Annotated in this window: 58 protein-coding genes and 5 pseudogenes; 33 read left to right on the forward strand and 30 right to left on the reverse strand. The window is 65.5% G+C overall.

Annotated features, from left to right (window positions below):
- Positions 1-279 (forward strand): recombinase family protein (locus E3O22_RS15275; protein ID WP_134397113.1); only part of this gene is annotated, 279 nt, incomplete at its 5' end.
- 399 nt (positions 280-678) lie between these two features.
- Here the strand turns inward: E3O22_RS15275 and E3O22_RS15280 are convergent.
- Both E3O22_RS15280 and E3O22_RS15285 read right to left on the reverse strand, forming a co-directional pair.
- Positions 679-1,599, reverse strand: a complete 921-nt coding sequence (locus E3O22_RS15280; RefSeq protein WP_241973249.1) for an NAD(P)-dependent alcohol dehydrogenase — start codon at positions 1,597-1,599, stop codon at positions 679-681.
- 192 nt (positions 1,600-1,791) lie between these two features.
- Positions 1,792-2,391 (reverse strand): DUF4386 domain-containing protein, encoded by a 600-nt coding sequence (locus tag E3O22_RS15285; RefSeq protein ID WP_134396234.1) that lies wholly within the window; start codon positions 2,389-2,391, stop codon positions 1,792-1,794.
- A gap of 56 nt (positions 2,392-2,447) precedes the next feature.
- Here E3O22_RS15285 and E3O22_RS15290 point away from each other — a divergent pair, with 56 nt between their 5' ends.
- Positions 2,448-3,128 carry a TetR/AcrR family transcriptional regulator C-terminal domain-containing protein gene (locus tag E3O22_RS15290; protein ID WP_198410636.1) on the forward strand — a complete coding sequence of 227 codons (681 nt, stop codon included), beginning with the start codon at positions 2,448-2,450 and terminating at the stop codon, positions 3,126-3,128.
- A 337-nt stretch (positions 3,129-3,465) separates the two neighbouring features.
- Complete coding sequence (locus E3O22_RS15295; RefSeq protein ID WP_134396232.1) at positions 3,466-3,717, forward strand: hypothetical protein; 252 nt, start codon at positions 3,466-3,468, stop codon at positions 3,715-3,717.
- A 65-nt stretch (positions 3,718-3,782) separates the two neighbouring features.
- Here E3O22_RS15295 and E3O22_RS15300 read toward each other — a convergent pair whose 3' ends face one another.
- Positions 3,783-4,175, reverse strand: coding sequence for a DUF4177 domain-containing protein (locus E3O22_RS15300; protein WP_241976684.1), 393 nt, complete (start codon positions 4,173-4,175; stop codon positions 3,783-3,785).
- Positions 4,176-4,427: 252 nt separating this feature from the next.
- On the opposite strand from E3O22_RS15300, the gene E3O22_RS15305 reads away from it, so the two are divergent.
- The 6 genes from E3O22_RS15305 to E3O22_RS15330 all read left to right on the forward strand — a co-directional run bounded on the left by E3O22_RS15305 (position 4,428) and on the right by E3O22_RS15330 (position 9,482).
- Complete coding sequence (locus E3O22_RS15305) at positions 4,428-5,411, forward strand: ABC transporter ATP-binding protein (protein WP_134396231.1); 984 nt, start codon at positions 4,428-4,430, stop codon at positions 5,409-5,411.
- Positions 5,404-6,198 carry a hypothetical protein gene (locus tag E3O22_RS15310; RefSeq protein WP_134396230.1) on the forward strand — a complete coding sequence of 265 codons (795 nt, stop codon included), beginning with the start codon at positions 5,404-5,406 and terminating at the stop codon, positions 6,196-6,198. The genes E3O22_RS15305 and E3O22_RS15310 overlap by 8 nt, the downstream gene beginning before the upstream one ends.
- 17 nt (positions 6,199-6,215) lie before the next feature.
- Entirely contained in the window at positions 6,216-6,809 is a 594-nt protein-coding gene (locus E3O22_RS15315) for a TetR/AcrR family transcriptional regulator (RefSeq protein ID WP_134396229.1), read from the forward strand.
- Between the two features lie 267 nt (positions 6,810-7,076).
- A complete protein-coding gene (locus E3O22_RS15320; RefSeq protein ID WP_134396228.1) occupies positions 7,077-7,586 on the forward strand; it encodes a TetR/AcrR family transcriptional regulator in 510 nt (169 codons plus the stop codon).
- A complete protein-coding gene (locus E3O22_RS15325; RefSeq protein ID WP_134396227.1) occupies positions 7,559-8,248 on the forward strand; it encodes a GAP family protein in 690 nt (229 codons plus the stop codon). The genes E3O22_RS15320 and E3O22_RS15325 overlap by 28 nt, the downstream gene beginning before the upstream one ends.
- 724 nt (positions 8,249-8,972) lie before the next feature.
- The gene (locus E3O22_RS15330; RefSeq protein WP_134396226.1) at positions 8,973-9,482 is read left to right on the forward strand and encodes a hypothetical protein; all 510 of its coding nucleotides are present in this window, start codon (positions 8,973-8,975) and stop codon (positions 9,480-9,482) included.
- 159 nt (positions 9,483-9,641) lie between these two features.
- Here E3O22_RS15330 and E3O22_RS15335 read toward each other — a convergent pair whose 3' ends face one another.
- Together E3O22_RS15335 and E3O22_RS15340 are read right to left on the reverse strand one after the other, a co-directional pair.
- Complete coding sequence (locus E3O22_RS15335) at positions 9,642-10,019, reverse strand: ATP-binding protein (protein WP_241976685.1); 378 nt, start codon at positions 10,017-10,019, stop codon at positions 9,642-9,644.
- Between the two features lie 66 nt (positions 10,020-10,085).
- Positions 10,086-10,841, reverse strand: coding sequence for a phosphotransferase enzyme family protein (locus E3O22_RS15340; RefSeq protein WP_134396225.1), 756 nt, complete (start codon positions 10,839-10,841; stop codon positions 10,086-10,088).
- Positions 10,842-10,856: 15 nt separating this feature from the next.
- On the opposite strand from E3O22_RS15340, the gene E3O22_RS16590 reads away from it, so the two are divergent.
- Positions 10,857-10,982 (forward strand): hypothetical protein, encoded by a 126-nt coding sequence (locus E3O22_RS16590; protein WP_255570061.1) that lies wholly within the window; start codon positions 10,857-10,859, stop codon positions 10,980-10,982.
- On the opposite strand, the gene E3O22_RS15345 is transcribed toward E3O22_RS16590, so the two are convergent.
- On the reverse strand, positions 10,963-11,430 hold the full coding sequence (locus tag E3O22_RS15345; RefSeq protein WP_134396224.1) for a hypothetical protein: 468 nt from the start codon (positions 11,428-11,430) through the stop codon (positions 10,963-10,965). The genes E3O22_RS16590 and E3O22_RS15345 overlap by 20 nt on opposite strands.
- Positions 11,431-11,724: 294 nt before the next feature.
- Here E3O22_RS15345 and E3O22_RS15350 point away from each other — a divergent pair, with 294 nt between their 5' ends.
- Positions 11,725-12,561, forward strand: a complete 837-nt coding sequence (locus E3O22_RS15350) for a hypothetical protein (protein ID WP_134396223.1) — start codon at positions 11,725-11,727, stop codon at positions 12,559-12,561.
- A gap of 104 nt (positions 12,562-12,665) precedes the next feature.
- Here E3O22_RS15350 and E3O22_RS15355 read toward each other — a convergent pair whose 3' ends face one another.
- The 3 genes from E3O22_RS15355 to E3O22_RS15365 all read right to left on the reverse strand — a co-directional run bounded on the left by E3O22_RS15355 (position 12,666) and on the right by E3O22_RS15365 (position 14,292).
- Entirely contained in the window at positions 12,666-13,463 is a 798-nt protein-coding gene (locus E3O22_RS15355) for a LysM domain-containing protein (protein ID WP_134396222.1), read from the reverse strand.
- Between the two features lie 251 nt (positions 13,464-13,714).
- Positions 13,715-14,092 (reverse strand): type II toxin-antitoxin system death-on-curing family toxin, encoded by a 378-nt coding sequence (locus tag E3O22_RS15360; RefSeq protein ID WP_134396221.1) that lies wholly within the window; start codon positions 14,090-14,092, stop codon positions 13,715-13,717.
- A complete protein-coding gene (locus tag E3O22_RS15365; protein ID WP_174722075.1) occupies positions 14,089-14,292 on the reverse strand; it encodes a ribbon-helix-helix protein, CopG family in 204 nt (67 codons plus the stop codon). Before E3O22_RS15365 ends, E3O22_RS15360 begins: the two co-directional genes overlap by 4 nt.
- 114 nt (positions 14,293-14,406) lie before the next feature.
- On the opposite strand from E3O22_RS15365, the gene E3O22_RS15370 reads away from it, so the two are divergent.
- Entirely contained in the window at positions 14,407-14,652 is a 246-nt protein-coding gene (locus tag E3O22_RS15370) for a hypothetical protein (protein ID WP_134396220.1), read from the forward strand.
- 484 nt (positions 14,653-15,136) lie between these two features.
- On the opposite strand, the pseudogene E3O22_RS16515 reads toward E3O22_RS15370, so the two are convergent.
- Positions 15,137-15,223, reverse strand: a pseudogene (locus E3O22_RS16515) (recombinase family protein); the annotation flags it as partial.
- 4 nt (positions 15,224-15,227) lie between these two features.
- Between E3O22_RS16515 and E3O22_RS15380 the strand changes: the two are divergent.
- From E3O22_RS15380 to E3O22_RS16600, 3 genes and pseudogenes are all read left to right on the forward strand, one after another.
- Positions 15,228-15,572: pseudogene (locus E3O22_RS15380) on the forward strand (helix-turn-helix domain-containing protein); the annotation flags it as partial.
- A gap of 117 nt (positions 15,573-15,689) precedes the next feature.
- Positions 15,690-16,094: pseudogene (locus E3O22_RS16595) on the forward strand (SDR family NAD(P)-dependent oxidoreductase); the annotation flags it as partial.
- An 85-nt stretch (positions 16,095-16,179) separates the two neighbouring features.
- A complete protein-coding gene (locus E3O22_RS16600) occupies positions 16,180-16,452 on the forward strand; it encodes an SDR family NAD(P)-dependent oxidoreductase (protein ID WP_134398977.1) in 273 nt (90 codons plus the stop codon).
- Between the two features lie 731 nt (positions 16,453-17,183).
- Here E3O22_RS16600 and E3O22_RS15395 read toward each other — a convergent pair.
- Positions 17,184-17,879: a cation diffusion facilitator family transporter gene (locus tag E3O22_RS15395; protein ID WP_134396217.1), complete on the reverse strand. Its 696-nt coding sequence runs from the start codon at positions 17,877-17,879 to the stop codon at positions 17,184-17,186.
- On the reverse strand, positions 17,876-18,232 hold the full coding sequence (locus E3O22_RS15400) for a helix-turn-helix transcriptional regulator (RefSeq protein WP_134396216.1): 357 nt from the start codon (positions 18,230-18,232) through the stop codon (positions 17,876-17,878). Before E3O22_RS15400 ends, E3O22_RS15395 begins: the two co-directional genes overlap by 4 nt.
- Positions 18,233-18,301: 69 nt before the next feature.
- Here E3O22_RS15400 and E3O22_RS16795 point away from each other — a divergent pair.
- The 4 genes and pseudogenes from E3O22_RS16795 to E3O22_RS15420 form a co-directional block, all read left to right on the forward strand.
- A pseudogene (locus E3O22_RS16795) lies at positions 18,302-18,373 on the forward strand (hypothetical protein); the annotation flags it as partial.
- A gap of 79 nt (positions 18,374-18,452) precedes the next feature.
- Entirely contained in the window at positions 18,453-18,887 is a 435-nt protein-coding gene (locus E3O22_RS15410) for a Mu transposase C-terminal domain-containing protein (RefSeq protein WP_241976686.1), read from the forward strand.
- Between the two features lie 22 nt (positions 18,888-18,909).
- A pseudogene (locus tag E3O22_RS15415) lies at positions 18,910-19,620 on the forward strand (AAA family ATPase).
- 219 nt (positions 19,621-19,839) lie between these two features.
- Positions 19,840-22,452, forward strand: a complete 2,613-nt coding sequence (locus E3O22_RS15420) for a phosphodiester glycosidase family protein (RefSeq protein ID WP_134396215.1) — start codon at positions 19,840-19,842, stop codon at positions 22,450-22,452.
- A gap of 344 nt (positions 22,453-22,796) precedes the next feature.
- Here the strand turns inward: E3O22_RS15420 and E3O22_RS16005 are convergent, their stop codons facing one another.
- Together E3O22_RS16005 and E3O22_RS15425 are read right to left on the reverse strand one after the other, a co-directional pair.
- Complete coding sequence (locus tag E3O22_RS16005; protein WP_166784676.1) at positions 22,797-22,958, reverse strand: hypothetical protein; 162 nt, start codon at positions 22,956-22,958, stop codon at positions 22,797-22,799.
- A gap of 61 nt (positions 22,959-23,019) precedes the next feature.
- Positions 23,020-23,193, reverse strand: a complete 174-nt coding sequence (locus tag E3O22_RS15425; protein ID WP_134396214.1) for a CsbD family protein — start codon at positions 23,191-23,193, stop codon at positions 23,020-23,022.
- Positions 23,194-23,271: 78 nt separating this feature from the next.
- On the opposite strand from E3O22_RS15425, the gene E3O22_RS15430 reads away from it, so the two are divergent.
- On the forward strand, positions 23,272-23,982 hold the full coding sequence (locus E3O22_RS15430) for a M50 family metallopeptidase (RefSeq protein WP_134396213.1): 711 nt from the start codon (positions 23,272-23,274) through the stop codon (positions 23,980-23,982).
- Between the two features lie 24 nt (positions 23,983-24,006).
- Here the strand turns inward: E3O22_RS15430 and E3O22_RS15435 are convergent, their stop codons facing one another.
- The 5 genes from E3O22_RS15435 to E3O22_RS16010 all read right to left on the reverse strand — a co-directional run bounded on the left by E3O22_RS15435 (position 24,007) and on the right by E3O22_RS16010 (position 29,843).
- Positions 24,007-24,510 (reverse strand): GNAT family N-acetyltransferase, encoded by a 504-nt coding sequence (locus tag E3O22_RS15435; RefSeq protein ID WP_134396212.1) that lies wholly within the window; start codon positions 24,508-24,510, stop codon positions 24,007-24,009.
- Positions 24,511-25,011: 501 nt separating this feature from the next.
- Entirely contained in the window at positions 25,012-25,743 is a 732-nt protein-coding gene (locus E3O22_RS15440; RefSeq protein WP_134396211.1) for a YqjF family protein, read from the reverse strand.
- A 153-nt stretch (positions 25,744-25,896) separates the two neighbouring features.
- On the reverse strand, positions 25,897-27,342 hold the full coding sequence (locus E3O22_RS15445; protein ID WP_166784677.1) for a flotillin family protein: 1,446 nt from the start codon (positions 27,340-27,342) through the stop codon (positions 25,897-25,899).
- Between the two features lie 132 nt (positions 27,343-27,474).
- Positions 27,475-28,281, reverse strand: coding sequence for a LuxR C-terminal-related transcriptional regulator (locus E3O22_RS15450; RefSeq protein WP_206750857.1), 807 nt, complete (start codon positions 28,279-28,281; stop codon positions 27,475-27,477).
- Between the two features lie 2 nt (positions 28,282-28,283).
- Positions 28,284-29,843 (reverse strand): hypothetical protein, encoded by a 1,560-nt coding sequence (locus E3O22_RS16010; RefSeq protein WP_166784679.1) that lies wholly within the window; start codon positions 29,841-29,843, stop codon positions 28,284-28,286.
- Between the two features lie 580 nt (positions 29,844-30,423).
- Here E3O22_RS16010 and E3O22_RS15455 point away from each other — a divergent pair.
- Complete coding sequence (locus E3O22_RS15455) at positions 30,424-30,744, forward strand: SHOCT domain-containing protein (protein ID WP_370448478.1); 321 nt, start codon at positions 30,424-30,426, stop codon at positions 30,742-30,744.
- A 51-nt stretch (positions 30,745-30,795) separates the two neighbouring features.
- On the opposite strand, the gene E3O22_RS15460 is transcribed toward E3O22_RS15455, so the two are convergent.
- Positions 30,796-32,067 carry an ammonium transporter gene (locus tag E3O22_RS15460; RefSeq protein WP_134396208.1) on the reverse strand — a complete coding sequence of 424 codons (1,272 nt, stop codon included), beginning with the start codon at positions 32,065-32,067 and terminating at the stop codon, positions 30,796-30,798.
- 212 nt (positions 32,068-32,279) lie between these two features.
- Complete coding sequence (gene zapE, locus E3O22_RS15465; RefSeq protein ID WP_134396207.1) at positions 32,280-33,329, reverse strand: cell division protein ZapE; 1,050 nt, start codon at positions 33,327-33,329, stop codon at positions 32,280-32,282.
- 182 nt (positions 33,330-33,511) lie between these two features.
- Here zapE and E3O22_RS15470 point away from each other — a divergent pair, with 182 nt between their 5' ends.
- The 3 genes from E3O22_RS15470 to E3O22_RS15480 are packed head-to-tail and all read left to right on the forward strand — an operon-like array spanning position 33,512 to position 35,697.
- Positions 33,512-34,414 carry a sulfurtransferase gene (locus E3O22_RS15470; RefSeq protein ID WP_134396206.1) on the forward strand — a complete coding sequence of 301 codons (903 nt, stop codon included), beginning with the start codon at positions 33,512-33,514 and terminating at the stop codon, positions 34,412-34,414.
- Positions 34,415-34,474: 60 nt separating this feature from the next.
- Positions 34,475-34,912, forward strand: a complete 438-nt coding sequence (locus E3O22_RS15475) for a SufE family protein (RefSeq protein ID WP_134396205.1) — start codon at positions 34,475-34,477, stop codon at positions 34,910-34,912.
- A complete protein-coding gene (locus E3O22_RS15480; protein WP_134396204.1) occupies positions 34,909-35,697 on the forward strand; it encodes a dihydrofolate reductase family protein in 789 nt (262 codons plus the stop codon). The genes E3O22_RS15475 and E3O22_RS15480 overlap by 4 nt, the downstream gene beginning before the upstream one ends.
- On the opposite strand, the gene E3O22_RS15485 is transcribed toward E3O22_RS15480, so the two are convergent.
- The gene (locus E3O22_RS15485; protein ID WP_166784680.1) at positions 35,618-36,802 is read right to left on the reverse strand and encodes a S9 family peptidase; all 1,185 of its coding nucleotides are present in this window, start codon (positions 36,800-36,802) and stop codon (positions 35,618-35,620) included. The genes E3O22_RS15480 and E3O22_RS15485 overlap by 80 nt on opposite strands.
- Positions 36,803-36,913: 111 nt before the next feature.
- Here E3O22_RS15485 and E3O22_RS15490 point away from each other — a divergent pair, with 111 nt between their 5' ends.
- The 4 genes from E3O22_RS15490 to E3O22_RS15505 all read left to right on the forward strand — a co-directional run bounded on the left by E3O22_RS15490 (position 36,914) and on the right by E3O22_RS15505 (position 42,142).
- Positions 36,914-37,504: a DUF3000 domain-containing protein gene (locus E3O22_RS15490; RefSeq protein ID WP_134396202.1), complete on the forward strand. Its 591-nt coding sequence runs from the start codon at positions 36,914-36,916 to the stop codon at positions 37,502-37,504.
- Positions 37,497-38,693, forward strand: coding sequence for an HRDC domain-containing protein (locus E3O22_RS15495; protein WP_134396201.1), 1,197 nt, complete (start codon positions 37,497-37,499; stop codon positions 38,691-38,693). Before E3O22_RS15490 ends, E3O22_RS15495 begins: the two co-directional genes overlap by 8 nt.
- Before the next feature lie 75 nt (positions 38,694-38,768).
- Complete coding sequence (locus tag E3O22_RS15500; RefSeq protein ID WP_134396200.1) at positions 38,769-39,974, forward strand: thiolase family protein; 1,206 nt, start codon at positions 38,769-38,771, stop codon at positions 39,972-39,974.
- On the forward strand, positions 39,971-42,142 hold the full coding sequence (locus E3O22_RS15505; protein WP_134396199.1) for a 3-hydroxyacyl-CoA dehydrogenase NAD-binding domain-containing protein: 2,172 nt from the start codon (positions 39,971-39,973) through the stop codon (positions 42,140-42,142). Before E3O22_RS15500 ends, E3O22_RS15505 begins: the two co-directional genes overlap by 4 nt.
- Positions 42,143-42,408: 266 nt before the next feature.
- Here the strand turns inward: E3O22_RS15505 and dxs are convergent, their stop codons facing one another.
- From dxs to dut, 5 genes are all read right to left on the reverse strand, one after another.
- The gene (dxs, locus tag E3O22_RS15510; RefSeq protein ID WP_134396198.1) at positions 42,409-44,361 is read right to left on the reverse strand and encodes a 1-deoxy-D-xylulose-5-phosphate synthase; all 1,953 of its coding nucleotides are present in this window, start codon (positions 44,359-44,361) and stop codon (positions 42,409-42,411) included.
- Between the two features lie 110 nt (positions 44,362-44,471).
- Entirely contained in the window at positions 44,472-47,321 is a 2,850-nt protein-coding gene (acnA, locus tag E3O22_RS15515) for an aconitate hydratase AcnA (protein ID WP_134396197.1), read from the reverse strand.
- Between the two features lie 217 nt (positions 47,322-47,538).
- Entirely contained in the window at positions 47,539-48,336 is a 798-nt protein-coding gene (locus E3O22_RS15520; RefSeq protein ID WP_134396196.1) for a DUF3159 domain-containing protein, read from the reverse strand.
- Positions 48,337-48,347: 11 nt separating this feature from the next.
- Positions 48,348-48,977: a DUF3710 domain-containing protein gene (locus E3O22_RS15525; protein ID WP_134396195.1), complete on the reverse strand. Its 630-nt coding sequence runs from the start codon at positions 48,975-48,977 to the stop codon at positions 48,348-48,350.
- Positions 48,974-49,450 (reverse strand): dUTP diphosphatase, encoded by a 477-nt coding sequence (dut, locus tag E3O22_RS15530; protein WP_134396194.1) that lies wholly within the window; start codon positions 49,448-49,450, stop codon positions 48,974-48,976. The genes E3O22_RS15525 and dut overlap by 4 nt, the downstream gene beginning before the upstream one ends.
- Before the next feature lie 38 nt (positions 49,451-49,488).
- Here dut and E3O22_RS15535 point away from each other — a divergent pair, with 38 nt between their 5' ends.
- Positions 49,489-49,944 (forward strand): DUF3093 domain-containing protein, encoded by a 456-nt coding sequence (locus E3O22_RS15535; RefSeq protein ID WP_134396193.1) that lies wholly within the window; start codon positions 49,489-49,491, stop codon positions 49,942-49,944.
- Between the two features lie 6 nt (positions 49,945-49,950).
- Here E3O22_RS15535 and E3O22_RS15540 read toward each other — a convergent pair whose 3' ends face one another.
- Positions 49,951-50,244, reverse strand: a complete 294-nt coding sequence (locus E3O22_RS15540) for a DUF4193 domain-containing protein (RefSeq protein WP_134396192.1) — start codon at positions 50,242-50,244, stop codon at positions 49,951-49,953.
- A 196-nt stretch (positions 50,245-50,440) separates the two neighbouring features.
- Between E3O22_RS15540 and sepH the strand changes: the two genes are divergently transcribed.
- Positions 50,441-51,592, forward strand: a complete 1,152-nt coding sequence (gene sepH, locus E3O22_RS15545; RefSeq protein WP_134396191.1) for a septation protein SepH — start codon at positions 50,441-50,443, stop codon at positions 51,590-51,592.
- Between the two features lie 81 nt (positions 51,593-51,673).
- A complete protein-coding gene (locus tag E3O22_RS15550; RefSeq protein ID WP_134396190.1) occupies positions 51,674-52,714 on the forward strand; it encodes an aromatic acid exporter family protein in 1,041 nt (346 codons plus the stop codon).
- A gap of 246 nt (positions 52,715-52,960) precedes the next feature.
- On the opposite strand, the gene E3O22_RS15555 is transcribed toward E3O22_RS15550, so the two are convergent.
- Complete coding sequence (locus E3O22_RS15555; protein WP_134396189.1) at positions 52,961-53,524, reverse strand: YceI family protein; 564 nt, start codon at positions 53,522-53,524, stop codon at positions 52,961-52,963.
- Between the two features lie 319 nt (positions 53,525-53,843).
- On the opposite strand from E3O22_RS15555, the gene E3O22_RS15560 reads away from it, so the two are divergent.
- Positions 53,844-54,389 carry a hypothetical protein gene (locus E3O22_RS15560; protein ID WP_134396188.1) on the forward strand — a complete coding sequence of 182 codons (546 nt, stop codon included), beginning with the start codon at positions 53,844-53,846 and terminating at the stop codon, positions 54,387-54,389.
- 274 nt (positions 54,390-54,663) lie between these two features.
- Here the strand turns inward: E3O22_RS15560 and E3O22_RS16015 are convergent, their stop codons facing one another.
- Positions 54,664-54,825 carry a hypothetical protein gene (locus E3O22_RS16015; RefSeq protein ID WP_166784681.1) on the reverse strand — a complete coding sequence of 54 codons (162 nt, stop codon included), beginning with the start codon at positions 54,823-54,825 and terminating at the stop codon, positions 54,664-54,666.
- Between the two features lie 96 nt (positions 54,826-54,921).
- Between E3O22_RS16015 and E3O22_RS15565 the strand changes: the two genes are divergently transcribed.
- The gene (locus E3O22_RS15565) at positions 54,922-55,683 is read left to right on the forward strand and encodes an oxygenase MpaB family protein (protein ID WP_241976687.1); all 762 of its coding nucleotides are present in this window, start codon (positions 54,922-54,924) and stop codon (positions 55,681-55,683) included.
- Positions 55,684-55,701: the final 18 nt, after the last annotated feature.

The raw sequence follows: 55,701 nt of genomic DNA on the forward strand, positions 1-55,701 counted from the left end.
CCCCAAGGTGAGTTCATGCTCACGGTTCTCGCCGCTATCGCACAGCTGGAGCGCAAATCCATCCGTGAACGGCAGGCAGAGGGCATCGCCATCGCGAAGAGGAACGGGACGTACGAGAAGGCTACGAAGCTCGGACTGGAGCAGATCACTGAGGCCCGCGAGCGGGTCGAGGCTGGCGTGCCGAAAGCGTTGGTGGCCCGGGACCTCGGGGTGTCGCGGCAGACGCTCTACGCCGCGCTGAACAGCTCCGGTTTATACGCTACGTTGGTGGGCGTCTAGTACCGACATTGGTCGCCTCACTGGTCTGGATCTTCGTCAACTCGCAGACGCGAACCGACTTCCGACCGCCGCTCTAGCTCGCAGCCTGAGTGGTTCCCTGGCCACTCCGATGACAGCTACAAAGCGAGGGCACTAGTGAGGTTGACGAGCACATGGTGAGGGGCAACGGCCAGCACCACGTTTGCATGTTGGCCGAGTGTGGTTGCTCGCAATGGTCGATTGGTTCCTTGGGCTGCTAAGGCCCGCTCAGTGGGATGCGTGGCGCAGCTGGCTCGCGACCGATGGGGCTCACCGCGCTGCTCGTCGCGACTGGTGGCGCTCAGCGAACTTCCCCATTTCTGCTCATCGAAGCCCACCGGTCCAACGCCTGAGTGAGGTCGAGTCTATCCGATTCCGAGATCAGACGCTTATTGCGACCTTTCCACGGGCGTGCTCGTCGACGAAGTACCGCATGGCAGCGGGCACCTCGGCGAGCCGATAGATGCGATCGATTGCGGGGGTCACCCGCTCGGCCTCAATCAGGTCGCGTAGCTCGTTCAGCGTTTTCGTGCTGCCGTTCTGGGTGAATGGTTTGAGTTTCTGGCCAATGAGTGGCGATATGGCAACGGCTTTGAGGATGCGCCCCATAGGCCCGACCACGCGTCCGCCTGTGCCACTGGAGAGTACGAGGACTCCCTTGGAAGTGAGTGCGCTGCGCAATTCGGTCAGCGTGTGGTTCCCGATTAGATCGAAGATGACGTCGTGCCGAGCGGTTCCACGGGTGAAGTCGTCGCGGCCGTAATCGACGACGTGGTCGGCACCGAGTGATTGCACGAGCGCAGCGTTGGCGGCGCTGCTCACGGCGGTGACCTCGGCGCCGAGCGCTTTCGCGATCTGCACAGCGAAAGTCCCCACTCCCCCGGATGCCCCATTGACCAGCACTCGCTGACCGGGCGTCACCGAACCGGCATCGCGCAAGCCGACCAAAGCTGTCATCCCGGACAGAGGCACCGCGGCGGCTTGCTCGAAGGTCAAATTGACCGGCTTTCGCGCCAGAAGCGAGGCGGGTGCGGCGACGTACTCCGCAAAGGTTCCTGAACTGAGCTCTCCGTAGACTTCGTCGCCCTGGCGGAAAGCCGTGACATTGGTGCCGACCGACTCGACGACGCCCGCGACATCCTTGCCCCGCGTCATCGCTTTCGGTCTTCGAGTGCCGAAGGCCAATCGCGCGACAAGCGGTGTGCCCGACGTGTGAATCCAGTCGGCATGGTTGAGGCTCGCGGCTACCACGCGGACGAGAACGTCGTTTTGGCCAACGACCGGATGGTCGATGTCTTCCATTTTGAGCACTTCGACATCGCCGTACTCCCGCTGAACTATTGCCTTCAAGATGTGCCTCCTACTTCGGCTGCAGGCTACCGCATACCGGTAACGTCTTCCGGCGCTGCGCACAGCCGGGCGGCGGTGACGCGACCGGTGGCCGGGCCGGAGCGGCGCCCGAGCACGGCTGGTCTTTTGTGGGAGGGGGGACGGTCATGCCCGAGCCGTTACGGCTGCGGTCGTGCCAAAGCCCCGCACAATGAGCCAAATGGCGAAGAACAGCTCGAACAGGCCACCCGGAACGGTGGAAACGAGGCTGGCACCCACTACGCCGGCGAGTTCGAGAAAGCACCCGCCCGCGAATAACGCGTAGCCAATAAATCCCCACACGGCCAGGAACCGTGGCACGAGGCGTGAGCGGTAGAGCGCAATGCAGAACAGCAGGCTACCGACGCCAAGGCCCGCCATCGCAATGTTGTATGCAAGGAAGTTGGTGCCGCCCATGCCGGCGAGTAGCGCGACCGCGCCGACCGCCAAAATCCCACCCTCGAAGATCCGGGTGGCGAGGTAGCTGGCCGCGATTACTGGAGCGTGTGGCCGAAGGACAGGAAGCATGACAGCTCCGATCGTGATCACGGCCACCGAGTTCAACACCATCAGCACCACTCCTGCGGTGAGGAGGCCGCCGGGGGAAGCGGTCGTCGCGATAGAGCTTCCAATGAAGTAAAGGACAAAGGCGGCAAGCATCAGCGTGCCAACGGTGCGGGCAATTGTGCGTGTATTACTCATACGTTTCTCATCTCCAGTCGTCATACCATACGGTGTATGGTGAATAACGCGAAAGTACCATACGGCGTATGGTGGTGTCTATGGCGAAGCCTGAAGATAGAACACCGGTCACCCGTGAGCGAGCGATCAGGGTCGCCATGGCGCTTGCCGATGCCGACGGGATCGAGTCGCTCAGCATGCGCAAGCTGGCCGCCGCACTCGACATAACGGCCATGTCGCTCTACTACCATTTGAAGGACAAGGAAGATCTTCTCGACGGGATGCTCGACATCGTGCACTCCGAATTCGCGACGCCGAGTGCTGGGGACGAGTGGCGGGCGGCCATGCGGAAGCGGGCGGGGTCGACGCGCAGTGTCCTGGCACTGCATCCCTGGGCCATCAGCATGAAGGCCCGCACATCCCCTGGACCGGCGACCCTCGGTCACCTCGATTCGGTCATCGGCTGCTTAACGGCTGCGGGCTTCTCGATGGCCATGACGGGCCACGCCATGTCGATCCTGGACAGTTACGTGCTGGGCTTCGCCCAGCAGGAGGCCTCGCTGCCGCTCGACCCGTCCGGCGACATCGGCGACGCGACCGAAGCCATTATGGCGCAGCAGGAAGCCATGGCCGACTCCTTCAAGAACCTCGCCGCGATGGCAGTATCGCTGATCCTGCAGCCCGGATACGCCTTCGGCAACGAATTTGGCTTCGGTCTCGAACTGATTCTCGATGGCCTCGAAGTAGCCCTTCTGAGCGACTCCGTTCCTCCTAATCAGTAACGTTCGGCAGCGCTGCCAGGATCCGGTGCATCACCGCCCGCACCAACGTGCGGTTCTGAGATGGACGCGCAGGCCGCCGGCGTCAAAGCGTTCGAACGTCGTGCCTGACCTGTTCGCGAACGACTTGTTGCCCGTCAATATGATGAAATCATGTTCCTCTGCGAGCAGTACCCCGCAGTCGCGAATTTCTGGGCACCAGTGACACAACTCGTCCCTGTTTTCGGGCTCGCTCTGGTGCTTGGGGCGCGCCGACTCGTCGTGCCGCTCCCCGCTGGTCGCGCTTCGAGCTCGCCCGGTTGTGTAGGACGCTGAATCAGGGCTCAGGCCGGTATCCAACGTGGTGTTCTTCCACGACGCGCAGGCGGCGATCGGGGCGCCCGTGTTCCGCGCCCACTACGCGCTGATCCGCGGACGGACCCGGCGCACCGGCGCCCGCGGCGTGTCAGTGACCGGCGAGCAGCTGTGGGACCTGCTCGACGTGGCGGAGAAAGTCCGGGTGCGTCATGCCGCGGAGCGGGAACGGGAGCGGGTGGTGGTCGAGGCGGAGGCTGCGGACAACGTCATCCAGATGTGGCGGCGGCGGGCGTGAGGTTCCGGACGCTATTCACGGGATGGGCCGGCCTTTAGACGCGCCTGATCGGGTGCCGATAGACGTCAGCTGATCCCGAGTCGCTCGAAGACCAGCGTGGCCTGAATGCGGTCGCCGCCCCCGAGGCCCTTACTGCCTGAGGCTGACGTCGTGATGGTGTGCAGTCGATAGCCGAGGGCGGCTTGCGCGTTGATAGACCTTTCTAGCTCGGTGAGGTTGCCAGATCCGGTACCGAATAGCTTCTCCTTCAGCACCACCTGTAATACGACGTAGCTCTGCCCTTTTTGCGCCGGCCGTGGTCGACCTCCCGCGACGGACTCCGACTTGATGTGGTCGATCAGCGCGGCGGGACTGTTCACCGGCGCCTCCTCTTGCCACACATCCATCCACTGCTCGCCGTCCCACCGTCGCTGGCGACCCGAACCGTCGTCGTACCAACCTGCTGCTGCGTTCGCCACTGTTGCCTCGTTTCAGTCGGTCAGGTCGCGACGCGCCTGGACGTGCGCTAAAACGTATCAGCCGGTATCGCTGGCGGCACCGATTGCCTCAGGCGTCGAGACCTAACCCATCCGCACCGGCTGCTGCAGCACGGACTGTTCGGCCGTGTAGTTGAAAGTCTCGATCTTTTCGCCCGGCAGCGCGGAGTCGCAGCCGGAGCGGATGTCGCGGATCTCCTTGCCCTATGCGATTGTGCGGTCTAATGTGAGTGAGTGCTCACGTCATATATCGAAGCGGACACATCCGCGGCATCCATCACCACCGACGGCCTACTCCGCCAATTCGGCAGTCTCACGGCGCTTGACCGCGTTAGTGTGGCTCTTCCCCGGGGCGGCGTGGTTGGCCTCCTTGGCCCCAACGGGTCCGGCAAGTCGACTCTGATCCGCATCCTGCTCGGGCTCATTCCACCGACATCGGGCCGGGCCACCGTACTCGGCCACCCGACCACGAACCCCGCCCGCTACGCACACGACGTCGGAGCACTCATCGAGGCACCGTCATTTGTTCCGGGGCTCTCGGCTCGAAAGAATCTCCTGTCGCTGGCTCGCCTGCGAGGATTGCCCTCGACCCGGGTCGCCGAGGTCATTCGCATCGTAGGTCTCGAGGGTCGGGAGAACGAATCCGTTCGCCGTTTCTCGCTCGGGATGAAGCAACGGCTCGGCATCGCGGCGGCGCTCCTCCCTGACCCAGCACTTCTGATCCTCGACGAGCCGACCAACGGCCTTGACCCGGCCGGGATCGTGGAGATTCGGCAGCTGCTCAAAACCCTGGCCGCCGAGGGGCGCACCGTGGTTGTCTCATCGCACTTGCTCGCCGAGATCCAGGCGGCATGCGACTATCTCGTCATCATCCGTTTCGGGGAGCTAATGTTCTCGGGACCGATTGGCGAGTTGCTCGATAAGGCCGGCGCACGCATCGAAGTCGCCCCGGAGAACCCCGCTGATGCCGACCGACTGCGCACCGCTCTCGAAACCGCTGGGTGGTCGCTTGAAGAGGACTCGCTAGTCGTACGCGGCCCCGCCACCGCCGCGGCAGCGCTCAATCGCGCTGCCCACGAGGCAGGCATCACGCTCAGCCGCCTGACCCCGATCGACGAATCCCTCGAGGACGTGTTCCTCGAGTTGACGGCGGCGCCGACCCCCAACTCAACGGCCGCTCCGCAGGGTGCCCGAAAGAAAGTTGCCACCAATGCGTGAATTACGAAGCGAACTCACCCGCCTCAACCGGCGGGGAATCTGGCTGGGCTGGCTGGGCCTCATGGCAGTCTTCGCTGTCCTGATCAACACAGTGATTTACACGATCGCAGCCAACGGAACGGTTCCTCCTGGCGGAGGACCGGGAGTCTCGTTCCCAAGCGTGGCAAATCTTGAAAGCTCATCGGGACTCGTCGCGGGCGTCTCCTCCGCGGCAAGCATGTTCGGAGTGATCACACTGTCGTTCTGGGCGATCGCAGCAGCCTCAGACTACAGCACGGGCCTCATTCGTCTGCTCGCCGCCGCCCAGCCACACCGCTGGAGGCTACTGCTCGGGAAGATAGGAGCACTGCTGATCTGGACGGCCCTAGCCACAACGCTGGCGGTCGCCGTCAACCTGGCGGCCGCGCTGCCCTCGGCGGAAGCCGCGGGAATTTCGACCGAACTCTGGATGGATGACGTTGTCGGCGAAGTTGCGCGCGCCTGGATGAATTCATTCAGTGCCAGCGTGGTCTGGGGAATCATCGGACTCGTACTCGCCTTACTGAGCCGTTCCTCGGCGATCGCCATCTCGGTGGGGGTCGGGTGGGTTCTCCTCATCGAGACGATCATCAAGACCGCGTCGAGCGACGCGGGCAAGTGGCTGCCCGGAACGACCCTCACCGCGCTGGCACAGGGCGGAACCGATGACTTGTCTTTTGCCGGTGCCCTTCTGATCGGCTGCCTCTACGCGGCAGTCGGACTCACCATCGGGCTCGTGATCTTCATCCGCAGACCGATAACCGAATAGTCCGATTGGATAGACCTATGAACGCCCGCGGAGACACCACCCGAAAACGCCTCATCGACGCGACCACGGCCCTGGTTCGCGAGGTCGGCTACGCCAACGTCCGGACGCGCTCGATAGCGGTTGCGGCGGGTGTCGCCGAGGGCACCCTCTATCGGCACTTCGCCGACAAACGGTCACTCTTCTACGCCGCGGTGCTGGACCGAAACGCACCCATCGTCGCCGCAACGGCGTCCCTGCCTTCCCTGGCCGGACAGGGCACAGTGCTCGGCAACCTACTTGACACCATCCGACAACTAGCCCAGCTTCAGCAGGACCTACTACCTCTGGAGCAGGCGATGATCGCCGACCCGACCCTCGCCCCGCCGCTTGGAGAATGGCCACAGATGCCGCTGGAGGGCCCGCCACACGATATCGCCCAATATCTCGCCGAGGAGCAGACCTTGGGCCGGGTTCGCGCCGATTGTGACCCAACACTGGCCGCGATCACGCTGCTGGCGATGTTGTTCGGGCTGGCCGTTCATCCAGTGTTGGGCAAGGATCTCGCGGGATCGGAGCTCCTGAGCGCTTCAGTCAGTTACTTCGTAGACGGAGTCGGCGCCCCGGCCACATAACCCAAACACACCGGGTTAGCGTCGACATGTACTGAACTCTGCAACTTCCAGCTTGGGGCCTGCAACAGCCGTGGACCCCGTTCAACATTGCCTTTACCGTTCGCGGCCAACGTTCGGCTTGCGAGACAGGGCCGGGAGCCCCAGGAGCTTCGCCTCCCGCGGTCGAATCCGCGTCCGTTCACCATCCCCCGTGGGGTTCAGACCAAAACTCTCAAATTCTACTCATCAGTCCGACCGGTCGGTCGGTTTCCGTGCTATCGTCACCTCATGAGCAACAGGGAACACATTCTGCAGACCGCTCGACGATTCGCGATCGAGACCGGGTCGGTGCCGTCGATGGATGCCATCGCTCATCAGGCAGGGGTGTCGAAGGGGGGACTGATGCACCACTTCAAGTCACGCGCTGCCCTGGTGGAGGGTATTGCGGTGCAGGCAATTCAGGATATGGATCAGGAACTGACCGCGGCCGCCGGGCGTGGCAACGTGATCGAGACCTGGTTGCGGCTCTCATCATCCCGTGAAGAGGCCGCTCTCTATCGGGCGATGTTGATCCTGCTCACTGATCGCCCTTCGATGACCGACACGCTTATGCAGCAGGCCGCGGCGGCAACCGAACGGTGGGAACAACTCTTCGCCATTGAAACAGGGGACCCGACCGCAGCCTCGGTCATCCGTCTCCTGGGTGATGGAATGCTGCTCAACAGCATCACGGACGACTACTCTGCACCCGGCGTTGATGCGATCTTGCAGTGGCTGGATCACAGGTCCACCAGGTGATTAATGGTGGCCTCCTCGTCGGCATCGCCGGCCTCGCCCTAGCTGATTCGCTCAACCCAGCGACTATCGCCGTCATCACCCTGATCCTGCTGACCGTCAGCCACAGGCCTGTCGGTTCAGCAATAACGTTCGTCCTAGGCGCGATGAGCACGGTCTTCACCCTCGGCATGGTCATCTTCCTCGGCGCCAATGCCGCCGCCGACGCCGTAGGCGAAGGGCTCATCTGGCTTCGCCGCGGAGTGTTCCTCATCGCAGCCATCGCTCTCGCCGTCGCCGGGCTCCGCCGCTTCAAGGACCGGGAAAGGAAAGGCATCGACCTGCCGTCCTGGTTCGGGGTGTGGACAGCATTCCCGCTCGGCATCCTCGTTACTGGAGCTGACCTGCCGAACGCGTTCCCCTACTTCATCGCCATCGAACGGATGGTCGCCGCGGACATCGACATTCCCGTGGGCCTGTTCGTACTCGCCGGCTACGCCCTCGTGTACTGCATCCCATGCCTTATTCTGCTCGCCCTCGGCTTGGCACACGGCGACAAAGTTAGGTCACGCCTACGAAAAGTGCTAGATCGGTTCTCGACGGGAACCATCAAACGCTCTATCCCAGCAGCGATCGCCCTGTTCGTCCTCGCCACCGCAGTCATCACTATCGTTCTCTGGCCCTGAGCACCCTGCGCGAGACGAGAACGGTGTGGATCCCCCACCGCGCATCACTGAGCGAAGTTGAGCAGCTTGGACGGGGTGCAGTTTAAACCGGATTGTGGTGGTGAATTCGCCGAGCACTGTTTCACCGCTGTAGTTGTACAAATTTTCACCTCACCTAACCTCATTCTTCCCGACATTGTCTTGATTGCCCGGTCAGGGTTCCCGAAGGGCACTACCCCGAAACTTCGGGACCTCGGCGAATTGGCGCTGAATCTGCGTCTGTGGACGTCCGCCTTACGCGCGACCGGCGCCCCCTGAAGAATCGTCCCCGCGATCTTTGAAGCCTTCGGGGAGTTCTGCCGGGCTGAGAGTAAGAGTGCCCGTGCTGTCGGGCCCAGGTTCAGCAAAACTTGAACAGCCGGTCAAGAGCAACAGTGACGCGGCCACCGCGAAAAGGAACCGATTAATCTGGTTGCCCCAGGTCGATTGGTGTCGACACTACTAGCGCCTCACACCGGCCCGCATCCCCAGGATCACGACTTGGTGACGAGGGGCTCGACAGTACAGACCACGTGGGAGGCTCTGCGTACGAGACGTCGAATCCCAGTAGTCATGAGGGGGATGTCGGCGGTTTCGCTCTTCCCGACGCATCCGCAGTTCCCGGACGACTCGTTCACGCAGGGTCGCCGTTCGGATGAAAACGCTAGAAAGCTTCTGTCCAATAACATTCAACGAAGAGGATGAAATGGCTGCCGCAACGTCGACACGAAAACGGGTGACGGGTCTCGGCGCTGCGTTTCTTTTGACACTGGCGTTGCCCGGCTGCTCGGTTTTCTATGCGTGCCCGGCAATCGCGTGGAACAACACCGTAGAGGTCAAGCTCGAAGGCCAAAGACAAGACGTCAGCGTCGTGGAGTTGTGTGCAGACGGCGTGTGTTCGGTACCCGCACCGGTCCTGCAGCAGTCAGACGACCCCGTCCGCCTTGAAACCCTCGATCCCCAGCAACTCGAGACTTTTACGCCAGAGCCTTCAGTGACTCGAATCCCCTATTTCGCTACCAAGATCGATGACAGCACCTGGAATATCTCGATAGAAATGGCGGCTCCGGACAAAGCGTCCCTGCGTGCCCTCTCGGAAAGCGGAGAGGTCCTCGCTGAGCGGGACGTTTCACTCAATTGGGTTCGCGTGGGCGGTACGCAACGATGCGGCGGACCTGCCGAGGCCGGCCCAATTAGCCTCACCATTCCATCCTGAAGGCGCTAACGTCACCCAAGTCATGAGCGCGCCCGCACAGGGTTCCTCAATGGCATCCCGGGTGAGGCGCCGAGCCTATGCGACCACGGTCAAGGGGCCCTCATCAGGGGTGGGAACCTCAAAGTGATCGAAGTAAGCGGCCGCCAGCTCATCGGGTAGCTAAACGTCATTCGGCTCCTGGCCCGCCCGCGCGCGGACACGAGCCAAGGCCACCTTCCGCGGAGTCGCCAGATAGATCGTCTCCGGCTCGACTCCCAGCGGCCGGAGGATGGCGCGGTAGTCCTCGCGCATGCGTCGGGACCAGAAGGAGTAGTCCAGCACCACATCGGTCTGTTTCATCACAAGGTCGAGAAGTCTCTGCCGCAGGTGGCTTTCGATCTCGAGCCGGACTTCCTCGGCCAAGGGTTGGGATTGAATACCCCGCAGCCAAACTTCCTCGTCGAAGGACAGCCGCGCCATGCCGCCAGACTCAAGCTCGTGTGCAACCGTGGACTTGCCTGAACCGGCTGGGCCACACATGAAGACGACACGGGTCATGCCGACGATCGCATTCCGCCCAACCCATCAGAATTTCCTCCCTGAGCCTGGATTTGTGACGAGGTATCAAACAGTGCTGACATCACCCAACGCGGCTTCGAGATTCCGGTCGACTCCGTGGGCGAGCATCCGCTGGTAGGTCACATCGCCATCAGCCGCCACTGAGCGGATGATGTCGAGTTGCCTCTGTACTCGTTGACGGATGAGTTCCAGAACAGCGTTGGCAGAACCATCCCACTCATAGGCCCGAAGGAAGGACTCGAGGCGTGCCCGCCGCTCGCCGAAGGCAGTGAATCCTTCCTCCAGCACGAGCTGTCGAGCGTGGAGCGGCACCCAGGAGAATGCGACCCAGGCAAGGTCCCCGGCGTACGTGGTCGGGCCGGCCATGTCCCAGTCCACGAAACCCACCAGTCCGTCTTCATTCCAGACTGAGTTGTAGGGCGCCGCGTCGTTGTGACCGATGATCAGGCCAGGCTCCCATACTTGGCCTTCGCGCCAGGTCGAGCCTGCGGGCGGGACAAAGTCGGCGACTGCTGAGTGGTAGCGCCTGAGCCAGTCGCCGACGTCCAGGAGCGCCTCTTCGCTGTGCGTCCAACGCGGCCACGGGCGGACGTTACCGACGGTCGCACCCTCGAGAAAGCTAACGACAGTCCGACCCTGTGCGTCGGTCCCAAGCGGGCGCGGTGCCCCGATAAACCCTTTGTCGGCCAGATGTTGCAAGAGGGCATTCACGGCCGGGGTCCACGTGCCAGGAACGCGGCGCACGGTTCCATCGATGAGAAGCGCGCCGCCATCGAATCCGCCATCCAGCTTCTCACTCACGTCGCCAAGCTTCGCATGACACTGCAGGCTTCCCAATCCCGCAGAGGGTTCGACGAAAAGGCCTACGAGCTGCACCAGCACCGCACCGAAGTCGCCACCCTCCGGGACAAGGTGGAGTCCCTCAGCCCCGAGGTTGAGTGAGGCCGGGCCGGTTCGGACTCACTTCCAGTGACACTTGCTGGGGCTCCTGCGGACGGTCGCTCACCCAGACCTGGTAGTGGTACTCACCGCGAACACCGTACAAGGTGCATACCCCCGTTTCGGAGACCGCGGTCGGCGGCCGCTGGCAGGTGCCCTCCACCGAGAATCTGAGGCCCGCGCCCGTCGCCATGCGCTCCAAGTCGTGGACGCTAACTGGGGTGTCCGTCACCCACCGCCGGGAGATGCTCGGGCACGGGTTCGTGCTCATACACAGAAACTGTTCGCGGCGAACCATGTCGTTCACCTGCTCCCAGTCGGCGGGGACAGCCAGCTGCGCGGCCTGCTCCACGAGGACTTCGGTGACCCGGTTTTCCAGGGCGAACACGACGAGAAGCGCGGCGACACCCAAGGCCATCAGCCCGGCCGCGACGGCACCCAGAACCTTCACACCATCCCCCAATGAACTCGGCCCCGCCGTGACTGCAGCGTAGCGCGCAGGATACGCCGTTGGCACTACTTCGCGGGCCCACGCTGCCGGGCGGGAGGCGCAGCCGACGCGGCCGTGCACGGCTCACCCCGCAGGTAGGGGCAGGGCAGCACCGCCCGCTAACCCTCCCCCTTGCGGGCGGGGAGCCGCGGTACCATCGATGACATGATTACCACCGCTTGACTTCGCCTTCGGCGTTGACGCCGTGCTGATGTGGGCCATCCCCCACGCAACAACATCTGGCCGACTTGTGGTTTGATCAACAACGTGCGCCATTCCGTTTCGAACCGACACCGTCCGAGCCCCGTCGCATGGTTGTCCTTCGCGGTGTGCGGCACGCTCACTGGTTGCGCGGGAGCAGCAGTCCCGGCGTCGGACGCGGTGTCGCAAGTGTCGGCGCGCAAGGCAGTCGCTGACGTCTCTCGGGGTCTCTACCGTGAGGGGACGGACGTGATCGATGACTATGCCCGCTGGGCTGACACCGACACCGAGAAATCGACCGTAGTCGAGTTGATCGGCTACGAACAATATCCCGGCGCGATCCACGGCGAACCAGTTGGAGCGCTGCAGTTTCGTGCGACGATACAGCCCACCCCGAACGAAGGGCCGCACGTCGCTTGCTTTGAGTCGCAGTTCGATTTCTGGGGCGTCGCGACCGAGGAGCCCGGCGAATGGAGCGACGACACAGCGGTCGCCCACGACATCGCTTGCCCGCCGGACGCAAAGCGCATCCCCCCTCCGGTCGACACCCGCTTGGTTAACGTTGTTCCCGACGGAGCGGAGGCTCTCGTCGTCGAGGTGCTGACAAACGCGCCGTCCGCGGCATCCGCTGACGACATAGTCGCCGAGATCGTCAAGCGGATGCCGCAGCCGACCGGTGAGCGTGAGGTCGCGTTCGATCCCGAGGCGACGGTAGTCGACGGCGACATCGGCTTCGCGATGGGCGATGGGGACGACTGCCTGCTCGTGAAACGAGACGTCGACGGCGTGCAGGTGTTGCAGGTGCCCAAGATTCTGCTTCAGCCCGGAGAGCTCGGGTGCGCAGCCGGCACGGCGCTCCAGCCGGGCGACCAGCTACGGTCCCCCCACTGACCCAGAATCTGGGCGCTCGGCAATCGGCCCGATTGGCCGCGGATCCGTCCCGCAGGGGTTCCCCATAGGGGGCGACAGCGGCCATTCATTTCCTGGAGCGGCGTTCAGCCCGAGGGCGGCGGGACCGAGGCGCCGCCGCGCAGCGCCACCCGGAGGTTCAGCTCGTCGCCGGCCTGGAGCTGGCGGCTGGTGAGCGGGTTGAGGAAGCCTAGGTCGTCGTCCGTGATGCCGAAGCGGTCGGCGATGTCGTTGAGCGTGTCGCCGGTGACCACACGGTAGGAGAGCGGGGCACCATCGGCTGAAGCGGTGGAACCGCCGGCGCCGAACCGGGCGCCGGTATCGACGGCGAGCAGCCCGGGGCGGGTGTCCGGCGCGTCCCAGGTGATCGTGCCGACCGCCCGGGGTGTGAGCACGCAGCCGTCAGGATCGGTCGTGGTCGGGTCGGTCTCCGTGATGACGGCGGTCAGGTAGTAGCTGGGGTCGCCCCGGGACAAGTCCCTGGGGCCCATGCTCAGCCCAGGCTGATCGGCGTCCGTGGAGAGGTTGCCGAACGAGAAGCTGTGCATGTCGGCCAGGCAGATCGTGGTCTCCGACCAGGGGCTGAAGGATAGTTGCAAGCCTCCGGGGACGTCCGAGTGGAAGTCCTTCAGTGCGACGTCGAATCCGCCCCCACCCGCCGTGACGACGACGGTTCCGGAGATGGTGTTGTCTCCCGAGGCCGACGTGAGCTCGGCCGTGCCGATGACACCGTCGGGGATGACAACGTCGGCCGCACGGTCGGGCGGGGCCGGCGCATCCGTGTGGGCGGCCGTGTCGACCGCTGGAGTCTCAGTTGGCGAGCAAGCCACCAGTCCGAGCACCAGAGCGATGCTCCCCAGAACGGATGTCGCCAGTCGTGGCATCAGGTCCCCTCCCCGCCGAGCCCAGCATGGCAGTCGGCCGCATCGCCGGTCCAGCCCCGGGACCGACTGACGAGGTGGCTCGACCGACGTCGCTACCGGACGCACCGAACCTGCCCGTCGGCGGTTCCCATGCCGGACCCCGGGCGCGAGCCTGAGCCACTCCCTTATCTCGCTCCTGGTGAGGCTGATGACCGGCAAACGACCTGTCTTGCCGATGAAGCATTCACGACTCTCAAGCCGGCCACCTCGCCTCAGCGCTCGTCGCTGCCGAGGTCAATGCGTTTCGCGATATCCGAAACGTCGTCAAGGCGCCCGGAAGCAACGTCCATGATGAATTCGTAGGCCTCATCATTGGACCAGGTCAAGCGTCTTCCGTTCATACCAAGGAAGGTGATCAGCGCAGCGAGACTCAGCCTCTTATTGCCGTCAATCAAGCCGTGGTTGCGGGCCACGGAGTGCGTCAGCGCCGCGGCCTTCTCGTTGAGACTGCCGTAGGCATCCGTTTCGAACGCGCTCGCGCGCGGACGGGCCAGCGCCGACTCGAGCAGCCCCTGGTCACGGACCGGCATGTCTCCCCCGAGGGCCCGCTGCCCGACGTAGAGGAGGTCCGCGTAGGTGAGATAGATCACTTTCCGAGGCGTTCAAGCGCTTCGGCGTAGCGCGGAAGCTCCTCGTCTAGGACACTGCTCAGCAGATCCTGGCGACTGTGGTTCTCGACGTATTCACGCACCGCCTGCCTGGCGACCTCCTGCATGGACCGTCTCTCGTATTCGGCACGGCGACGCAGGGCTTCTGCCTCCGCATCAGTCAAGCGAAGGGTCATAGGCATGGACACATGGTATCACCGGTGACACCTTTGCCGAAAGTGTTCCGATAAGGGTTCCCTGTCGAAAACTGCCCACAGGCTCCAAGTGCTCGTCATTCGTTGTGCTTTACTCCTGACATGGCAGCACGGTTGTTGTTAGTGGTCGGCATTGCGGCATCCGTCGTTGGACTGTTTGGGACTGTGCTTTATTTCTTCCAGCCCTGGCGCACATGCCCTTACGACGATTCGCCGGCAGCGTGCGCCATGCTCCCCGGCGATGCGGCGGTGATGGCGGCAGCATTCGCTCTCCTGTGTGTCGGCGTCGTGACCGTAGTCATCGCGCTCATCGTTCGAACCCAGACCCAGAGCCGAAGCTCGCTCTGACCTGGGCCCGTGTGATTGTGATTGCGCTCGTGAGCGTCGCCCGATAGACCTTCCCAAATGGCACCCCGTCGTTCAACGTCGACTCGAAGCCTTGGCGGCGAATTCCGTGCCAATGAAGCGTTCGTCTTACGAGCTGCTCCGGAGGTTCCCTCCTGGCCAAGCAATCGACGGCGTAATTCCCCGAACGATCTCGCGGTCGTAGGCTCGCGCTAAGTAGAGCACTCAGGTGTCCGCGAATCGAGGGGTGGTCGAAATGGAATTCAGTGCTCTTTTTTGGTGGAACTTCTGGGTGGTAGTCCAGGTTCGCGTTGTGGTTGGGGTCGTCGTGGCTCTGGGGCTTTTCATCCGCTGGGGGCGGCGCAAGAGCGCCATTCTTGAGGCGAGCCAACCAACGGAAGGTCACGGGCCCGCTGCCGGTAAGTAGCGGGTGCAAGTCCTCCGCAGGAGGTTCCTTTCTGACAGTGACCAGGTGGGGCCACAACTTCTTCGATAGGAGCTTCGCACCGTCCGACCGCAGCTCCCCCGCAGGTGAGACATGGCGGTACAAGGTCTGCCGGGTGATCCCGAGGTCCTTCCTCCGCGTACTCAACCTGGGCGGCGGCGACGTCGATACAGCGACACCGATGGGGTCCATGCTGTTCACGATCATGGCTGCACTCGGACAGCTGGAACACGAAATCAAACGAGAACGTGTGATCGACTCCATCACGAAGCGCCGCACTGCCGGCAAGGATCTCGGTGGGAGGCTGCGGCTCATCACCGACAGCCAAATCCGCAATGCGCGTCGACTCATCGACGGTGGAGAGCCAGTGACAACGGTTGCCCGCGATCTTGGAATGTCTCGAGCAACGTTCTATCGCCGAACTCGGGCATTGGACCTCACCGCCGAGTCATCTGAGGCGTCCGAACGTGCCCCATAGAGCCTCCCTTCATCGGGCATTTTCTCGGGACGGGCTTACGGGACGATCGCCCTCTCAGCACCGCAGGGAACCGAGTAGACGACCATGATTCGAAGGTGTCCCGAACACCGTCCCCTCATGAGTTCACAACTAACCGGAACCGTCGCCATTGTCACCGGCGCGAGTAATGGTATCGGTGAGGCCACCGCGATCCGTCTGGCCGAGCACGGCGCCAACGTCGCGGTCGTCACGCGCCGCAAGGACCGCCTTGACGCCGTCGTCGCCAAGATTGAGGCCGCCGGTGGAACTGCCCTCGCTGTTGAAGTCGATATCACCGACCGCGGCCCGGCCGATCAGGCCGTCGCCGCCGTCATCGAACGATTTGGACGCCCCGACATCCTGATCAACAACGCCGGCCTCATGCTGCTCGGCCCGATCGTCGGCGCGGACGTCGACGAATGGGAACGAATGATTTCCGTCAACCCAAAAGGCCTGCTCTACCTGATCAACGCCGCCCTCCCGCACCTGCTCGCTGCGGCCGAGGACACGCTGCGGGAAGTAGCCGACATCGTCAACATCTCCTCCATCGCCGGGCGGCAGGCCTGGGCGAAACTACAGCGCCTACAGCATGACCAAGTTCTGTGTGAACGCTTTCACCGAAGCACTCCGCCAGGAGGTCACCCAGAAGCACGTCCGCGTCGGTGTCCTCGAGCCCGGCGCGGTGAACACGGAACTCGTCTCCCACAACAACGACACCATCAAGGACGACCTGGCCGCCTCCGACGCCATTCCGGAGCCTTTGGAGCCGGGCGACATCGCCGACAACATCGCCTTCATGGTGACCCGCCCGCGCCGCTCCTCCATCGCCGAGCTGTGGGCCATGCCCACCTCCCAGGCTTAACACCCGACGAAAGGAACACCACAATGAAGTACCGCACCCTTCCAGGTACCGGCATCGGCGTATCGAACCTCGCCCTCGGCACCATGGGTTTCGGCACCGAAACCGACGAGCACAAAGCATTCACGATCCCCTATCGGGCAAGCATCAGGGCCGCACGCAACGCAGTGTCGCGTCACCGTGATGTTCGACAGGGCTCTGTCTCTTCTCGGTACGCTCAACCCATGTCACCGAGTCATCCCCCAGGCGGCCCCAGGAAGGTCCGCATACAAGATGTGAAACCGTATGACGTGCCCCTGAGACTGGACGACCTACACGGGCCAAGGAATGGGAGCGTGCAGCCGCCCCCTAGGGTGTACTGGGGGCCGAAGTCGAGCTTCGATGTGGAGTCGGAGGGCGACCTTATTACCGCGTGTCAGGCGACCATCCAGGAGGGGCGCGTTGTGGACCAGGTTGAGATTCTCAACCAGGATTTGCTGATCATGATTTGGCCGACGCTGACGATGCCGCCTCGTGTGCGACAACTGTGGGAGGGGCGTTTCCCCGAGCTGACGGTGAAGCGTGACGACCTGCGCAACGGAATTCGAGGATCGGTAGACGACCCGACCGCCCGAAGGGCTGTTCCGTGTCGGGCGGGGTGGATGCCGTTGGCGATGATTTCGACCTCTGCCAGTTCGTGCACGAGAACAACGCCGGCCAAACCGAGCACACCCGCGAGGGGGACAAGACGATGATTAGCTGCGTCGGTCGCTGGTTCTGTTTTCGTGTTGCTCGTCGTTGTCGTCGTCATCCTCAACCATTTCGCTGAGAACTTCGAAGGGTGACTCGACGTCACCGCGCCACGCTTCGATGCCTTCTCGGATCGCGAGCACAGCGACGACGAGGGCCGCGACGGAATCGGCCCAGGCCCATCCGAACAGACTGTTGAGCAGCAGCCCGATCAGGACGGTGCCGGAGAGGTAGATGCAGAGCACGAGTTGCTTGGCATCGGCCATGACGCTTTTCGAGCCGAGTTCGCGGCCGGTTCGGAATTCGAACCAGGCCAGCAGGGGCATGACCAGCAGGCTGAGGGTCGCAATACCGATGCCGAGCGGGCTGTGATCTACGTCCTGGGCCCCGGTGAGCGAGAGCACGGAGTCGGTGATGACATACGCGGCTAAGGCGAAGAATGCTATCCCGATCGCGCGCACGGTCGCTTTTTCCCAGCGCTCCGGGTCCGTGCGGGTGAATTGCCACGCAACGGCTAAAGCGGAGAGTACTTCCACGATCGAATCGAGGCCAAATCCGATCAGAGCAGCGGAGGACGCTAGCGTGCCGGCCCAGATGGCTACCACGGCTTCGATCACGTTGTAGGTGATCGTGAACGCGACGATGAACCGTACTCGGCGGTGTAGGACTGCTCGGCGGGCGTCGGTCACTGTGACGGTCATCGGGTCGTCTCCACGCAGCATCCGGCGATCGAACAGGCCGCGTCGACGCAGGGTGCGCTTTCGTCAACGGCCAGCACCACGTCCACCAGTGCTGTCAGCGCCCGCCCCAGGTGAGGGTCTGCGATTTCGTAGCGAGTCTGTCGACCTTCAGGTTCCGCTACAACGATGCCGCAATCTCGCAGGCACGTGAGGTGGTTGGACACGTTTGAACGGCTTAGGCCGAGGTCGCGGGACAGCACGGCTGGGTAGCTCGGCCCGTCCAACAGGGTCATGAGAATGCGCGAGCGCGTCGGGTCGGCCATTGCGCGACCAAGCCGGTTCATCACATCGATACGAGTAGTAATAGTCAGCACGTGATGACTATACATCGCTTGCTGTATTGACCGGATCCCAGCGAAAACGCCAGAGGCGTGCGGTGCACCATGGGTTTCGGCACCGAAACCGACGAGCACAAAGCATTCACGATCCTCGACCGGTTTGTCGAAACCAACGACAACCTCGTCGACACCTCAAACGTCTACGGCGCCGGAGCATCCGAAAGCCTCCTCGGCCACCGACGACTGGCTGCCACGAATGCCCGACACCCTGGAAGAACTCGACGGTCTCCTCCTGACCGTGCCCAAACACCGCACGGTCCAGCGCGATGGCATCCACTTCCAAGGCCAGCACTATCTCGCACCCACAGTGGCCTCATTCGTCGGGCGCACCATCACGATCCGATACGACCCACGCGATCTCTCCGAGATCCGCGTCTTCGACCACGACACCTTCGTCTGCGTCGCCATGGACGAAGCGCACCCCAACCTTCGGCTGAGTCTCCGAGATATTGAAACCGCCCCCGTGCCCGACGGCGAGAGCTCCGCCGAGCCATCAACGACCGCATCCCCACCATCGCTGCACGTGAGACTCTGCGCGCCGCCCCGCCAGCGCCACGATGGAATAGGTTGCGCACCTACGAAGAGGACGAATGATGAACGCAGGTTTCATCGTCACGAAATGACACCGTAGTTTCACCGAGTTCGCCAATGCTGTGCGCAAGGAACGGACCATTGGGATCTGCCACGGCGATGCCGGTGTCGGCAAAACCGACTCCTCCCGTCGCTACGTGCACTGGGACGTTCTGGGGCCGTACATCGACGAGTGGGGGCCGCGCGGCGACCACGACGCCTAGCACTACGCCCTCGCAAACCGATCCCGCACCGTCCTCTACACACCCGAAGTCCTCTGCCGGCCCAAGACACTCATGAACGAAATCGACCACTGGCAAATCAAAGTCGTAATCTGCGCCGACAAACACCTCCGGTTGCTTCGTCCCGGGCCATCCACAAGGGGTGGAGTCACCCACCTGGTGGAGCTGCTCATCATCGATGAAGCCGAGCGTCTCACTCCCACCGCGCTCGAGATACTCCGCGACCGCCACGACCGCGAGCACCTCGCGATGATCCTCATCGGCATGCCCGGAATTGACCAACGCTTTCGTCATTACCCTCAGCTCTACAGCCTCGGCTTCTCCCACCGCTACCGCGCCCTCGGCCGCGACGAACTGCCCTTCGTCCTCGACCACCACTGGAAACGACACGGCAAAACACTTGACCCCGACGACTTCACCGACGCCCATGCCTTCGCCGCGAACGAACGCATCACCTGCGGCAACTTCCGACTCCTCGAACAACTCTTCCCGCAAATCAACCGCGTCCTGAAGATCAACCAACTCGAAGCCATCACCGACGACGTCATCTAAGCCGCCACCAGCATCCTCGTCATCGGAAACTAGCGCCACAAAGCGATCCCAAAACGCCGCCACAACGCGTTAACAGTCACACCTCCGTCGCGTATTTCCGGGTGAAGAAGGCTATGCCAGTTTGTGGGCTCCGCGGGCTGCACGTCGTAGTGGCCGTAGAAAGAGCACGGTTGGAAGTCCCGCGTCTACGATGCGCTCCCCATAGACAGCCGGTGGACCATGTCCGTCCAACAGCGGGTCGCCGACCACACCGAACACCGTCCGTTCATCACGCAGCCGAGTCCACGCCATCTCGATTCCCTAACCTCGGCACTGCTGCCCGCGCGCGCAGCCCGCCCCGAAAGGTACACCGTGCTCGAGAGTCTCGCCGCCGACCACACCCCATCCCGATCGACGAGCCGCGGCACGGTCCGCTGGCTCGCTCTAATCCTCAGCGCCGGGATGCTGCTGGGCGGCACGGTTGCGGTCACCGCCGATCCGAGATCGGCAGTCGCGGCCGAGAACACCGGCGGGCTCGGCCTCGGCGGCGAAAACTCGTCGCTCCTCAGCGCAGACACCACGGCCATCGCCCCCGGCCTCGACCTCACCTCGTTCCAGCGGTTGCAGCCGCAGGGCTGGGTCACCGGGCACATCCTGGTCGCCGACCTCGAAACCCCGACCCTCAGCATGGACGTGCTCGACCACGGTGCCGTCTCGGGAGGCGCGACCGTGAGCGACCAGGTCGGTGGCACCGGCGCGATCGCCGCCGTCAACGGCGACTACTTCGATATGAACGCGTCCGGGGCTCCGGTCAGCACGAACGTCTCATCGACGCGCGGTGTGCTCAACGCCACAAACTCGAACCGTCCGGCTTTCACCATGGCTGACGGCATCGCAGCGATCCAGCAGATCGCCTCGGCTGCCACCGTCACGATCAACGGCGACACCCTCGACGTCCCATCGGTGAACGCACCAACCGTACCGGCCGGCTCGCTCGGCTACTACACCCCGCTGTGGGGCAGCCACCCCTTGTCCCGGGTGCTCGGCGGCCCGGCGAACATGACGAAGACGTTCGCCGTCGCCACCCTCACCGACGGGGTGGTCACCTCCGTCACATCCGACCCAGCCGCGGTCAAGGCGGAGACGACCATCGCGTCGGGCTCGGCCGTGCTCGTCGGGCGGGAAGCATCCGCTGCTCGAATCGCCGCCCTCACCGTCGGTCAGACCGCCGACGTCACCGTGTCGACCAGCGCCGACGTCGACCTCGCCGTCAGCGGATCGCAGCGACTGCTCATCGATGGCGTGCAGACCGCCGAAGACCAGGTCGAGGCCGCCCGCACCGCCGTCGGCGTCAACCAGGACGGCACCATCGTCTACGTCGCGTCGATCGAAGGCCACGCCGCCGACGCCCGCGGCATGACCGTGCAGGAAGTCGGCCGCCTGATGCTCGACCTCGGCGCCTACAACGCCGTCAACCTTGACGGCGGCGGCTCCTCCACGCTCGTCGCCCGCCTGCCCGGCACCGACGCGTCGACCCTGGTGAACCGCCCCTCCGACGGCACCGAGTACCCGCTCCGGTTCGAGCGGATCCGGATGATGGAGACCCGGTCGACCGCGTCGTACCACGGTGAGGTCTCGATCGCGGGAATCTCGTCGGTCGTGGCTCCGGATGTCGCCCAGCCCGCGGCATCCATCGTCTACGACGATGTCATCGTGACCGACGGCACCGTCGCAGGCCGGGCCCAGCGCATCGCCGTGATGAGCGACGCCCAGTTCGTCGCGCGCACCCCCGACGGGGCGATCGTCCAGGCCGCGCGCCGCACCCTGCAGGAGATCGTGGCCGAGAAGCCCGACCTGCTCGTGATCAACGGTGACCTGGTCGATGAGGCGTCCGTCGCGGACTTCGACCTCGCCCGCTCGGTCCTAGACGAGGAAGTGGGCGACGCGATCCCGTGGATCTACGTTCCAGGCAACCATGAGGTGATGGGTGGAGCCATTTCCAACTTCGAGGCGGAGTTCGGCGAGACCAGCCAGGTGAAGCAGCTGGGGGGAACGCTCGTCGTCACGCTCAACACGGCGAACGGTTCGCTCGCGAGGTCCGACAGCGCGCAACTGGGCCTGCTCGAAGACGCGCTCGCGACCGCAGCGGCAGACAGCGGCATCACGGGGGTCGTCGTGTTCGCGCACCACCCGACGAACGACCCGCTGCCGTCGAAGGCGAGCCAGCTCAGTGACCGTTTCGAAGCGGAAGCGCTGGAAGCCAGCCTCGCTGCGTTCCGCGCCGACTCTGGCAAGTCGATTGCAACGGTCAACGCGCACGTCGGAGTGTTCCACGCGACGAGCTTCGACGGGGTGTCGAGCATCATCAACGGAAATTCCGGCAAGGGCCCGTCGGGCACACCGGAGACCGGTGGCTTCACCGGCTGGACGATGCTCGGGCTCAACCCGGCCGCCGGGGTCGTCGGCAGCACTCCGACCACGGTCGCCGACCGGATCGCCTGGCTTCAGGCCGAGACGAAGCCGCGGGTGGACGAGATCCGGCTGGATGTTCCGACGACGATGATCGTGGGAGAGACGGCCACGATCGACGCGAGCATCGTGCAGGACGGCGACCGCGTCGTGCCCGTGCAGTGGCCGATGAGCGCCGGCTGGTCAGGGAAGAGAGTAGTGATCGACGCTGGAACGGTGAAGGAACATGCCGCATCAGCGCTGCGGTTCAACCCGACCACGAAGAAGCTGACCGCCGTCACCCCTGGTGATGCGACACTGCAGCTGACCGTGAACGGCAAGACGGTGTCGGTGACCGTGAAGGCCCTGCCCGTCCGCGGTGGGCCGGGTAGCAGCACACGCTGAGCAGCCTCGGTTGATCGGGCCCGGGACTGATCGCGTCACGCGATCGGTCCCGCAGGGTTCTGAACGCCGTCACACGCTCGGTTCGGGGGCAAGGGTGCGTCAGGAGTTAGGTCGAGCGGCGGCAGCAGGTTCGGGTCAGCGCCGCGCGCCGGATAGGCGAGGTCGCCTCGGTGATTGTGGTGGATGGCATCTCAAAGAGGTGTGTGGCGAGTTGGCAGAGGAGAATCCACACGGAAGAGGTCATCGGTTCGAGTCCGGTATCGCCCACAGCCAAGAAAAAGCCCCGAGAATTCGGGGCTTTTTCCTTGTCTCGGTACGGGTCGGAGACCACCTGCGCGGCCCGGTCAGGCCCGCTTCCCGGAGACCACCCGGGCAAGCCAGACGATCAGCGCGATCACGGCGAGCACGATGCCAACCCAGATGAGGAAGTTGAGCGACTCGACGAACCCTCCGGTGAACAGAAGCGCGATGGCGATGATGGCAACGATAACGAGGAGTACGTTCATCCTGCTCGCCGTCCTTTCTTTTGATTGACGTGCACTGATGGTGTGGAGATGCGGATTCGACTCAGTCCGTGACGGCGTCCTTGACGTTCTCTCCGGCCTGCTTGAGGTTTGCCTTGGCCTGTTCCGCCTTGCCCTCGGCTTCGAGCCGTTCGTTGTCGGTCAATTTGCCGGCGGCCTCCTTTGCCTTGCCCACGGCTTCCTCGGCCGAGTTCTTCATCTTGTCCGAGGCACTCATAGGGACCGTCCTTTCACTCGTATCCAGCTTTTGCGGTCAGTATAGAGCTCCCGCCCAAGGTAATCTAGGCTGAAATCCATGGACGGGCTTGTCGATCTCTGGGGGCAACTCTCCGCCCGAAATGAGCCTCTGCCCGCGGTCACGGCCTGGCTAACCATCGCGGCCGCTGCCGTGCTCGTGCTGGTGCCGGCCGCGTGGCGGGTCACCCGCCACGTCATCACGATCGCGCACGAGGGCGGTCATGCGGTGGTCGCGACGGTGAGCGGTCGCCGGCTCGGCGGTATCCGACTGCATTCCGACACCTCGGGGTTGACCGTCAGCCGCGGACGCCCGCGCGGACCCGGCATGGTGCTGACCCTGCTGGCCGGCTATACCGCCCCTGCCCTGCTGGGGCTCGGCGCCGCACGGATGCTCAGCCTCGGCTATGACATCGGCCTGTTGTGGCTGTTGCTGACGGCCCTGGCACTGCTGCTCGTGCAGATCCGCAACTGGTTCGGATTGTGGTCCGTCCTCGTTACCGCTGGCTTGGTCTTCGGCATCACCTGGTTCGGCACTCCCCCGGTGCAGAGCGTTTTCGCCCTGCTGATCACGGCGTTTCTGCTGCTCGGGGCTGTGCGCACCGTGATCGAGCTCCAGCGGTCCCGGTCGCGGAGCCTCGGTACCGCCTCCGACGCCGACCAGCTGGCCCGTCTGACCCACATCCCGGGCGTGGTCTGGGTGGCCGTGTTCTTTACCGCGACGATCGCCTGCGCGGGGTTCGCCGGACGGCTCCTCGGCCTGCTTGCCTGATCCTGCCCCGCGGGGGTGCTGCCGTCAGGAGACCGTCGGCACGGCGTGTTTAAAGCCCACGTGGGACGCGGTGAAGCCCAGCCGTTCATAGAACCGGTGCGCGTCGACGCGCGCTGCGTCCGACGTGAGCTGGACGAGTTGAGCCCCGAAGGCCGGGGCATTCTGCACGGCCCACCGAATCATGGCTCCGCCGAGCCCGCGGCTCCGCTGATCCGAACGAACCCGGACGGCCTCGATCTGCAACCGGGTGGACCCGACCCGGGCGAGCCCAGGGATGACGGTGAGCTGCATGGTGGCCAGCACCTCGCCCAGGAGCGACGTCGCGACCAGCAACTGCTGGGCCGGATCTGCGTCGATTGCGGCGAATGCCCGTTCATAGGCGACGCGATCTTCCGGCCGGTCGGCGTCGCCTCGGGAAGCGCTGATGGAGTCGTCGGCGAGAAGCCCCACGATTGCAGACAGATCCCGGGACAGGGCACGCCGAAGGAGCACAGAGCCGGCGGGAAGGGTGAGGGTGACATCGATCATCCTCCGAGTATCCCAAATGCCGCCTTCGCGTCTGTGCCCAGTTGGACTGGGCCCGGGTCTGGGCCCGAGCCCCAGCCCGAACCACAGCCCGAACCACAGCCCGAACCACAGCCCATGATTGTGCCACTGGGGTCTCGCTGGGTGCGCAGCCGGCACCAATTCGACGGAGATTCTCCTGAAAACGGGATTTGCACACGATTTAGGCCGATTTTGACAAAATGTCCGTCGAATTCGTTCGGGAAGGCCTGCCGCTCTCACGCGGCCGACGACAACGCTCATGAAGTCCGCGCTGTGTCAGACCGCATTGAGTCCGCGTATCGCGGCCCTCACCGCGCCGGCACCGACCACGCCTGGTCGATCACCACCCTCGCATGCTGATAACTGATCTCACCCGTCTCCAACGCGACGCGGGCCAGCCCGAAGCAACGCTCCGACTCGACCAGTTCCGCCCGCCGGGCGAACGCCCCGTCCTACCGTGCCTCGATAGCGTCGGCCCGCGACTCAACCGGCGGCGCCGAACCAGGTGGTGACCCCGGGCGAATACAGCACGGAATCCGGCTCGCGTCCGGCCAGCCCGGGGAACCCCGCCACGGCGAGCAGGGTGTCGTCAAGGCTCACCAGTTCGGCCTCGAAGAGCTCCCACGGCTCGTGGTGATTGCGCAGGTGCACCGTGCGGCCACGCGTACGGGTGAATAGACCCCAGCGGGCGGTCAGGAAATCGGCGAGCGGATCGCCGACGACCGGGCGGGCAGTCGGCCGAACCACGATCTCGGTGCGCGCCCCGGCGGCCAGATGGCGGCGCGCGGTGTAGCGGTACTCCCCCGCCCCAACCTCAAGCTTGGTGCGGGACCACATGTACGGGATCGAGAACAGTGCCCGGGCCGCCAGCACAGCCGCCAGCCGGGAGGCCTCCAGCGAAACGAAGACCACGCCGCGGTGCCCGTTCGCATCCACCGCGTACAGGCGCACGTTCACCTCAACGAAGGTGCCGAAGTAGGGAATGGGCGGACTGCCGAAGACGGTGGCCCGGTCCAGCACGAACGGGATCAGCCCAACCCAGCTGGCGCCGTCGAATTCGTCGGGCACGAGACCGTCCGGCAGCAGCGGAGCCACGAGAGCGGCGTCCACGCGCCAGTGCACGAACATCAGATTCGACCAGCGCTGGCTCGAGGACGCTCGCCCGGCCAGCAGGGGCGCAACGGCCGAGACCGGTTCCATCGCGGCATCCGTCATCTGGAAATCTCCCCTTGTTCCCCAGCCCATGCGGACCGGACTGCGGCATTCTGTGAACGTCAACGCTACTCGCACCGGGACCAGGTCGACGCTTTCGAAATCCGAGCGATCCAGGCGCGAAAGGCCTGAATCAGCGCCCGACCTGACTGCGTCCTACGCCTCGACGGCCGGCGCAGCCAGGGCGCTGTCGACGTCGGCCTGCTGGGCGGTCGTGAGTGAGGCCTGTGGCTTGGCGGTCTTGGCCGCGGCCGCTCCGACAGCGGCCCCACCGACGAGGTTGCCGAGCAGTTCCCGGATGCCGATACCCATGGTCGACTTGAGCACGCCGTCGACCTCGGTGATACCGGAGGCGACATTCTTCGTCAGTTGGCTGGCGCCATCCGTGGAGATGACCGTCAGGTTGTCGATGTTCGCCATCGGAGCGGCCAGCTCGCGGGCGATCTCGGGCAGCATTTCCACCATGCGAAGCTGGATCAGCGCTTCACTCTGCTCGGCTACGGCCTCTGCGGACAGCCGGGTCGCGGTCGCCTCAGCGGTACCGCGGGCGAGGATGGCGTCAGCCTCGGCCTGCCCCTCCGCGCGGAGGGCCTCGGCGTTTGCGATGCGGCTGTCGCGGTCGGCGTTCGCGCCGGCCACTGCGGCCTCCGCCGCCGCGATGGCGGTCACCCGGATGCGGTACGCCTCGGCGTCGGCGATCGCGTTGACCTCGGATTCAAGCTCGGCCTTGCGGAGAGATGCGCGCCGCTGGGCGGTGAGCTCCTGCTCCTGCACGATGGCCTGCTGGGCCTTGGCCTCGGCCAGCGGTTTGGCCGCGGCGGCTTCGGCGGCGGCCTTGTCGGTGTCCAGCTGTAGCGCAGCTTTCCGAAGTGCCAGCGTGTTCTGGGCCTCGGCGATGGCCTGCTCGGCCAGAATGGCGGCCTCCTGGGCCTCCCGGTTGGCCGCGTGCTCGGCAACCTCGGCCTGGCGCCGCACCTTGGCCTGCTCGGCGCGTCCGAGGTCCCGGATGTAGTCGTTCTCGTCAGTGATGCCCTTGATCTCGAACGAGTCCACATCGACGCCCTGGTTGGCCAGGGACTCCCGGGCGGTCGCCAGCACCGAGGAGCCGAGCTCGTCGCGCTTCTGGATGATGGTCATCACGTTCGTGCCACCGATCGACGACCGCAGCGATCCCGACAGTACTTCCTGTGCGAAGCCGTCGATGTTCTTGTCCTGGCCGAGAAACCTCTGCGCGGCGGCACGAATGGCGGCCGGGTCGTCGCCGACCTTCACAATGGCGACTGCTTCCACGGTGAGGGTGACGCCGTTCTGGTCCTGGGCGACGGCCGTGATCTCGATCGCCCGGCTGCGCAGGCTGATCTTGAACGCCTTTTGGAAGAAGGGGGTGATGAACACACCCTGGCCGTGCACGACGCGTTGCCCGGATTCCTCTAGCGTGGCGCCGTCGACGATGGTCTTCTTCGATTTCTTGCCGGTGATGATCAGGGCTTCGTCCGGCCCGGCATTCTTGTAGACGCTCTTGGCATAGAACAGGCCGATCAGGAAGACGACGATACCCAGCATGATGAGACCGGGGATGGGGCTGAGCAGGAATTCAAACATGGGGTCCTTCCGTTCCGCCGGCACGAAGATCATGCACGTGGCCTGGCACTTCGCGCGGCGCGCGCGGGCACGAGACCCTCGAAGCCTAGTGGTCCGAGTCAGGCGGAACCATTCCCATTCGGGGGGTGCAGGTCAGAGCAGGCCGCGCTCCTGAGCGATGGTCACGGCCCGGGCGCGGTCGGTGGCCTCAAGCTTCTGATAGATGTTGCGCAGATGTGTTTTGACGGTGTTCGGGCTCACATTGTGCTTGCGGGCGATGTCCGCCACGGATTGATGGAAGGGCAGCTCGCGCAGCAGCACCCGCTCCCGCTCGGTGAGCGGTGCGACCAGGGCAGGGGTTGGCCCTGGGCCTGGGCGATTCTCCCCCGGCGCCTGAGCGGACCGAGTCAGAATCCGGCTTGCGAAACCGTCGAGGTCCCCCAACCGCCCGACTCTGGTGCCGAGAAGGGACACCCCGAGCCCGCCCACGGCCAGAAAGGCTCTCTCGACCCGCAGCTGCTCAGCCAGGCGCAGCGCCCGAGCCAGACGGGCATCCGCTTCGGCGGATCGTTCACCCTCCTCGGCGATGCCGGCGAGCACGATCCAGGCGCTCACGAGCGTGGATCCGCGCCAACACCGGGCGGCCGGCGTCGCGGCGGCTTTCAGCCGTTCACCGGCGCCATGGCCGCCCGGGGCCGGCGGGTACGCGAGGGAGCGGAGCAGCACGGCCTCCAACGAGTCCGCACCCAGCACCTTTTCCACCAGGAGCGTGACACGTCGGGCTTCCGCCCGCCCGTCCAGCGCACCGGTCAGCTCGAACCAGGGAATGCAACACAGGCTCAGCACACGCGGGTGGGCATCCGCATTCTCCCGTATCAAGGCATTCAGACTCTCGAGCGCCGATCGCCGCCTCGGGTCCGCCGCCGATGCCGACAGGGACAGGAGGGTCTGGGCGGACACGATCAGTCCGGAATCGCACACCAGAGGGTCGGCCGTGACAAGCCGTTCCAGGATGCCCCGGCGCCCGTGGCCGGGCGCGCTGCGGCACCCGTCGCCCGAGCCAGTTGATCGTCGATGAGGCTGGCGCGGGCCCAGTCGCCCCGGCGCGAGGCCGCCACGGCGGCGAGGTCGCCGGCAAGCAGGAACAGCCATTGGTAACCGGCATTCCGCGCGGTCACGGCCACCATTCGCAGTCCCGCTTCGGCTCGCTCCGCCTCGCCCAGACCGGCGCGGCACCAGGCCTCCGCGGTGGCGGCCAGCAGGTCGACACCGAGGTTCTTCCGCCTCCCCGGTGCGGTGCGGACGGCGCCCAGCCTGGCCAGACGGTCCCGGATTTCATCAGGTGTGGCTGCGAAGAAGGCGGCAAGCGCGTCAATCACGACGGTCCAGACCTTCGCACTGCCGCCGGACGCGAGCCCCGCCGTCTCGAGCTCCGCCAACAGGTGGCCGGCCTGCCCCCGGTCGGGAAAGTACGGCGCGTCCAGGAGCAGCCTCAGGGACGCCGTCACGGATGCACCTGGGTCCCCGGCGCGCGTGGCGGGCTCTGCCAGGGCACGAAGGACGAGGTCTGGCGTTCCCCTGAGCACGAGATCGAGACCGAAAGCATCGAGCATCTCGGCGGTGAGGATGGGCAGCCCGGCAGCAAGCGCCTGCTCGAGAGCGTTTTGACCGTCGGCGCGGCGCGCGAACCACCGGGCCGCGGTCTCGTGAGCCGCCGCCGCCACGAAGTCACGTCGCCGCGCCTCGCTCTGCAGATAGGCCAGCAGGATCGGGTGGATGCGATACGCCCTGGTGTCGTCGCCGCTCTCCCTGGTGATGAGTGCGCTGGGCCCGGCCAGCCGGTCCAGCACCGCCCCGGCATCCGCTCGCTTCGTCACCTCGACGGCCAGGTCGACCGAGAGGACAGGCCTGACGGCGGCGCGCAGCATCGTGTTCTCCTCACCGTCAGCCCAGCCGGCGATGATCTCCGACCGGAGGAAACCGGCCACCGCGGGATCGTCACCGTCAAAATTCGCCACCAACCGTGCGGAATCGTTCCTCCCGTGCAGGAACGGCACGATCAGACCGGTCACCCATCCCGCAGTGCGCTGCAGCATGATCGTCGTCTCCTCGTCCGTCAAAAGGAGACGATGCGCGGCGGCGAGCGCCAGCAGCTCGCTCCGATCGAACGCCAGGTCCGCAGGCGCCACGTCGACCATGGAGCCGTCGCCGCGCAGTCGCGTCGGCCCTGCGCCCGGCCGGGTGCGCCCGGCGACCACGAGACGGATGCCCTCGGGCGCCGACGCGACCAGCTCGCCCACCAGCCCCGGCCGATCCCCTTCGACACGGTCCAACCCATCGATGAACACGTACCGGGTGTCCCCGTCGCCTGACACCCCCGAGCGCCGCCCGACCTGCCGCCAGACATCAGCGGGATGCAACCGGCCCGGCTCCGGCGCGCGTACCCAGGTGATCGACTCCCCCTTCCGGTGAAGGCGGCCTGCCCAGGCGGCCAGCAGGGTCGTCTTCCCGGAGCCTGCCACAGCCCACACGCAGACGCAGCGGACTTCGCCGGCGATGAGCCGATGAAATGCGCCGTCAAGCCGCGGCCGCTCCACCTCAGCGGTCGACCGAGCCGGGACCAGCGCGCCGACCCCCGGTGACGGGGCAGCCGGTGACGGGGCAGCCGGTGACGGGGCAGCCGGTGACGGGGCTCCCGGTGTCAGGGCTGCGCCCGGAACCGCCATCTGAGCCGGTATCCGATGCGAGGTCATAGAGACACGTCCTCCATTCGCGGCCCCGAGTGGTCGTTCAGCCTCGTCACCCTAGCTCTCGGCCTGCCCCACGGCTAGGGTGCCCGGTGCACGCCGCACCGACGGCAGCGGGTTCGAGCGTTCGGAATTCACCCGTTCCGGGTGAAGGTGGTCCGGCCGCCTGGACGTACAACAGTGGCACCCGTCACATTGTGTCGTGGTCGACGCTCGACGCTCAACGCTCGAAGACGGCAGTGCCCGAAGATGAGGAGAACGTGCCATGGACCTCTGGGAAAACCTGTGGGGGACGATCTGGTTCTTCTTCTAGACCTTCGCGATAGTTTCGTATTTCTTTGCTCTCTTCGGCGTCATCGTCGACCTGTTTCGGGACCGGCAGCTCGGCGGCTGGGCGAAGGCGGCGTGGTTACTCGCCCTGTTCTTCGTTCCCTTCCTCACGGTGCTGATCTACGTGATCGCCCGCGGCGAGGGCATGGCGGAACGCAGTTCCAAGGAGTCGAAGGAGTACCAGGCGCAGACCGATCAGTACATCCGCAGTGTCGCCAGAACCAGTGCCGGGCCCGCGAAAGAGATCAGCCGGGCGAAGGCCCTGCTCGATGCGGGCACAATCACCCCGGCCGAGTTCGACGCCCTGAAGTCCCAGGCGCTGTCGAGGTCTTCCTACACCCAATAGGACAGCCACCGAATAGGACAGCACCTGATCGAGCCGGGCGCTGCTTCATGCCTAGACGGCGTCGAGCGCGTAGCCCTCTTCACCGTGCACGATGGTGTCCACTCCGGCCACCTCGTCTTCGTTGTTGATTCGGAAGCCGATCGTCTTCTGAATGATCACCCCGATGCCGTAGGCCATCACGAAGGAGAAGATCGCGATGCCGAAGGCTGCGACGAACTGCACCCAGAGCTGGTTGAGGCTGCCGGTGTCGAGCAGGCCGATGCCCGACCCGAAGACACCGATGTAAAGCGTTCCGATCATGCCACCGATGAGGTGGATGCCCACCACGTCGAGCGAGTCGTCGAAGCCCCACTTGAACTTCAGGTCGATGGCAACCGCGCACACCGCTCCGACGAGGACACCGAGGACGATCGCCCAGAACGGGGTGAGGATGTTACAGGCTGGGGTGACGGCGACGAGCCCGGCGACGGCACCCGAGGCGGCACCGATCGAGGTGGGCTTGCCGTCCTTGATCTTCTCGACGATCAGCCAGCCGAGAATACCGGCGGCGGGAGCGACAAGCGTGTTGATCCAGGCGAGGGCGGCGACACCGTCGACGGCGGCTTCGGAGCCGGCATTGAAACCGAACCAGCCGAACCAGAGGAGCGAGGCGCCGAGGAGGGTGAGCGGAACGTTGTGGGGCTTGGAGATGCCCTTCTTGAAGCCCACCCGCTTGCCGAGCACCAGGGCGAGAGCCAGACCGGCTGCACCGGCGTTGATGTGCACGGCGGTGCCACCGGCAAAGTCGTTGACCCCGAGAGCGGCGGGAGCCCAGCCGTCGGCGAGGTTGAAGACCCAGTAGGCGACTGGGAAATACACCAGGGTCGACCACACGGCGGCGAAGATCAACCAGGCGCCGAACTTGGCACGGTCGGCGATCGCACCAGAGATCAGTGCGACGGTGATGATGGCGAAGGTGGCCTGGAAGCCGGCGAACGCCAGCCCGTTCAGGTCGGGAGTGAGGGATCCGTCTTCACCGGCGCCGAGCAGCCCACTCAGGCCGAGCAGCCCGGACGGGTTGCCGAGGAAACCGGGGATCAGCGGCGGGCCGAAGACAAGCCCGTAGCCGTAGAGCACCCACAGCACACCGACGACGCCCATCGCGCCGAAGCTCATCATCATCATGCTGATGACGCTCTTTGCCTTCACCATGCCGCCGTAGAAGAAGGCAACACCGGGAGTCATCAGAAGCACGAGGGCGGCCGCGACGAGGAGCCACAGGGAATTGAGATTCAGGGCTATTTCATCAGGTGTGGCGTCCAACAGGACTGACAGTTCAACCATGGATATGGTTACCTCTCGCTAACTAACAGTGATTGCCGTCGACGTGCACAGGGTGAGCGGTTGATCGTGTCTCGGCGGGTACAGAGTCAGTTTGGAGTTGGCAGGTTTCGGTGAGTGCGCGCGGATGTTTCGCCCGCGTTACGCGCCGTGCGACGGTGTTAACATCGCGTTTCGGCAAGCAGAGCGGTGGTCAGGCCCCGATCAGTCGTGGATCAGTCGTGCGGTGGAAGCTCACCTGTGGTCAGCGCCACGAGACGGGACTGGGACCGCTGGTACTTCTTGCGGTAACCGCCGGAGAGCATCTCCTCGTCGAAGACCTCGTTCAGTGGCTGGCCGTTGGCGATGATCGGAATCTCCGCGTCGTAGACCCGGTCGATGAAGGCGACCAGCCTGAGGGCATCCGTCTGGTCGGTCAGCAGGTACACATCGGTCAGGGCGATGACGTCGATGCCGTGGATCAATTTGATGTACTTCGACGGATGCACCGTGCTGAGATGTCGGATCAGGTCGCCGAAGTCGTCCCGGGTCACCGTGGAGCCGCGTTCGACCAGGGCGGGCACCAGCTGGTCCAATTCGTCCCGGGGCACGGCGATGGCGTGGCCCTCGATGTCACGCCTGCGGTAGTCGAGGCCGTCGATGCGCACGATCTCGAAGTTCGCGGACATCGCCTGGATCTCGCGGAGGAAGTCGATCGCGGCGAAACGCCCCTCGCCGAGCGAATTCGGCGGAGTGTTCGATGTGGCGGCGACGCGGGTACCCGAGGCCACGAGCTCGCCCAGAAGCCGGGTCATCAGCATGGTGTCGCCCGGATCGTCGAGTTCGAACTCGTCGATGCAGATCAGACGGGCGCCGGAGAGCTGCTTGACGGTGGCTGCATAGCCGAGTGCTCCCACCAGTGCGGTGTACTCGATGAAGGTGCCGAAATATTTCGGTCCCGGGGCGGCATGCCAGAGCGCGGCCAGCAGGTGGGTCTTGCCGACGCCGAAACCACCGTCCAGGTAGATGCCCGGCAGCTCCGGCTTGGGCTTGCGGGTGCGGGAGAAGAAGCCGCTGGGCCGTTGGGCCAGCCAGGCTCCGGCAAAGGCGCCCAGCCGTTCCACGGCCTCGAGCTGCGAGGGGAAGTTCAGGTCAGGTCGGTACGACGCGAAGGAGGCGTGCTCGAACTGGGGCGGCGGAACCAACTCGGCCACGATCTCCGGCCCGGTGATGCTCGGAGAGCGATCGGCCAAACGTTGCACCTGGCTGAGAGCTTGTGGAGCCATGCTGTAGTACCCGGTTTCTGTGTCGGACTGATAGTCCCGGTCGGAGCATCATCGTTGAAGAACGACCGCGGATGCGATCAGGAGCCATACCGCGTAGATTCGAAAACGCGGACCGGTAACCAGCCTAAACCGCGCCCATTTGATTCCGGTGTCCATCGGACGCCACCAGGAGGTTCCCCCCCATGTCTGTTGATCTCGATCCGGCACCGAAGTTCATGGCCTACGCCCACCCCGAACGTCTGGTCAGCACCGAGTGGCTGCAGGCGCATCTCGCAACCCCCGGTCTTGTTGTCGTCGAATCGGACGAAGACGTTCTGCTCTACGAAACCGGCCACATTCCGGGAGCCGTGAAAATCGACTGGCACACCGACCTCAATGATCCGGTCGAGCGCGACTTCGTCGACGGTGCCGCCTTCGCCGCAATGCTCGGTGCCAAGGGCATCTCCCACGACACCACAGTGGTCATCTACGGCGACAAGAACAACTGGTGGGCGGCCTACGCCCTGTGGGTGTTCACCCTGTTCGGCCACGAAGACGTACGCCTGCTCGACGGTGGCCGTGACAAGTGGGCGGCCGAGGAACGAGGCCTCACCCGAGACAGGCCCGTTATCACCCCGACCGTGTACCCGGTCACCCCGCGCAACGATTCCGCCATCCGCGCATTCCGCGAGGATGTCTTCGCACACTTCGGGAACCCGCTGATCGACGTGCGCTCCCCCGAGGAGTACACCGGCGAACGCACCCACATGCCGGCCTATCCGGAGGAGGGTGCCCTGCGCGGCGGCCACATCCCGTCGGCGGCGTCGGTGCCGTGGGCGCGCGCCGCTGCCCCGGACGCCACCTTCCGCACCCGCACCGAGCTGGACGCCATCTACCGTGACGAGGCCGGCCTCTCCGACGGCGACAACGTCATCGCCTACTGCCGGATCGGCGAGCGGTCCAGCCACACCTGGTTCGTTCTGACCCACCTGCTCGGCTTCGAAGGCGTGCGCAACTACGACGGGTCCTGGACCGAATGGGGTAACGCCGTACACGTGCCGATCGTGATGGGCACGGAGCCGGGCGACGCACCTCAGCCCCGCTGAGCCGGTCGGCCCACTCGGATTCCGGGGCCTCACGGCCCGAGCATGGCAGAATGAGTGTCGATGACCGCCACCGAACTTCCCGCCAAACTGGCCGAGATCCGCGCCGACTTCCTCGAACTCGAGGAGTCCGACCGGCTGCTGCTGCTGCTTGAGTTCGCCGACGAGCTACCGGCGCTCCCGCCGCGCTACGCGGAGCACCCGGACCTGCTCGAGCGGGTCGTTGAATGCCAGTCCCCCGTCTTCATGTTCGTTGAGGTGGACCACGAGTCTGCGGTGCACCTCTACGCGACCGCTCCCCGGGAGTCGCCGACGACCCGGGGCTTTGCCTCGATCCTGGCCCAGGGTCTGGATGGCCTCAGCGCCCAGGAGGTGCTCGATGTGCCGGATGACTATCCGAACACGATCGGATTGACGACAGCGGTGTCTCCCCTGCGCATCCGCGGCATGACAGCCATGCTCGCCCGCACCAAGCGCCGCCTGCGCGAGGGCGCTGCGTGACCCTGACCCGGGTGTTTCCGGAACCGGACGCGGGCGGCGACACGGTCGACCTGCCGCGAAGCGTCGACGGGCTCGACCCGGTCAGCCGGGACTGGCTGTTACGGCGCTACGCCCCGGCGCCGGGCGCGTACCTGCGGGTCAATATGATCGCCAGCCTGAACGGCGGCGTGGCCGGGACCGATGGCACCTCGGATTCCCTCTCGAGCCGCCTCGACCGCCGGATCCTGGGTGTGATCAGGGAACTCGCCGACGTCGTCCTGGTCGGCGCCGGCAGTGTCCGTGCGGAGGGGTATATCGTGCCGGCCCGAGCGGCCCTCGCTGTCGTCACCAGCAGCGGAAACCTGGCCGGTCATCGGCTCGAGCACGTTATGCACCGGGACTCCGCACACCCGGACTCCGCAGATCGGCAGCCGGTGTTCATCCTCTGTCCGCGCTTCGCAGTCAGCCGGGTGGAGGCCGCCACGGTCGGGGCCCAAGCGACCGTCGTGCCGCTCGACGATGAGAACGGTGTCCTCACTCCGGCCACGATTCTCGCGGCTCTCTGCGCCCTCGGCCTCCCGCGCATCGTCTGCGAGGGAGGACCGGTGCTGGCCGGGCGATTCTTCGCGGCCGACCTGGTCGACGAATTCTGCCTGTCCACGAGCCCCCAGGTGGTGCTCGGCGGCCGGGGTTTACTCGAATCGGCCACGGCCGGATCCACCGGATTCAGGATGCGGCAACTTCTTCTGGACGACCAGGGAGCGACATACGCTCGGTGGGAGCGATCTCGACCAACCAGTTCGTGATGGCCTGATTCCAACCCTCGCGGTCGTAGTTCCACAGCTTCGTGTGCCGCGCTACCGCGAACGGCAGAAAGGTCACGATGTCGGGTCGGCGCCCGGCCAGGGCGCGGGAGCCGGTCGCGGGCACGAATCCGTCGTCGTCGCTGTGCATCAGGAGCACCGGAAAATCGAGCTCGGCGGCGCGCGTGACGAAATCGAGGCGTCCGAAGTCGATCGGTTGGGTCTGACCGGTGACGATCTTGCCCCAACGCCGTCCCAGGACCTCCAGAGCACCGCTGGCGATGACCGCGGGCAGGCCGAGCAGGCCGCCGTGGAAGCGCGCGACATCCGCCCAGTCGATCACGGGCGAGTCGAGCACGATGCCGACGATCCGGTCGCGCAGCGTTGATCGCGTCGCGCTCTGCAGCACGATCGCGCCGCCCATGGACCACCCCATCAACACGATCTCGGTCGCACCGCGGTGCACCGCGAACGCGATCGCCGCATCGACATCCTGCCATTCCGCGTCTCCAAGGGAATACCGGCCGTCGCCGCTGCGCGGTGCCTCCCCGTCGTTGCGGTACGACACGAGCAGGGACGTGAAGCCCGCATCCCGGAAGACCGGCGCCGCTCGCAGCGTCTCATGCCGCTGCACCCCGCGCCCGTGCACCTGGATCACCCAGCGGCCGTCCGGCTCCTCGGCCGGGATCAGCCAGGCCGGGGCGTCACCGACATCGGTAGGAACGAGCACGTCCTCGAAGGCGAAGCCGAGGTCCCAGGGCCCGAGGTACGAGTAGCCGCCGAGTCGGCCGCGCTCGGCCCGGGCCAGATCCCCGTGATCGACGCGCAGGATGCGCCGCGTCACCTTCGTGGGCGTGAGACGGAGGATCTCGCCCAGGTGGGCGTGTCCTGTATCGCCCGAGAACCAGAAACTGTAATCGCCCTGCAGTACGGAATCCGCCGTGGACTGCAGCGTGATCGTGCCCGCCACGAGGTCGACGGAGTGGATCCGCACGTCGTCGGAGCGCGTGGACAAGGGCGTCACAATCCGACGCGCCATCACGGCCGCCAAAACACCGCCCGCGACCCCCAGCAACACTGTTGCCCCGGCGACTGCGATCCCGGTCACCGCCAGAAAACGCCTCGGGTACCGCCCTGATCCCGCCCTGTCACGCATGACTACCTCCCCTGTCCGGCGTGCCTGACCGACTCCGCTCGAAAAAAACTCTAGTCTGCACACGTGCCCGAAACACAAGAAACGCTCCCGCCGGAGTTCGCCGCCGCCCGCGCATCCTTCGCACGTGCCCGCATCCGTACGGAGCTTGTGGTCAATGAGATTTCCGCACCCGGAAACCTCGCTCCGCACTCCATCGCCTTCTCGGCCGACGTGACCCCGGTGCGTCACGGGAGCGACTCCGATCTCGGGACCGGACGCTTCATCCTGCTGTACGACCCGACCGAGCCCGAGGAATGGGGCGGCGCCTTCCGCGTCGTCTGCTTCGTCCAGGCTCCCCTGGAAACCGACATCGGCCTCGACCCGTTCGTCGCGGGGGTCACCTGGTCGTGGCTGGTCGATGCTCTCGACGCCCACGGGGCACGGTATACGGCGGCCTCGGGGACCGCGACTAAGATTATCTCGTCCGGCTTTGGCGAACTTGCCAGGCAGGGCGATGGCGCGCAGATCGAACTGCGGGCCTCGTGGACGCCGCTGGACCATAATCTCGCCGCCCACGTCGAAGGATGGGGCGAGCTGCTCTGCATGCTCGCAGGTCTTCCACCCACTGGCGAAGGAGTCAGCATGTTGTCCACACGCCGAACCGGTCGTGCTTGATCACCAGGTGATCGATACGCGGGACGCTTACCTCGCGGCGACCGCAGCCCTTAGCGCGGGCACGGGCCCGATCGGCATCGACGCTGAACGAGCCTCCGGCTTCACCTACTCCCAGCGCGCCTACCTGATCCAGATCTATCGGCGCGACGCTGGCACATTTCTGTTCGACCCGCCCGCGATCGGCGACTTCTACGAGCTCAACCAGGCTCTGCGCGATGACGAGTGGATTTTTCACGCCGCGAGCCAGGACCTGGCCTGCCTGCGCGAGGTCGGACTTGACCCCCGGCACATCTTCGACACTGAACTGGCCGCTCGCCTGCTTGGAATCCCCCGGGTCGGCCTCGGCACGGTGGTGGAAGAGCTGCTCGGCATCCATCTTGCCAAGGAACACTCCGCTGCCAACTGGTCGACCCGCCCGCTGCCGGAGGCCTGGCTGGTCTACGGCGCGCTCGACGTGGAACTGCTTCCCGACCTGCGTGACCGTATGGTCGACATGCTCGCCACCGATTCCAAGACCGACATCGCCGCGCAGGAATTCGCCGCCGTGCTGGCGCGTGAGGCCAAGCCCGTCGGCCCCGAACCGTGGCGCCGCCTTTCCGGCGTGCACTCCATCCGGGGACAGCGTGGCCTGGCCGTGGCCCGGGAGTTGTGGCTGGCTCGCGACGCTCTGGCGCAGGAGCTGGATGTGTCCCCAGGAAGGCTCGTGCCCGACGCGTCGCTGACGGCGGCAGCACGGGCCATGCCGGCGAACCGGCAGGCCCTGGCTGATCTGAGGGAGTTCAGCGGCCGTGCGAGCCGCAGCGAACTCGACCGCTGGTGGGGTGCCATCCAGAAAGGCTTGGCGTCAACCGACCTGCCGTCGCTTCGGGGGAACGGCGACCTGCTCCCGCCCCCGCGCGCCTGGTCCGACCGCAATCCCGAGGCTGACCTGCGCTACAAGGCCGCTCGCGCAGCCCTGACCGTGGTCTCCGAGGAGCTCGCCATCCCGCTGGAGAACCTCGTCACCCCGGACTATGTCCGCCGAGTGGCGTGGACACCGCCCGAGAACGTCGACCCCGCATCCGTCGGGGAGGCGCTCGCGCACCTGGGTGCGCGCACCTGGCAAATTGAAGTGACCGCACAACGGATCGCCGATGCCTTTGTGGATGTCCACCAATCGATCGAGCTCTCTTCGGAAGCGGATTCGTAGGATCCGTCCAAGGATTCGACCCTCCACGGGAGCCCCTTTAGGATCGACCGACACCTGATCGATGATGGAGGCAAAGTGGCCGATAGAACAGAAGTCGTGTTTGTGGACGGGGTTCGGACCCCGTTCGGACGCGCCGGTGAAAAGGGCATGTACTGGAACACCCGGGCGGACGATCTCGTGGTCAAGGCCATGATCGGACTGCTGGAACGCAACCCGACGGTCCCTGGGGAACGCATCGACGAGGTGGCGATTGCCGCCACCACCCAGACCGGCGATCAGGGCCTCACGCTCGGTCGCACGGCGGCACTGCTTTCCGGGTTGCCGAAGTCGGTACCCGGATTCGCCATTGACCGGATGTGCGCCGGTGCCATGACCGCCGTGACCACTCTCGGAGCCGGGATCGGATTTGGCGCCTACGACTTGGCCATCGCCGGCGGCGTCGAGCACATGGGACGCCACCCGATGGGTTCGGGCGTCGACCCGAATCCGCGTTTCCTGTCCGAGCGCCTGGTCAGCGAGGACGCTCTCAATATGGGCGCCACGGCCGAGCGCATCCACGACCGGTTCCCGGCCTACACCAAGGAGCGGTCCGACCGGTTCGCCCTGCGGAGCCAACAGAAGGTCGCCGCGGCCTATGCCGCCGAGAAGATACAGCCCGACCTGGTGTCGGTTGCGATCCGCAGCGATTCCGGTTGGGGGCTGGCGACCCGCGACGAGGCTCCCCGCCCCGAAACCACGATGGAGGGCCTCGCGACTCTCAAGACTCCCTTCCGTCCCCACGGACGGGTCACTGCCGGCAACGCGTCCGGGCTCAACGACGGTGCCAGCGCCTGCCTCCTCGCCAGCGGCAAGGCCGCCAAGGACCTCGGTCTCACCGTCAAAATGAAGATGGTCAGCTTCGCCTTCGCCGGCGTTGAGCCGGAGGTCATGGGCCTCGGCCCGGTCCCCTCCACCGAGAAGGCCCTACGCAAGGCCGGCCTCAACATCATGGACATCGGCCTGTTCGAACTCAATGAGGCTTTCGCCGTGCAGGTCATCTCGTTCCTCGACCACTTCGGCATCGACGACGAGGACCCGCGGGTGAACGAGTACGGCGGCGCGATCGCCATCGGACATCCGCTCGCTTCCTCCGGCGTGCGCCTGATGAACCAGCTCGCCCGTCAGTTCAGCGAGCACCCGGAGGTGCGCTACGGCCTCACCGCCATGTGCATCGGCCTCGGCCAGGGCGGCACCGTGATTTGGGAGAACCCGAACTTCAACCGGAAAGCAAGCAAGCGATGAGCAACTACTCCGAACTCGATTTCACCCCGCTGGTCGAGCTGTCTGCCGACGAGGTCGTCACCCACTGCTACGTACACGATGTGCCTCTGTCCGGTGGAAAGATCCTGGCGTTGGTCACGCTCGACAACGGCCGGGACCACACCCGCCCGAACACGCTCGGCCCGATCACCCTGCTCGAGTTCGCCATGACGATGGACCTTCTCCGGGAACGCGCCGCCCTCGGCGCCATCCACGGAGTCGCCGTCACCGGCAAACCGTTCATCCTCGCCGCGGGCGCCGACCTGAGCAAGGTCAGCGAGATCCCGTCGCTCGCGACGGGCAAACTACTGGCCCAGTTGGGCCACTATGCGCTGGGCAAGCAGGCCGAACTGGGTGTGCCCTCCTTCGTGTTCATCAACGGGCTCGCACTGGGGGGCGGGCTGGAGATCGCCCTCAACGCCGACTACCGAACCGTCGACGCGACCGTGCCCGCGATCGCGTTGCCCGAGGTGTCCCTTGGGCTGATCCCGGGCTGGGGCGGCTCCTACCTGCTGCCCAACCTGATCGGCATCGAGAACGCGCTCAAGGTGATCATCGAGAATCCGCTCAAGCACCGCACGCTCAAAGCGGCGGATGCTCTCGAGCTGGGCATCGCCGACGTGCAGTTCGCCTCGGCCAGGTTCCTCGAACAGTCCATCGAGTGGGCCGATGGCGTGATCGCCGGAAAGACAAAGGTCGCCCGGCCCAATACGCCCGGCAAGGTCGAACGGCTCGTGAAATGGGATGTGGCCGTGGGAGTGGCCCGCAAGATGCTGGAAAACCGCATCGGAACCGTCGCCCGGTCGCCGTATATCGCCCTCGACCTGCTCAAAGCAGCCAAGAGCGGATCTCGCCAGGAAGGATTCGAGCGGGAAGACGACTCCTTGGCCGAACTCATCTCCGGAGACCAGCTGCAGGCCAGTATTTACGCGTTCAACCTGGTGCAGAAGCGAGCCAAGCGGCCGGCCGGTGCGCCGGACAAGGCCCTCGCCCGCCCGATCAAGAAGGTAGGCGTCATCGGCGCCGGCCTGATGGCCAGCCAGTTCGCCCTTCTCTTCGTGCGTCGCCTGCGCGTGCCCGTAGTCATCACTGACCTCGACCAGGCCCGCGTCGACAAGGGCGTCGCGTACATCCACGGCGAGATCCTCACCTTGGAGACCAAGAACCGTATCTCCCCCGACGAGGCCAACCGACTCCGCGCTCTGGTCTCGGGAACGACAGACAAGGCACAGTTCGCCGACGCCGACTGGGTGATCGAGGCGGTCTTCGAGGAACTCGGCGTGAAACAGGATGTCTTCGCCGAAATCGAGAAGCACATCTCTCCCGACGCCATCCTCGCCACCAACACCTCGTCCCTCTCGGTCGAGCAGATCGGTGCGAAGCTGGCCCACCCCGAGCGCCTGGTCGGTTTCCACTTTTTCAACCCAGTGGCGATCATGCCGCTGATCGAGGTCGTGAACACCCCGCGGACCAACGACGCCACTCTCTCCACGGCGATGGTCGTGGCAGCCAAACTGCGAAAGAACGCGGTCATCACCCGGGACACCCCCGGGTTCGTCGTGAACCGCCTCCTGGCGAAGCTCCTGGGTGAGGCCATGCATGCCGTCGACACCGGCACCCCATTCGAGGTCGTCGATGGGTCACTGGCTCCGTTCGGGATGCCGATGACCCCGTTCGAGCTGCTCGAGCTGGTCGGCCTCAAGGTCGGCGCACACGTTCTGGACACCCACCATGCCGCATTCCCGGACCGGTTCTTCGAGAGCGCGAACCTGCATAAGCTGGCCGAGCACGGAACCATTCTGGAGCGCGACGCCAAGGGCAGGATCAAGGGCTTCGACAAGGGCGCCGTCAAGATCGTCGCGGGCGGGCAGACCCCGATGACAGCCGAGCAGATCCTGCGCCGGATCGAGGACGGCCTCGCCGATGAAATCAAGCGGATGCTGGACGACGGCGTCGTGCACGCCGCGGAGGACATCGACCTGTGCATGATTCTCGGGGCCAACTGGCCGTTCCAGATGGGCGGGATCACTCCCTACCTCGACCGTGTCGGCGCGAGCGAACGGGTCTTCCAGGGCACGTTCCACACCCCACCGATCCGCGGCGTCGCTGCCGCGGGCCTGCCTGCCACCCGCACGACCGTAGGCGACTGACCGTAGGCGACTCACCGTAGGCAACTCACCGTAGGCGACTAACGGCGATATTATTGTGCGGCCGGCGGGCCGGAAGGGTGAGGCCCGCCACGTGGGGGCGTTGGGGTTCGCCCGGGTCGGGGTTTTTCGAACCGGGCGTTCCCCTTGCCGACGTAGGCGCTCAGGGGACCTCGATGCACGGAACCGCGCCTGTGATGAACAGCGACCACGGGGTGATCTCAGCCCCAGCCTTCCAGAAACGACCCGACCATTCGATGGGGAATCACCTAGTCGTGCTGACGGTTTGCCGGGATGCTCGCGGTGTCGGCGCGGTCCGCCGGCAGGGGCCGCGCATGCGGGATCTTGCTGCCGAGCACCATTGCGACGACATCGCGGGCGATGCGCTGGGGGGTGAGCCCAACACGGTCGAGGATCTCGGCGCGGGTGCCGTGGTCGAGGAATTCGTCGGGCAGCCCCAGTTCGGTGACCGCCGTGTCCACGCCGGCTTCACGCAGATCCTGACGGACACGGGTGCCAACGCCGCCGACCCGGATGCCGTCCTCGATGGTCACGACGATGCGGTACTCCGCGGCCAGGGCCACGATGCTCCGCGGTACCGGGACGACCCAGCGCGGGTCGACGACGGTGGCTCCGATGCCCTGGGCTGCGAGCCGGTCCGCCACATCGAGACCCATCGCGGCCATCGGCCCGACGGTGACGATCAGCACGTCTTTCTGGGCTGATTCCAGGAGCACGTCTACGCCGTCGTCCAAGCGGCGCACGGCGTCGATTGGGACGCTCACGCTGCCCTTGGGGAAACGCAGCACAGTGGGCGCGTCGTCGACGGCCACGGCCTCTTCGAGCTCCTCTGCCAGGCGCACCGAGTCCCGAGGTGCCGCTAGGCGGATCCCGGGGACGACCTGAAGGATCGCCAGGTCCCAGATGCCGTGATGGCTGGGACCGTCGGGCCCGGTCACCCCGGCCCGGTCGAGCACGAATGTGACGCCGGCCTTGTGCAGGGCGACATCCATCAGGACCTGGTCAAACGCCCGGTTGATGAAGGTGGCGTAGAGCGCGACGACCGGGTGCAGGCCGCCGAAGGCGAGGCCAGCGGCACTGGTGACGGCGTGCTGCTCGGCGATGCCCACGTCGTGTACCCGGGCAGGGAATCGCTCGGCCATCTTGTGCAGGCCGGTGGGACGGAGCATGGCCGCGGTGATGCCCACGATCTTCGGATCGAGTGTGGCGAGGCGCAGCAGCTCGTCGGCGAACACCGACGTCCAGGAGGGTGCGCCGGCTGATTCGATGGACTCCCCTGTTTCCGGGTCGATCTGGCCGACCGCATGGAACTGGTCGGCGGTGTCCTGAACGGCCGGGTCGTATCCCTTACCCTTCTGGGTGATCGCGTGCACGATCACCGGCGCGCCGTAGCCCTTGGCCTGATGGAGCGCCTCGACCATCGCCGCCATGTCGTGGCCGTCGATCGGGCCGATGTACTTGATGTCGAGGTTGGAGTAGAGCGCCTCATTGTTGGAGAACCGGGCGAGGAACCCGTGCATGCCGCCGCGCACACCGCGGAAGAACGCCCGGGCGGGCGCGCCCATCCGTTCGAAGGCCTGACGGCTGGTCAGATAGGCACTGTGGTACGCCTGTCGGGTGCGCACGGTGTTCAGGAAGCGGGCCATGCCGCCGATAGTGGGCGCGTAGGAGCGGCCGTTGTCATTCACGATGATGATCAGGCGACGGGTGTTGTCGTCGCTGATGTTGTTGAGGGCTTCCCAGGTCATGCCGCCGGTCAGGGAGCCGTCGCCGACGACCGCGATCACATGGCGGTCGCTCTGCCCGGTCATCTCGAAGGCTCGGGAAATGCCGTCAGCCCAGGACAATGAGCTGGAGGCGTGGGAACTCTCCACGATGTCGTGCTCGGACTCGCGCCGCTGCGGGTAGCCGGCCAGGCCGCCGGCCTGGCGGAGGAGGCTGAAGTCCTGACGCCCGGTGAGCAGCTTATGCACGTAGGCCTGGTGTCCGGTGTCGAAGACAATGGCGTCACGCGGGGATTCGAAGACCCGGTGCATCGCGATGGTCAGCTCGACCACGCCAAGGTTGGGACCAAGGTGCCCGCCGGTCTTGGAGACTTCCCGAACGAGGAACGCCCGCACCTCGGCCGCGAGCTGGACGAGCTGGTCCATCGAGAGGCGATCCAGATCTCTCGGCCCGAAGATCGTGTCCAGTAGCGCCATCGATAACACCTTTCACGTTGCGCTATCCGCCACCAGAAAACCGGCGCATAGATTCGGTCAAGCCGAGTCTACGCGCCGGTTTCGGTAGCGAGCCGAAAGGCTCCTGGGTGCTAGGCGACCAGCGAACGCAGGACGTACTGCAGGATGCCGCCGTTGCGGTAGTAATCGGCCTCACCCGGAGTGTCGATGCGGACGACCGCGTCGAACTCGACCGTGGCCTTGCCGGGGGCAGACTGCGCACTCGGCGCCGCCGTGACGCGCACCGTCTTCGGGGTGACCCCGCTGTTCAGCTCGACGAGACCCTCGATCGTGACGACCTCCGTGCCGTCCAGTCCCAGTGATGCCCAGCTCTGGCCGGCCGGGAACTGCAGCGGCACGACGCCCATCCCGATCAGGTTCGAACGGTGGATGCGTTCGAAGCTCTCCGTGATGACGGCCTTCACCCCGAGGAGGCTGGTGCCCTTCGCGGCCCAGTCGCGGGACGAACCCGAACCGTATTCCTTGCCACCGAAGATGACCAGCGGCGTGCCGGCGGCCTGGTAGTTCTGCGAAGCGTCATAGATGAACGCCTGCGGCGCCCCGTCAACGGTGAAGTCGCGGGTGTAGCCACCCTCGACTCCGTCCAGCAGCTGGTTGCGGAGACGGATGTTCGCGAACGTGCCGCGGATCATGATCTCGTGGTTGCCGCGGCGCGAGCCGTAGGAGTTGAAGTCGCCCCGTTCGACTCCGTGCTCCAGCAGGTAGGCACCGGCCGGGCTGTCGGCCTTGATCGATCCAGCAGGGCTGATGTGGTCGGTCGTGACCGAGTCGCCCAGTTTGGCCAGCACACGGGCACCGACAATGTCGACCACCGGGGTGGTCTCCATGGTCATGCCGTCGAAGTATGGGGGCTTCCGCACATACGTGGACTCAAGGTCCCACTCGAAGACCTCGCTGTCCGGTGTCGGTAGGCCGCGCCAGCGCTCGTCGCCCTCGAAGACATGGCCGTACTGCTTCGTGAACATGCCGGTGTCGATCGAGCTGTCGATCGTGGACTGCACCTCGGCGGAGTCGGGCCAGATGTCCTTGAGGAACACCTCGTTGCCGTCGCTGCCGATGCCGAGCGCATCCGTCTCGAAGTCGAAGTTCATCGAGCCCGCGAGGGCGTAAGCGATGACCAGCGGCGGGCTGGCCAGGTAGTTCATCTTGACGTCGGGGCTGATCCGACCCTCGAAGTTGCGGTTGCCTGAGAGCACCGCGGTGACGGCCAGGTCGTTGTCGTTGATCGCGGTCGTGACCTCGTCGATGAGCGGGCCGGTGTTGCCGATGCAGACCGTGCAGCCGTAGCCGACTGTGTAGAAGCCGAGGGCCTCCAGGTCGCCGGTGAGGCCGGCCTTCTCGTAGTAGTCGGTGACGACCTTCGAGCCCGGAGCCAGGGTGGTCTTGACCCACGGCTTGCTCGTGAGGCCCTTCCTGACGGCGTTTCGGGCGAGCAGACCCGCGGCGAGCATGACACTCGGATTGGACGTGTTGGTGCACGAGGTGATGGCCGCGACAGCGACCGCTCCGTGGTCGAGCGTATAGTTCGCGCCGGCCTGCGTGGTGATCGCGACGGGCCTGGACACGCTGATCGGAGCGTGGCTCACGTGGTTGTGTGAGGCCTTGTGGTCCAGGTTCTCGTCCTCGGCGGTAAAGCCGATCGGGTCTGAAGCCGGGAAGGAGGCCTCGACGGCCGCGTCCACAACAGTCCAGTCCTGCGTCGCGTAGCTCTGCAGGTCAAGTTCGAACTGCGACTTCGCCTCGGTGAGGATGACGCGGTCTTGCGGGCGCTTCGGGCCCGCAATCGACGGCACGACGGTGCCCAGGTCGAGTTCGAGGTACTCGCTGAAGACGGGCTCCTTGTCGGCATCGTGCCACAGGCCCTGCAGCTTCGAGTAGGCCTCGACAAGTGCAACCTGCTCGTCGCTGCGACCGGTCAGGCGCAGGTAGTCGAGGGTGACGTCGTCGATCGGGAACATCGCGGCCGTGGATCCGAACTCCGGGCTCATGTTGCCGATCGTGGCCCGGTTGGCCAGCGGAACCTGCGAGACACCCGCGCCGTAGAACTCGACAAACTTACCGACCACGCCGTGCTTGCGCAGAATCTGGGTGATGGTGAGCACGACATCCGTCGCGGTGACGCCGGTCGGAATGGAGCCGTTGAGCTTGAAGCCGACCACCTTGGGAATGAGCATCGAGATGGACTGGCCGAGCATGGCTGCCTCAGCTTCGATGCCGCCCACACCCCAGGCGAGTACGCCGAGGCCGTTAACCATGGTCGTGTGCGAGTCGGTCCCCACGCAGGTGTCGGGGTAGGCCTGGAGCACGTCGTTGCCCTCGGCGTCCGGCACGGTGCGGGTCATCGTGACGCGGGCCAGATACTCCAGGTTGACCTGATGCACAATGCCGGTTCCGGGCGGCACGACCTTGAAGTCGTTGAACGCGGTCTGGCCCCAGCGCAGGAACTGGTACCGCTCACCGTTGCGCTCGTACTCGATCTCCACGTTGCGCTCGAGGGCCTCCGCGGTTCCGAACAGGTCGGCGATGACGGAGTGGTCGATGACCAGCTCGGCCGGAGCCAGCGGGTTGATCTTCTTCGGGTCGCCGCCGAGTTCGGCGACGGCCTCGCGCATGGTGGCGAGGTCGACGATGCACGGCACGCCCGTGAAGTCCTGCATGACCACGCGGCCAGGCGTGAACTGGATCTCGGTGTCGGGTTCCGCCGTTGGAACCCACTCGCCGAGGGCACGAATGTGGGCCTCGGTGATGTTGGCGCCGTCCTCGGTGCGAAGAAGGTTCTCCAGCAGCACTTTCAGGCTGAACGGGAGCTTCTCGTAGCCCGACACCGCGTCAAGACGAAAGACCTCGTAGTCCGTCGACCCGACCCGCAGGGTGTCCTTGGCTCCAAAACTGTTTACAACCGCATTATTAAGCGCCGACACGATGCCCTCTCCTTCGTGGAAACCGACGGCGAAACCGTCCGCAATCCTCAATCCTGACGACCGGACGCCTGCCCCTGCCAGCAAGGGTAACCTAACCGGCGGATGCCACGTGCGGACGATGTCCAACGCCGAATTATCTTGACGTAGAGATAACTCTAGCGGTGCCACCGCGTTTCCCGCGCTTCTTTCCGGCGGGTGTCACGGAATCGTGGTGAATCTATTCGGGCCGGCGACCCGCTGCGTCGTCGGTCGCCCGGTCGTCGGCGCGGTAGACCGCCCGGACCACCAGCCACGAGATCACCAGGAGCGGCGCGTAGAGCGGAATCCCCATCAGGAGCTTGACGGCGCCGAGCCACTCCACGTTTCCGGAGTAGTAGAGGGGAAGCTGAACGGCCAGGCGCAGGGCGAACAAGCCAGCCCAGCAGAGCGTGAGAATGCTCAGCACCCGGCGCCTGGACCGGTTCGACCGCCAGGCGATCCCCTCGCCCATCAGGAATCCGACAGCCAGCCCGATCAGCGGCCAGCCGACGACCGCCGAGATGAAAAGTGCACCGCCGTAAAGTCCATTGGTCCAGAATCCGGGCAAAAAGAAGTCTTCGGCGCGGCCGGTGAACAAAGCGAGCACGGCGCTGACGATCAATGCCACCAGGCCGCCGACGGCCGGCGTCACCGTTTGGCGGCTAATCCGGCGTAGCACGATGAAAACGACGCCGATCAGCACCGGCACAACAAGGGACAGCACCAGCGACTGCTCGGGGAAAAGTTGCCGGGTAAAGGTGTAGGTGATCAGGAAGACGAGACCGGGCAGCACGGCCTCGACCAGTCCACGGATGCCGCCCATCGCGGCCAGCAGGGCGCGCCCGCTGATCGCGTCGCCCTCGGCCGCCGGCGTGAAGCCGGCCCGCCGGGCCGCCGCCGCCATGCCGTCGGCGAACGCGGCGGGCACGGGCGAGTCAGACGCGTTCTCCGATGCGTCGGGCTCGAGGGCCTCCTCGGGCAGGGGTGCGTCCGTCATCCCGGCGTTCTTCAGGACTGGCCCGGCTCGGCCGCAGAGGCGGGGGTGGCCGGCATCCGCAGCGGAATGAGGTCACGCGGCGGCATCGGAGCGGATCCGCGCACCACGACGATGCTGCGGAATAGGTCTTCGATCTCGGTCGCGGCGTCGGCGTTGATGGCACCCTCGCCGGCAATCACGCCGCGCAGGAACCAGCGCGGGCCGTCGACTCCGATGAAGCGGGCCAGCCTGCTCATTCCGTCGGATCCCTGACCCGCGGCCACGGGGATCTCTGCCACCAATTCCGGGCCGAACGGGCCTTCGCGCAGAGTCGTCGTTCCCCCCTGCTTGCCGATCTGATCGGCGATCTGGGCGCGAATTTCGTTCCACAGGCCACTTGAGCGGGGCGCGGCGAACGGCTGTACCTGGAGGGTGGAGCCGGCGTAATCGAGCCCGATCGCCACGACCCGCTTGCTGCCTTCTTCGATCTCCAACCGTAGGTGAAGCCCCTCACGCGGGAGGATCTTGACCCCGCCGAGGTCCACGTAGGGCCGCACCGGGTTGGCTTCGGCTTCGTCGAGGGGACCCTCGGTCGCACGATCTTCCGGCGCCGACTTGGCCGTCTCGTCCGGGTTCTCCTCCGGGTTCGCGGTGTCGCTCACTGGTTGTCTCCTGACGTTGAGGTGCCCGTGCTGATGTTCCGGCTCAGGCCGGTGGACCCGAACCCGCCAACTCCGCGTTGGCTGCCGGGCAGCCGATCCACGGGAATGAACGCAGCCCGGCTGACGGGCATGATGATGATCTGGGCGATGCGGTCGCCGATCGCGATCGCATGGGGCGTGGTCTGGTCGGTGTTGAGCAGCGTCACCTTGATCTCGCCGCGATACCCGGCGTCGACGGTGCCCGGCGCGTTCACGATCGTGATGCCGTGCTTTGACGCGAGACCGCTGCGGGGCACGACGAATGCCGCGAAACCGTCGGGCAGGGCGATCGACACGCCCGTGCCGACCAGTGCTCGTTCGCCGGGGGCCAGGACTAGAGCCTCGGAGGAATGAAGGTCCGCTCCCGCGTCACCCGGGTGCGCGTAGCTCGGGAGGATGGACGCGGTAATCAGGACTTCGACGCTTTCTGCCACGTGTCGAGGCTAGTGCAGAAGTCTGATCGAATAGACCCATGCCTGAATATCGCGAAAAACTCTGGGCCTCGCCCGCACCCTATGTGGCGACTGCGCTCATTATTCCTGCCAGCATCCTCGTGTTCGCACCGATTTCGATGCTGGCCGGGGTGCTGCTGGCCGCCGGTCTGTACGCCGCTTGCGTTCTGGCGCTGCTCTTGTCGGCACCGGTGGTGCAGGTGCGGGGCGGTGAGCTCACCGCCGGGCGCGCGACTATATCGATCGATCTGGTCGGCGAGGTTCAGCCCTTCGACGGAGCTGAGGCAGCCCTGGAACGTGGCCAACGGCTCGACGCCCGGGCCTGGCTGCTCATCCGCGGCTGGATTCGGCCCGTCGTGCGAATCCCGATCGTGGATGCGACGGATCCGGCGCCGTATTGGCTGGTGTCGACGCGGCGCCCACAGAAATTGGCCGCCGCGATCAATGGATCGCGACGGCCAGCATCACATGATTGAGCGCGTTTAGGAGTCGCACTCCTGGCATACCGGGCCGAGCTTGGTCTCGTGCGACATCTGCGAACGGTGCTTCACCAGGAAGCACTCCACGCAGGTGAACTCGTCCGCCTGCGGAGGCAGAACGACGACATCGAGGTCGAGGTCGGACAGATCGGCGCCGGGAAGGTCGAAACCACCGGGGTTGTCCGAGTCGTCGACATCTACGACACCGGACATCTTGTCGGGTACGCGCTCCTTGAGGGCCTCAATCGACTCTGAGTCGTCTTCGGTCTTCCGTGGTGCGTCGTAATCGGTTGCCATACCCATCCATTCAGTTACGCCGAGAAAGGATTTCGGCGGCCATAGTTTCCAACAATCCGGGCGGAATAGCAAACTACACGCCGCGCTATTTGCTCGGCACAGTGATCAACTTGCGGCACGCCCGGCGTATTCCCCGAAGATTCACTCTTTACATGGCAGTCTTGGTCGCACTAGTGATGGCGAAAGGGCTTTCAACATGCAGGAATTGAAAGTTATTGGAGTCGAGAGCGGTGCGCTGCTCGCAGCGTCTGAAGAGGGAGACCGATTCAGGATCCCCATCGACGAAGTTCTCCAGTCCCGGCTGCGCCAGGCCCAGGTGGAACCGGCGTCGGGGCCGAAGCTGAGCCCCCGGGAGGTTCAGGCGCACATCCGGGCCGGCATGTCCGCCGAGGACGTCGCCGCGGTCACGGGTGCGGCCATCGAGTTTGTGCGCCGCTTCGAGGGCCCGGTCGTCGCCGAACGCGACTACATGGTCTCTTGCGCGCTGAGCGTGCCGGTGCACACCGCCATCGATCTCGACCCGATCGAGGGCGGCGCCAACTTCGGCACCGTCATCCGTGAGCGTCTGGCCTCGCTCGGCGCTACGAACGAGCGCTGGGCCAGTTGGAAAGAACCCGGCGCCGGCTGGATCGTCAAATTGGCCTTCACTGCCGATGACATCGACCACGACGCTCGGTGGAGCTTCGAACCCAAGAAGAACTCTCTTTCTCCGGTCGGCAGTGAAGCCATCGCCCTGTCGCAACAGGGCGAACTGAAGGGTGCCCTGATCCCGCGGCTGCGGGCCGTCGGCGCCGAGACCAGCCTCGCCGATGTGTCCCGCTTCGACAGCGGCGCCTTCACATTCAAGGAATCACTGTCCGAGGAGACGTTGAACGATACTGCGCCGCTTCTGGACCCGGTGCCGTATTCCCGTTCGGCCGGTACGACGGATGCCGTGTCCCGTGCAGCCATCAAGCGCGCCGACGAACCGCCGCAGAGCCTGAGCGAGACGGCCGACCTGCTGGCGTCACTGCGCCGCCGCCGCGGGGAGCGCGAAGCCGCCGCTTTCGAAAGTAACCAGGTCGAGAGCCATTCCAGCCTCAGCAACCCCGCCAGCACCAGCCCGGCCCCGGGCATCCGTCTGGTGGACCAGCCGGCCGAGGCCGCCGCGGAACCCCACGCCGCTCCCTCGGCTCTCGCCGCTCCGCCGACCGAGGCCCCCCGCAACGCCTGGTCTGCCCAGGCCGCCGGGGGTCAGTCACCGGCCGCAACTCCGCGAGCGTCGGGTCATGGCAAGCGCGGGCGGGCCTCGATGCCCAGCTGGGACGAAATCGTGTTCGGTGCCCGCACCGACGACGACCTGCCCTAGCACCAGGGTTTAAGCGGCACCGGCACCGGTCCGACGTGCCGGTGCATGCGACCCGCCGACGCATTCGACTACCCTAGGCACGTGAGAATCAACACCCGGCTGCGATCCACAAGCCGGATTCCTCTGCTCCAGGCAGTGAAGACATCCGTGGCGGTCGCCCTCGGCTGGATCCTGTCGCAACTGCTACTGGACACGGAGCAGCTGCCGGTCTTCGCCGCGATCGCCGCCCTGCTGGTGGTGCAGCCGAACATCAACCAGACCCTCGGTCGCGCGGTCGAACGCAGTCTGGGTGTTATCGGCGGGGTCATCATCGCCTATGGCGTCGGTGTCGCATTCGGCCAGTCCAGCTGGGTCGTTCTCCTGGCCATCGTGTTCTGCATCATGCTGGCGTGGGCGCTTCGGCTGGCCCCCAGCTCGGCGAGCCAAATTCCAATCAGCGCCATGCTCTTACTCACAATCGGTACGGCTACGGCTGAATACGCGCGGGATCGCATCGTCGAAACCATCATCGGGGCGGCAGCCGCCCTCCTCGTCAACGCCCTGATCGTGCCACCAGTGCTTCTTCGTCCGGCCCACGCGGCTGTGATCCGACTTGCCTACGAGATCGCGGACACCCTCGACCGGATCGTTGACGCCCTGCGGTTTCCGCAGAAGGCCAGCCAGATCGAAGAGATGATGATCAAGGTGCGTCTGCTGCGCCCCATGCTCGCCAAGGCGGATCAGGCGCTCAAGCAGGCCGAGGAGAGCCTCACGCTTAACCCGCGGCATGCGGTGAACCGGCGTCTCCTCGACATCGACGAGGAGCTCTTCGCGCGGCTGACCTCGCTCGTGGCACGCGCGATCGGTATGACCCGGTCCCTGCGCGACCACTACGACCATTCCCTGCACCTCGAGCCCACGGTGCTCGCGATCACTGTCGAGCTGAGCCGTGCCGCCCATGACCTGAGGCTCCTCGCCGAACAGGTGGACCACCCCGGCGCCCAGCAGGTCAGCCTGTCACAGGAACCACCCACCCTGACCGCCCCTCTGATCATTGCGACGCCGCATCCGCAGCACTGGATCCTGATCGGATCGCTGATGGAGGACCTACGCCGGGTGCGTGAGGAGATCAAGGGCGAATAGCCGATGATTTCCGAGGTTCGGAATATGCCCGTCGGATCGAAAGTGAGCGCGCGAATTTCTGTCCCCGGACGCCTGCGCTCGGCCCGAGCAGCGTGGTCTCTCATTCACGAGCACTAACCCGGGGCGCAGAGGGTCGGAGCGACCGCGTCGGTACCCTGACCAAAGGTCAACACGAGAGGGACCCCACTCCCGTGGGGTCCCTCTCGTAATCGTGTCCACCCGGCGCAGACCTCTGCGCGGGAACGACTACGCCTGGTTGAGCGCGGCCTGAAGTTCGATGGTGATGGTGACCTTTTCGCCGAGCAGCATTCCGCCGGTCTCAAGGGCCGCGTTATAGGTGAGGCCGAAGTCGGCGCGGGTGACCTCGGTCTTCGCTGTGGCGCCGGCCTTGTAGTTGCCGTACGGGTCGGTGCCGAAGCCGCCGAACTCGAAGTCGAAGGTTACGGGCTTGGTGACGCCCTTGATGGTGAGGTTGCCGTCGACGAGGAAGTCCTCCTTGACCTGGCGCACGCCGGTAGAGACGAAGCTGATGGTCGGGTAGGTCTCGGCGTCGAAGAAATCGCCGGTGCGCAGGTGGCCGTCGCGGTCCGCCTGGTTGGTGTTGATCGACACGACCTGAGCCGTGGCCGTAACGGAGGAGTCGAGCGGGTTCTCGCCGGTGACGAAGGTCGCGTCGAACTTCTCGAACGTGCCCTTGACCTTGCTGATCATGAGGTGACGGATGCTGAATCCGACCTCACTGTGGGTCGGGTCGATGGTCCAGGTTCCGGCCTTGTAGCCGGGGATGCTCACTGCGGTGGTCTGAGTCATGGGTTCTCCTCAATTCGCGGAACGGTGGATTCTCGTCCTCACTTTCATGCAAGCGCATAGGAAAGTGAATTATTCCGAATCGGGGAGAGTTCTTTTCGACAGTGGTCCGGCCACTCCCGCCTGAATCCCTTGACTGCCTCCGGGGCCGAGGGTACCGTCAGTCGCTCAGGGGGCTGGTGCATGGGTGGAACGGAGGGCTGAAATGCGCTCACGGTTCTTGCTCCCCCTGGGTCTGCTGATCGCCTTGCTCGCCGGGTGCGCGTCCCCGGCCCCTTCGTCTCCCTCCTCTACTACGGCGCCGGGAACCGAGATCGTGGTAATGCGCCCGATCACCGAGGACGGTCTGCCTGCCGCGGGCTTCACCGTCACCGAGGTGACGACCGTCACGCTCGACTGTGGCAGCGCGTCGGTCGATATACGGCCGTCCGCGGTCGCCGTCGACGACAACATCCACGCCTGCACACCGTCGAGCGCGTTCGCCGTAGCGTGCTGGCAGGATGCGGCGCCCGGTTTTGTGGTCTGCTACCGCGACCCGTGGACCACGGAGGTGGTGCGCCTGCCGAGCACCGGGAGCCGGCCGGCGGCCACCGCGCCCGAGCAGGCGCGACCGCTCGGGCTGTTGCTCAGCGACGGGGACCGCTGCCTGATTCGCAGCGGTGGCGTTTGGAACGACCTGACCGAGCACCCCGCCTGGTACGGCACCTACTCGTGCACGGACGATGGTGCGGTCTGGGCCGAGAGCGCAGACGGCATCGATCGGTCAGGTCCCCGGTGGACGGTGCGCGTCGCGCCCATTTCGGGGGAAGATCCGCTCACCACCCGCGAGGTTGTCACGGCGTACTTCGTCGGCACGGCAGAGGGTTAGCGGACTGAGCGCTGACCGGGCGTTCGGCGTACTGGGTCATGACCCTGGTGACACCCCACTGAGGGCGGCCCGGACGCGCAGCACCAGGAGCTTGTAGGCAGCATCATCGATCTGCTCCGACGTGAGCCGCCCGGTATCGACCGCTTCGACGAATCTGCCGATCAGTACGGTGACATCGGTGCCGTACCGTGCGGGATTCGCCGGGAGACCTCGCCGCCCCTCTGGTCGATGCCGATGAGTAGCGGGAGTTCCGGGTCGGGGCTGAGGGCATCCGTCATTGCCCGCATTTCTTCCAGGATGACAGCGGGGCGGCGGCGCTTTTCGCGTCCGTTCCGCGCGCCGCGGTGCAGCCGGAGAGGGTGAGGGCCAGCAGGGCCATGGCGGCGAGCGCCGCCAGGCGGCGGGCTGGGGCCGGGTGTCGTCGGCCGGAGATCATCGGTCCAGGCTGACCCGCCGGCAGCAGTCGTGGCGAAGCGCCCATCCGTTTCACCGCCGGCGCCGTTACAATCGGTCTTCGAGCGGGGAGGCGCGCATGCAGATGAGGGACATGGCCGGCGAGGCCGTGCTGATCGCCGCCGGCGGGCGGTCAATCCTCCTGCAGATCGCCGATCCGGCGATCGGCCACGGAATTGCGCACCACAGCGACTTCGCCTCCCGACCGCTCGATCGGCTGCGCGGCACCCTGACCTACGTGTACGCGGTCGTGTTCGGATCGCCGGAGGCGGCCGGCCGGGCACGGCGCCGGGTCGATCACGCCCACGCCCCGGTGTCGGGCTTGGCCACCGCGGATCGTCCGGCTTACAACGCCTTCACCCCGGAGCTGCAGCTCTGGGTGGCGGCGACCCTATATGACTCCGCCCTGACCATGCGGGAGCTGGTCTACGGCCCGCTTGACGGAGCCACGGCGGACGCGCTCTACCGGGAGTACGCCGTGCTAGGCACGGCGTTGCAGATGCCGGCGGAGCTGTGGCCGCCCAACCGGGCCGCCTTCGGCGCCTACTGGGACCGACGCATCGGCGAGTTGCAGACGGATGCCGCCACGCGCGCCGTGGCACGCCAGCTGCTGCATCCCCGCACCGGGCCGCTCTGGCTGCGGCTGATGATGCCACTGGGCCGGTTCGTGACCGTCGGGCTGCTCCCTGGCTCGGTGCGGGAACTGTTCGGCCTGCCCTGGACCGCGGGGGCGCAGCGCCGCTTCGACCGGCTGATCCGGCTGACCGCACGTGTCTATCCGCGGCTTCCGCGCCGGCTGCGCCACTGGCCCAAGAACCACTACCTGCGCGCGATGCGGTAGTCACCTGGGCTGGCGGTA

The organism is Cryobacterium sp. TMT2-18-2 (assembly GCF_004402245.1).
GTDB classification, from domain to species: Bacteria; Actinomycetota; Actinomycetes; order Actinomycetales; family Microbacteriaceae; genus Cryobacterium; species Cryobacterium sandaracinum.

What these genes read in the sequence shown, in the direction of transcription:
- E3O22_RS15280 (WP_241973249.1), bottom strand. Translation starts at nt 1,599, where the DNA reads ATGGAAGACATCGACCATCCGGTCGTTGGCCAAAACGACGTTCTCGTC.
- E3O22_RS15285 (WP_134396234.1), bottom strand. Translation starts at nt 2,391, where the DNA reads ATGACGACTGGAGATGAGAAACGTATGAGTAATACACGCACAATTGCC.
- E3O22_RS15290 (WP_198410636.1), top strand. Translation starts at nt 2,448, where the DNA reads ATGGCGAAGCCTGAAGATAGAACACCGGTCACCCGTGAGCGAGCGATC.
- E3O22_RS15310 (WP_134396230.1), top strand. Translation starts at nt 5,404, where the DNA reads ATGCGTGAATTACGAAGCGAACTCACCCGCCTCAACCGGCGGGGAATC.
- E3O22_RS15315 (WP_134396229.1), top strand. Translation starts at nt 6,216, where the DNA reads ATGAACGCCCGCGGAGACACCACCCGAAAACGCCTCATCGACGCGACC.
- E3O22_RS15320 (WP_134396228.1), top strand. Translation starts at nt 7,077, where the DNA reads ATGAGCAACAGGGAACACATTCTGCAGACCGCTCGACGATTCGCGATC.
- E3O22_RS15330 (WP_134396226.1), top strand. Translation starts at nt 8,973, where the DNA reads ATGGCTGCCGCAACGTCGACACGAAAACGGGTGACGGGTCTCGGCGCT.
- E3O22_RS15335 (WP_241976685.1), bottom strand. Translation starts at nt 10,019, where the DNA reads ATGACCCGTGTCGTCTTCATGTGTGGCCCAGCCGGTTCAGGCAAGTCC.
- E3O22_RS16590 (WP_255570061.1), top strand. Translation starts at nt 10,857, where the DNA reads ATGACACTGCAGGCTTCCCAATCCCGCAGAGGGTTCGACGAAAAGGCC.
- E3O22_RS15355 (WP_134396222.1), bottom strand. Translation starts at nt 13,463, where the DNA reads ATGCCACGACTGGCGACATCCGTTCTGGGGAGCATCGCTCTGGTGCTC.
- E3O22_RS15365 (WP_174722075.1), bottom strand. Translation starts at nt 14,292, where the DNA reads ATGCCTATGACCCTTCGCTTGACTGATGCGGAGGCAGAAGCCCTGCGT.
- E3O22_RS15370 (WP_134396220.1), top strand. Translation starts at nt 14,407, where the DNA reads ATGGCAGCACGGTTGTTGTTAGTGGTCGGCATTGCGGCATCCGTCGTT.
- E3O22_RS16600 (WP_134398977.1), top strand. Translation starts at nt 16,180, where the DNA reads ATGACCAAGTTCTGTGTGAACGCTTTCACCGAAGCACTCCGCCAGGAG.
- E3O22_RS15395 (WP_134396217.1), bottom strand. Translation starts at nt 17,879, where the DNA reads ATGACCGTCACAGTGACCGACGCCCGCCGAGCAGTCCTACACCGCCGA.
- E3O22_RS15410 (WP_241976686.1), top strand. Translation starts at nt 18,453, where the DNA reads ATGCCCGACACCCTGGAAGAACTCGACGGTCTCCTCCTGACCGTGCCC.
- E3O22_RS15420 (WP_134396215.1), top strand. Translation starts at nt 19,840, where the DNA reads ATGTCCGTCCAACAGCGGGTCGCCGACCACACCGAACACCGTCCGTTC.
- E3O22_RS16005 (WP_166784676.1), bottom strand. Translation starts at nt 22,958, where the DNA reads ATGAACGTACTCCTCGTTATCGTTGCCATCATCGCCATCGCGCTTCTG.
- E3O22_RS15425 (WP_134396214.1), bottom strand. Translation starts at nt 23,193, where the DNA reads ATGAGTGCCTCGGACAAGATGAAGAACTCGGCCGAGGAAGCCGTGGGC.
- E3O22_RS15430 (WP_134396213.1), top strand. Translation starts at nt 23,272, where the DNA reads ATGGACGGGCTTGTCGATCTCTGGGGGCAACTCTCCGCCCGAAATGAG.
- E3O22_RS15435 (WP_134396212.1), bottom strand. Translation starts at nt 24,510, where the DNA reads ATGATCGATGTCACCCTCACCCTTCCCGCCGGCTCTGTGCTCCTTCGG.
- E3O22_RS15440 (WP_134396211.1), bottom strand. Translation starts at nt 25,743, where the DNA reads ATGACGGATGCCGCGATGGAACCGGTCTCGGCCGTTGCGCCCCTGCTG.
- E3O22_RS15445 (WP_166784677.1), bottom strand. Translation starts at nt 27,342, where the DNA reads ATGTTTGAATTCCTGCTCAGCCCCATCCCCGGTCTCATCATGCTGGGT.
- E3O22_RS15460 (WP_134396208.1), bottom strand. Translation starts at nt 32,067, where the DNA reads ATGGTTGAACTGTCAGTCCTGTTGGACGCCACACCTGATGAAATAGCC.
- zapE (WP_134396207.1), bottom strand. Translation starts at nt 33,329, where the DNA reads ATGGCTCCACAAGCTCTCAGCCAGGTGCAACGTTTGGCCGATCGCTCT.
- E3O22_RS15470 (WP_134396206.1), top strand. Translation starts at nt 33,512, where the DNA reads ATGTCTGTTGATCTCGATCCGGCACCGAAGTTCATGGCCTACGCCCAC.
- E3O22_RS15475 (WP_134396205.1), top strand. Translation starts at nt 34,475, where the DNA reads ATGACCGCCACCGAACTTCCCGCCAAACTGGCCGAGATCCGCGCCGAC.
- E3O22_RS15505 (WP_134396199.1), top strand. Translation starts at nt 39,971, where the DNA reads ATGAGCAACTACTCCGAACTCGATTTCACCCCGCTGGTCGAGCTGTCT.
- dxs (WP_134396198.1), bottom strand. Translation starts at nt 44,361, where the DNA reads ATGGCGCTACTGGACACGATCTTCGGGCCGAGAGATCTGGATCGCCTC.
- E3O22_RS15520 (WP_134396196.1), bottom strand. Translation starts at nt 48,336, where the DNA reads ATGACGGACGCACCCCTGCCCGAGGAGGCCCTCGAGCCCGACGCATCG.
- E3O22_RS15535 (WP_134396193.1), top strand. Translation starts at nt 49,489, where the DNA reads ATGCCTGAATATCGCGAAAAACTCTGGGCCTCGCCCGCACCCTATGTG.
- E3O22_RS15540 (WP_134396192.1), bottom strand. Translation starts at nt 50,244, where the DNA reads ATGGCAACCGATTACGACGCACCACGGAAGACCGAAGACGACTCAGAG.
- sepH (WP_134396191.1), top strand. Translation starts at nt 50,441, where the DNA reads ATGCAGGAATTGAAAGTTATTGGAGTCGAGAGCGGTGCGCTGCTCGCA.
- E3O22_RS15555 (WP_134396189.1), bottom strand. Translation starts at nt 53,524, where the DNA reads ATGACTCAGACCACCGCAGTGAGCATCCCCGGCTACAAGGCCGGAACC.
- E3O22_RS15560 (WP_134396188.1), top strand. Translation starts at nt 53,844, where the DNA reads ATGCGCCCGATCACCGAGGACGGTCTGCCTGCCGCGGGCTTCACCGTC.
- E3O22_RS16015 (WP_166784681.1), bottom strand. Translation starts at nt 54,825, where the DNA reads ATGATCTCCGGCCGACGACACCCGGCCCCAGCCCGCCGCCTGGCGGCG.
- E3O22_RS15565 (WP_241976687.1), top strand. Translation starts at nt 54,922, where the DNA reads ATGCAGATGAGGGACATGGCCGGCGAGGCCGTGCTGATCGCCGCCGGC.